We start from the raw sequence: 42,595 nt of genomic DNA, 5'->3' as shown, positions 1-42,595 counted from the left end.
TCGTCGGTTCGGGGCTGAGCCTAGTTGGTGAAAGTGGTGAAACTACGCTGGTTTGGCTGGCGCATTCGCGCTGGTCGGATTGGGGCGCGTGTTGGTCAATCTGGTGAAACCTAAGCTAGCGCTATCAGGCGTCGGCGCCGCGCGCCCTCCAGCCGCCGCCGTCGGGGACCCTCGCGACCTTCTTGACGTCGACGTGAACGAGCTCGCCGGGCGCCTCCCTCTCGTAGCGGCGCGGGGTCACGGGGCCGCGTCTCCTGGGCTCGCCGGTCACGCGGTCGACGTCGGCCAGGCGCGGCAGGCCGTTGCGCGCGACGATCCTGGCGCAGGTGCGGGCGGGCACCCCGGTCTCGGCGGCGAGGGCGAGCGGGGCGAGCAGGCGGGCGCGGCGGGCCTCCACGACCCTCGCCTCGACGTCGGGGGGCGTGAGCCTCGCGAGGTGCGAGGGGCGGCTGCGGCGGTCCGACAGCGGCTCGCCCGCCTCGGCCCTCGCGATCCACTTGTGGGCCGTCTGCCTGCTCACGCCCGCCTCCCGGGCGACGGCGGACACGCTCTCGCCGGCGCGGACGCGCTCGACGAGCCTCTGCCGCCCGCGGGGCGTGAGCCGTGAGTTAGAATGCTGGAACAAGGGGGGCTCCTCTCGCTGCAACCTTCGACAAGTCACAGCTTGGAGGAGTCCTCCCCTTTTGTCACGTCATGTGTCAACAACCTGTTGGCACACAACAGCTAAGCACGTGTCGGAAGAATCCGCACGAGGCTGGGTACGGCTAAGCATCCCACGCTCGCAGCACCACATGACAGGAGAATTTATGGCGCTCCCCCATCCGTCACCGTACGCCAGGGGAACAGGATGTGACTGACTGCCCACCACACCGAATGGCAACCGGAGCCCCACACGAGGGCGGGAACGTCGCGCTACGCAGGGCCCCAACGTGGGGGAGTAGGGAGCCCCCTCCTTGTCGCTCGTTGCGCAGGAGAGGCGCTTTCGCCCCTGTTGACATACACAAAAAAGCGGGCCACCCGAAGGTGACCCGCGAACGTGTGGTAGCCCGTAGCAGATTCGAACTGCTGATCTCCGCCTTGAGAGGGCGGCGTCCTAAACCGCTAGACGAACGGGCCAAACTGATTGAAGCGCACATGGCTGGGACGGAGAGAGTCGAACTCCCGCTGACGGAACCAGAATCCGTTGTCCTACCACTAGACGACGTCCCAATTGGTGTTGTCTTGTGCGTCTCAATGCGATAAGATACTTTACCCCATCTGCTGCAGCCACACAAGGGTGAATCTCAAATTCTTTTCGGGGAGCCATCCAGGGCCTTAAGCCCCCTATCCCTTGCCGCGCATCCGATCAAGGAGCACTTCGCGGTCGCAGGGAAGCTCGTCGTTGATCACACCCGAGAGAAGCTCGCCAAGCATGGCTCCAACGGCAGGGCCAGGCGGCATGCCAGTCTCCCGAATGACGTCCGCACCGGTGACGGGAAGGTCCTTCATGCGATAGACGGCACCCCCCTCGATCTGCCGGCGGAGGCATTCGGTGACGCGATCGAGTTCGGCGACGTAGCGCTCCGCCCCGGGTGCCTTGGACACCGCGTCCGCGCGCTTGAGGTCGAGGAGCGCGAAGGTGAGGGAGGGAGCCTCCCCCGGGCAGGCGCGCTCGAACTTGGAGAGCGTCCTCCTCATCGACCGGGCCGTCGGCTTGACCACATGGTCGTGGAGACGCACCAGCATGCGTGTGGACGAGACGAGCGACCCGGGCAGAGCGAGCTCGCGCATGATCGACTCCGCCATGACGGCGCCGACCTTGGGATGCCCGAAGAAGTGGCCGCGCCCCGTCTCGTCGCGCGTGAACGTCACCGGCTTGGCGACGTCGTGGAGAAGCGCCGCCCACCGCAGTGCGGGCAGGGGCATCCCACCGCCAAACTCCTCGACCGCCGCGCAGACGTGCGAGGTGTGCTCAAGCACGTCGTAGATGTGGTAGGGGGTGCACTGGTCAAAGTCAGCCATTGCCGCCACCTGTGGGATGGCCTCCCCCATGACCTCGGTCTCGTGGAGAAGCGCCCAGGACATGCGCCCCGACGCGATGATGCCGTCGAGCTCCTGCCCGACGCGCTCGCGCGCGACGTGGGCAAGCTCCGGGGCGCAGGCGGCGAGCGCCTCCTGGGTGCGCGGCTCCACCGAGAAGCCCATGCGGCACGCGAACCGCACCGCACGAAGCACCCTGAGGGCGTCCTCCTCAAAGCGAAGCCTCGGGTCCCCCACGGCACGGATGAGCCCCCTCGCGAGGTCATCCCTCCCGCCGAACGGGTCGAGGAGCCCGCGCACGGGGTGGAACGCCATGGCGTTGATGGTGAAGTCACGGCGCGCGAGGTCCTCCCGCACGTCGGTGACGAAGCGGACCTCGTCGGGATGCCTGAGGTCGCTGTAGGCGCCCTCCACCCTATAGGTGGTGATCTCCACGGGATGCCCGTCCACGACCGCGGTAACGGTGCCGTGCTTGGTCCCCGTCTCGTGGACGGTGATTCCCGCCGCACGAAGGCACGAGGCGGTCTGCCTCCAGTGGGCGGAGGTGGTTACATCCACGTCGTGCGAGGGCGCTCCGAGCAGCGCATCCCTCACCCATCCCCCGACGACCCAGGCCTCGAACCCCGCCGACTCGAGGACGGAGAGGACCCTCACCGCGTAGTCGGGAAGGTCGTAGGCGGGAACTCCCACCGCTCCCATGTGGCCTCCCTCCGGAAGCGTGCAGACGGGACCCCCGACGACACGCTGGCCCCGCGCACCCCTGTCTTCCCACGAGTATACGGCAGACATGGGAGTACGCCCCCAGACGCCGTCGCTCGCGCGTCTCCACACCCGCCACGCCGCTGCAAGGCCAACGCAACCGCCGTGCTATCCTCGCATCGGTGCAAATTTAGATCCGCCAAGCGCGGGAAGGGAGAACGAATGGACACGATGAGGAGCGTCACCACCGAGGACCTGGCGAACAGCCGCGAGGGGTTCTTCTCCGAGCGCGCGAACGTCGTCGCCAAGAACGCAGTCACCAGCATGGGCCTTCGCGCGGCGGCGCGCGTCCCCGAGGGAGTCGCGGGCAACACGATGCAGTTTGACATCGACCTCACCCAGGGCAAGCGCTGCGACCAGCAGCGCTCCGGCCGCTGCTGGATGTTCGCGAGCCTCAACACCATGCGCTACCGCGTCATCAAGAAGTACAACCTCAAGACCTTCGAGCTAAGCCAGGCCTTCCCCCTGTTCTACGACAAGCTGGAGAAGAGCAACTGGTTCCTCGAGAACATCCTCGACACGCTTGACGAGCCCCTGGGCGGCAGGCTCGTCTCCTACCTGCTGACCGACCCCATCGGCGATGGTGGGCAGTGGGACATGTTCAAGAGCCTCGTGAGGAAGTACGGCGTCGTCCCCAAGGAGTCGATGCCCGAGACCGCCTGCTCGCGCAACACCCGCGAGATGGACGCGTATCTCACCCGCTACCTGCGCGGCTGCGCCAAGCGCCTGCGCGAGTCCCACGAGGCGGGGGTCGGCCCAGACGACCTCTCCTCGATGAAGAAGCAGATGATGGACGACGTGTACCACCTGCTCGTCACCTGCCTGGGGGAGCCCCCCGCGAGCTTTGAGGTGCGCCTGCGCGACAAGGACGACGAGCTCGCGCTCTCCGGCACGTTCACGCCCAGGGAGTTCTTTGACGAGGCGGTGGGCATGGAGCTCGACGACTACGTGTCGCTGATCAGCGCCCCCACCGCCGACAAACCGTTTGGCCACACCTACACGGTGAGCCGCCTGGGCAACGTGTGGGAGGACGGCGGCGTGCGCTACCTCAACCTCGAGCCCGCCGAGCTCAAGCGCGTCGCCCTGGCGCAGCTGCGCGACGGCCTCCCCGTGTGGTTTGGCTGCGACGTGGCACAGAGCTACCTGGGCGACGAGGGCATCATGGACACCGCCGCCCTCGACGTGGACGGCCTCCTCGGGTTCCCCGTGGAGGGCTGCATGGACAAGGCGGAGCGCCTGGACTACGGCGAGTCCCTCATGACCCATGCCATGGTGCTCGAGGGCGTCAGGTTGGACGAGAGTGGCGCCCCCACCCTCTGGAAGGTCGAGAACAGCTGGGGCAAGGACCACGGCAGGGACGGCTTCGACACCCTCTCCGACCCCTGGTTCGACCAGTACGTGTACCAGGTCGTTGTGGATAAGAAGTACCTCTCGCCCGACGAGCGCCACACCTACGAGACCGAGGAGCCCACGGTCCTGGAGCCCTGGGACCCCATGGGATCCCTCGCGCTCGCCCGCTAGGGACGCACAGCAGCCACACGACAGCGACCAAAGGCGCCCTCCCCGCCCACGGGAGGGCGCCGCGTTAGGAGAGACATGAGCACCACAGTCGAGCCCAGCTGGGCACGGGAACAGCACGACAGCTTTGGCGGAAGCCGCGGCAACCGCATCGCGCGCAACGCGGTGACGTCCGACAACCTCTTCAAGGCGGCGCGCGACGTCTCGACCCTGAGGACCTACCACGACACCTTCTCGGTTAGCCGACCCAAGACGGGAGAGGTGACCAACCAGCGTCACTCGGGCCGCTGCTGGATGTTCTCGGCCTACAACGTCGCCCGCGCCGAGACCATGCGCCTGCTCGACGTCGACAGCTTCGAGTTCAGCCAGTCGTTCGGCATGTTCTACGACAAGCTGGAGAAGGCCAACGCCTTCCTCGAGAACGTGATAGCCCTGGCAGACCGTCCCGCAGACGACCGCGAGCTCTCGTTCGTGCTCGAGGGCGGCATCGAGGACGGGGGCTACTACCCGTTCGCGATGAACCTCATCGCGAAGTGGGGCCTCGTCCCCAAGGACGCGATGCCCGAGACCGCCTGCTCCAAGGACTCCTCGCAGATGGACGCCCAGCTCAACAGGCTCGCAAGGCGCGACGCGTGCGAGCTTCGCCGCATGCATGCCCAGGGCGTGGACGACGATGCCCTCAGGGCGCGCAAGCAGGAGATGCTCGAGGGCTTCTACCGCATGCTCGCGATCTGCCTGGGCGAGCCCCCTGCGACGTTTGACCTCGAGATCGCCGTCGGCAAGGACGCGAAGGTCCCCACCGAGAGGCTCGAGATCCAGGGCGGCTCACGCGAGGGCGACGGAGGCAAGGGTGATGGCAAGGACGACGACAAGCCGCGCCGCATCCTTCGAGACCGCGGCATCACCCCAAGGCAGTTCGCTGAGCGCTACGTTCCCTTTGACCCCAACGACTACGTCGACCTGGTCTCGATCCCCGGCGAGACCCGACCCTTCAACCATGCGTACCACCTGAGGTGGACCGACAGCGTGCTGGGCGCCACGCCCCTGCGCTTCCTCAACGTGGAGCCAGAGGTCCTCGACGCCGCGGCCGTGGCCTCGCTCAAGGCGGGCGTCCCCTGCGAGATGTCCTGTGACGTGATGCAGCAGTTCCCGCGCGGAATCGAGGACTTCCCCGGGGTGCTCGCCCTCGACACGATGGACTACGAGGGTCTCTTCGACGTCGACCTGCAGATGGGGCGCGCCGACATGTACGACCTGCGCGAGAGCTCGCTCACGCACGCGATGACCTTCCAGGGCGTGGAGCTGGGCGAGGACGGGCGTCCCGTCGCATGGCGCGTGGAGAACAGCTGGGGCAAGGACGCCTGCAAGGACGGCTTCCTGGTGGTCTCCGCCGACTGGTTCCACCTGTACGGCGGAGAGGTCGCCGTCCGCCGCGAGTTCGTTCCCGAGGACGTGCTCAGGATGTGGGACGAGCTGCCCGCCGACGAGGTGGAGCCCTGGAGCGGCATGGGCCGCGCGCTTCGCCACCAGTCGCTGTAGCGGAGGGGAGAGGCAATGGCAGGCATCGAGAACATCGTCTTCGACATGGGGCAGGTGCTCCTCCGCTTTGACGGCATGCTCTTCTCGCATGCCTTCACGTCGAGCGAGGAGGACGCCCACGCCCTCAACAACGCGCTGTTCTCCAACCCTTCCTGGGCGCTGCTCGACGCCGGCGTCATCAGCGAGGACACCATGCTCGCCATCGCCCGCAGGCGGCTTCCGGAGCGCCTGTGGCCAAGCCTTGAGGACGCCGCCGCCAACTGGGACCTGCACCAGCCGGCGATCGACCAGACCAACGACCTCGCACGGCGGCTGCACCAGGCTGGGTACAGCCTCTACCTGCTGTCCAACGCCGGCGTCAGGTTCGACCGCGCCAAGGGGAGGATCCCCGTGCTCCCCCTCTTCTCGGGCTGGGTGGTCTCGGCCTACGAGCACCTGATGAAGCCCGACCCCGCCATCTACGCCCTCCTGTGCCAGAGGTATGGGTTGGATCCCTCCTCCTGTCTCTTCGTGGACGACAACCAGGACAACGTGGAGGGCGCTCGCAAGGCGGGGATGAGCGCCTACCGCTTCACCACCGCCACGGACCTCGAGGTGCACCTGGGAGACTTCGGCATCACCCTCTAGCGCATTTGGGAAGAGACGAGAGGGCACCCATCGGCGCGGGTGGCAAGCCGGTGGGTGCCCTTCTCTCCCCCGCCTAGCCCGCTGTGAACGCCCCCTCTTTGCGCACGGTTTCCAAAACGTGCCGAGGCACCGCATAGAGCGCGTTGGAACCCAGGACTCTCGAGGCGGACTCCTTGGCCTTGGGCATTGCCCCCACAGGGGCGTAGGAGCGCGAGAAGCGCCTGAGCATGGCCACGTCGTTGCCCCCGTCGCCGTAGACCGCCACCTGGTCCTCGCGAAGCCCCAGCCACCCCGCGAGCCACGCGACCGCACAGCCCTTGTTCGCGGACGGGTCGGTGATCTCGAGCATCTGGGAACTGAACGGGGCGTTGACCGCCTGCGACGGGTGTGCGGAGACGTACGCCACAAGAGCCTGCGCGACCCCGGGGTCGGTGGGCCTGCAGTTCACCTTCACGATGCCTGACGAGACGATTCCCTCGACGGAGCGGCCAAAGACGTGCTCCCCCTCGCGAAGGGGCACGAGGTGCGAGAGGACCCTCCAAGCCGGGCTGCCGCCGCGCCGATGCGCCAAGAACTCGTCCCTAGAGCAGCGGTGATAGGTGCGGTCGAGAGAGACGCACTGCAGGTCGATCCCGGGAAACGCCTCCAGGAGGGCTCCCACGAAGTCGGGGTCCATGGGGACGTGATGGAGCACCGAGCCATCCCTGCCAAGGACGATGGCACCGTTTGCGCAGACCGACTCGATGGGAACGCTGGCGAAGCCGAAGTCATCGGGCGATCGCATGACCCTGCCCGTTGCGACGGCGAAGTGCCTCCCCGAATCGGTTGCCGCGCGGATGGCGCGAAGGACAGGACGGCTCACCCGGTGCGTCACCCCCAGGAGCGTCCCGTCCAGGTCGCTGGCAAACAGGCCGACCATCACAGCACCCCAAAGGCGGGCTCGCCCACCACGCAGAGGTCCTCGCCGTTGGCGAGCTCGCGCATGGCGCTCACGAAGGCGCCCTCCCGCCCCGTGGGAAACGCGCAGTTCATCTGCACGTCCTCGGCGAAGATGGTGTCCCTCACCTTGCCCCCGCACTCCCCCACCAGGCGCTCCACGCGACCGTAGGCGGCATAGGGGATGGTGCAGGTCACACGCGTCACCAGGGTCATCTGGACTAGATGGCCCCCGTCACGCGCCTGGTCCACAGCCGCCTGGACCGCGGCGGAGTAGGCGCGGACGAGTCCCCCCGGCCCAAGGAGGGTCCCGCCAAAGTAGCGCGTAACCACGCAGCACACGTCCGAGAGCGACGCCCCCCTCAGGACGTCGAGGCACGGCATGCCGGCGGTGCGCTGAGGCTCCCCGTCGTCGGAGCACCTCTCCCTCCCGTCGCGCAGCAGCCAGGCGGGGACGTTGTGCCGGGCGTCGTGGTGGCGCGACCGCACCTCTGCGATGAACTCCTCGGCCTGTGCCTCGCCCTCCACGTGGCGGACCTGCGCTATGAAGCGACTCCTGCGGTCGACGACCTCGGCAGTCGCCTCGTACCCGCCCTCGAGCGTGAGATATCCATCGGATGCCTGCATGCAACCTCCCAGACGGACGAACGTCTCCTGCAGATGGTACCAAAGGAGACTGGGCACCATCAGGACGCAGCCAAGATGAAGATGCGGGAAGCTGGTGGGGAGACGACGGGGGCATGCTACAATCACCCTGCGAAGTGGGCCAGACGATCGCGGGGCCTCCCGGCAACGGGTGGCCATGAGGAAAGTCCGGGCTCCACAGGGCAGGAAGCTGGCTAACGGCCAGGCGGGGTGACCCGACGGAAAGCGCCGCAGAAAAGAAGACTCCCGCTGCCTGCGCAAGCAGGTGAGAGAAAAGCTGAAACGGTGGTGCAAGAGACCACCAGCGTCGTGGCAACACGGCGGCTTGGCAAGCCCCTTCCGGAGCAAACGCAAATAGGAGCGCCATGGTGTGGCCCGCACCACGCTCGGGTTGCGCGCTAGAGGGCGTCGGCAACGGCGTCAGTAGATAAATGATCGTCCACGACAGAACCCGGCTCATCGGCCCACTTCGCACTTACCTTATCTCGCACGGGTACATCCTGCCTGTTAATCGCAACACTCTTATCGCAGCTTATCCTATCTCGGCGATGGGGCTCAGTTATAGTAGCGCGACGTAAGTCACAGCTTTCAAGCCTGCCATGGGCATACCCAGCAGAACGCCTGTACGCAACGTTGGTACTCTCCTATAATCGGTACAGAACACCTGTACGGTCTGGAGGACCCATGGACGCCATGGACAAGCTTGCGATCCTCGCGGAGGCGGCAAAGTTCGACGCCGCCTGCACCTCCTCGGGCGTGGAGAGGGGCCCTCGCAAGGGCGATGTGGGAGACGCGCGGGCTGCTGGCTGCTGCCACAGCTTCGCGCCGGACGGGCGCTGCATCACGCTCCTCAAGGTGCTCATGTCCAACGCCTGCAGCTACGACTGCGCCTATTGCGTCAACCGGCGCGGCGCCTCGTGTCCGCGGGCGACCTTCTCCCCCAAAGAGCTGGCCGAGCTCACCATCGGCTTCTACAAGCGAAACTACATCGAGGGGCTCTTCCTCTCGTCGGGCGTGCTGGGGACTCCGGACGAGACGACAGAGCGCATGATAGCGTGCCTGCGCACCCTTCGGCAGGACTACCACTTCAACGGCTACATCCATGCCAAGGTGATTCCCGGCACGTCGCCGGAGCTCGTCAGGCGCCTGGGGCTGCTCGCCGACCGACTGAGCTCCAACGTCGAGCTCCCCAGCTCGGCGTCGCTCCAGGCGCTCTGCCCGGACAAGGACTCGCGTGCCGTCCTCGCGCCCATGGGTCAGATCGCGCGAGGCAGGCGGGAGGAGGAGAGCCGCCTCCTCGCCCAGGGAAGGGGGGCCTCGCTGGCGCGCAGGCCAGCATCGGGGGACATGGGCCCCGGACTGGGCGGGGCGGCGCTCAGGATGACCCTGAATAAGTCCAGGAGCGCCGTTCCCAACTCGCATAGGAAGTTCGCCCCAGCGGGCCAGTCCACCCAGCTCATCGTGGGGGCGTCACCCGAGACGGACCGCCAGATACTCAGGCTCTCGGAGTCCCTGTACAAGAAGTTCGACCTCAAGAGGGTGTTCTTCTCGGCATACATGCCCATGCTCAGCGACTCGCGCCTCCCCGAGCCCGGGACGCCCGTGCCCCTCAGGCGCGAACACAGGCTGTACCAGGCGGACTGGCTCATGCGCTACTACGACTTCTCACCAGGCGAGCTGGTGACCGAGGACAGGCCGTGGCTCGACCTCGACCTCGACCCAAAGCTCGCCTGGGCAATCGCGAACCTCGACCGCTTCCCCGTCGAGGTCATGACAGCATCTCTGGAGACCCTCCTCCGCGTTCCGGGCATCGGCCCCGTGGGCGCCAGAAGAATCATTGCCGCACGCAGGACGCAACGCCTTAGCTTCGATGACCTGGCGTCGCTCAAGATAACCCTCAAGCGCGCAAGACCCTTCGTAACCTGCTGCGGGAGAAGGGACCGCGGCTCCGTGCTGGACGAGGGCTATCTTAGGAGAAAGGCAGTGGAGGATGCGCGTTCAACAAGGTACTCCCATGCCCGACGAGAGGCGGAGGGGCAGCTTTCCCTCTTCTGAGAACGGTCAAGGGGAGGAGGTCGTCTCCGCGGGCCTTCGTGGCATCGTAGAGTCGCTCGTGGCGGCGCGAGATGAGGGGGCACCGGTAGTTCTTGGGGTACCCAGGTCGATGGAAGGCGTCCTCGGTGGGGTCGCCCTCACCTACCTTGCACATTCGGATCCATCGTCAACCAGGGTCTGCGACCGCAAGGAACTGCAGCCGGGCCTGCTGGAGAGGGTTCTCCTGGTGTCGGAGGCAAGCGAGGATGAGCTGGTCCCCCTCGCCCGTCGCGTCTGGCAATCTCTTGGGCAGCGCTGCGGAGCGGGTTGCACCAATCGGATCCTGTACGCTTGCGCCTCAGACGACCCCAATATGCCCCAGGTCGTAAGCCGCTACGTCAGACTCTCGTTCTCCCTGGGCAGAACCGTCACGACCAGCCTCGCGCATGCCGACGTGCTGGCAATCGACACCCTTGCGCGGCAGGTCTCGTCAGAGTGCGAGAAGACGCGGCAGTTCGCCCGTTTCTCGCACCTCCCCAGCGGAGGCTGGTTCTGCTCGTTCTCGCCCAGGGCGAACACGCTTCCACTTTGCGCCCAGCACTTCTCGAGGAGGATGAGAGGGGACCGCTTCTGCATGCTCGACCCCATCCATGGGGTGGCGGTCTTCCACGAGGCGGGCGAGCGCACGGCACGCGTGGCGCGACTCGATCCGGGGATGGCGCGCCAGATGGGAGAGAGGGCGTCGGACGTCGATGCGGAGGAGCGGAAGTTCCAGGAGATGTGGGCGACGTTCTACCGCTCGATGGAGCTCCCTGGCAGGGACGCCGCAAGCAGGGGTTATGACCTCAGGATCCAGTTCATGCCCAAGCGGCTTTGGGACTCTCTTCCCGAGCTCGCGAAGACACCTGCCAGCCCCTACGCCGGATGGGCCTCAAAGCCTCAGGGGACGTTGGGGCAACAGAGAATTGGCAGCGCCTGAGCCACAAACACGTCCACGGGGCATGAACCGGACGTGCCCAAGCCCATCCGCCCCAGAAGGCGAATCCCCGCCGTTCGTCACCAATCTCCGCCCTTACTACGGACAAACTATGGACAAGCAAAGGCGGCCGACCCCGTAGGGAGTCGGCCGCCACTTTGGGTACCACAGGAGATTGCGCACTAGTCCAGGTCGCTGAAGTCCGTGTCCGTGGGAGCGGGGGCAAAGGTGGTCGCCTGCGCATCGACTGCGGGGGCTGCGGGCTGCGGAGCCACGGGAGCCGGCGTCACGAATGACGAGGTGGAGGAGGAGCCCTTCGCGGAGCCGGTGGGAGTGTTCAAGGTCTTCTCGGGGAAGACGCTGTCGGCATCGTCCATGAAGTGCTGCAGCATCTTCTTGTACTCGCTGCGGAAGTCCTCGCGCGACTGCTTGAGACGATCGATCTCGTCCAGCTCGTTCTGCTTCTCGGCGAGCGCCTGGCGGATGACCTCGCGTGCCTTCTGATCCGCCTCGTTGCGGATGTTGTCGGCATTGGCGCGGGCGTCTGCCAGGAGCTTGTCGGCGCTCTGCTGGGCGACGATGAGGACCTGCGAGATCTGACGCTCGGACGCACCGTAGTCGGCGACAGGCGCCGGGGGAACGGGAGCGGGCTCGATGGCGGCAGAGGACGCGCTCTGCTCCTTGAGCTGAGCGACCTGTGCCTGCGCGGCGGCAAGCTGCTGCTCGGAGTTGTTGAGGCGACCCTTGAGGTCCGCGATCTTCTGGAGCATGGCGTCAACCTCGCTCGCCAGCTGGTCGAGGAAGGCGTCGACCTCCTCGGTGCTGTAACCGTGCTTCTTGGCCTCGGAGAAGGTCATCTGCTCGATGTCTGCTGGTGTGATAGCCATCTGTGTTCCCTTCGAATTAGGTTGCGCACCGCTGGTTCACTGGTGCGGAAGACCACTTGCTAGAGTATATCCCCACATGGGTTTTGCGTGCCTGCGTCAGTAGACCAGATTCCGCACCACCTCGATCACCAGCAATGCGACCATGGGCGAGAAGTCCATCCCCATGATGGGTGGGATGAAGCGACGGAACAGACCGACCACCGGTTCGACCAGCGTGTTCGTCGCCTGGTAGACGTCCTCGATCACGGTCGAGCCGGTCATGCGGAGCCACGAGAGGATGCACTCGATCACGATCACCCACTCGTAGAGGTACAGGACCTGACCCAGGAAATAGCGAACGTTGCCCATGAAACCTACTTTCCGGAGAGTTCCGCGGTCCTACGGAGGGCGGCGTCGACCCCCACCCACAGGGAATCGACCAGGCCGGGCTCCATTGCCCGCAGGCCCGCGGCAGTCGTGCCGCCGGGAGAGGTGACCCGCTCCATGTAGGCCCGGGGGTTCTCGCCCGACTCAAGGAGCTGCTCGGCAACGCCGCACATGGTCGAGAGGACCATCTGCCGGACGTCGGCGGCGGGAAGGCCCGCCTCGACACCGCGGCGGGTGAGCGCGTCAGCGACCAGCGCCACGTACGCGGGGCCGCAGGAGACGACCGCACCCTCGGCGTCGAGCTGGTCCTCCCTCATCAGCTTCGCCACTCCAAGGCAGGAGAAGACGCCCAGCGCGCGCCTGGCGTCCTCCTCGGTCGCACTGGAGCCCACGCACACCGCCGTCGCCCCCGAGAGCGCCTGCACCGGCAGGTTGGGCATGGCGCGCACCACGCGAGACGAGGGCATGAGACCCTCGAGGGTCTTAAGCGAGATGCCGGCGGCAATGGAGATGACGAGACGCCCCTGGAGTGCCTTGCCCATCTCGTCCACCACGGCGGGGAGGATCTGGGGCTTCACGGCAAGCACCACGACCTGCACGTCACCCTGAAGCATGCTCGCGTTGCTCCGGAAGGTCGAGACGCCCATCTTGGCGAGGGGCTCGAGCTTGCCCTCGGAGGGGTTGGAGACGCTCACCTGCGAGGCATCCATGGCTCCGGAGCGAACCAGGCCCGAGGCAACCGCCGCCCCCATCGAGCCCGCGCCCACGACGCCGACGGTGAAGTCCAGGTGCTCGCTGCCCATGCCCATCACGCTACCTCTGGATCGTGCCGTCAGCGACGAGCTTGTTGATGTCGGAGTCCGACAGCTCGACGCCCTGGGGCATCACGACAAAGACGCGGTCGCCCAGCTCGTCGACCACTCCACCCAGGCCACAGGCAAGGCCAAAGCAGAAGTCGAGGATCCTCTTGGCGGTCTCGATGTTGGTGTTCCTGAACACGAGGACCACGGGCTGGTTGGTGCGGACGCGACGGACGACCATCTGCACGTCGTCGTACGAGACGGGCTTGAGCACGTACGGAGGAAGCTGCCCCGAGCTCACGCGCGGCACGGCCTTGAGCCCGATGTCAGCCGGCGTGTTGCCGCCGGTGGTGTTGCCCAGGACCGAGTCGTGGGACGCGTAGGAGTGCTGCCCGATGGAGGTCGTGGCATCGTCGTCGTAACCCGCATAGCTGGGCTGCTGCGCCTTGGCATAGGTGTTGCGCGGGGCATAGGTGGACGTCGCCGAGCCATAGGCGCTCGACGCCGCGCCGGCGTTGTCGCCAACGGGACGACCGGAGCGGGTGTACACCGAGACGCTCTCGGCCTCGGGCCTGCGGGTGTTGCCCAGGACGCCGGAGGTGTCCGCCTCGGGACGCCTCACCGGCTCCGCGGGCTCGTCATACCCATCATCACCGTAGTAGTCATCGTCGTAGTAGTCGTCGTCCTTGGACCCAAACCTGTCCTTGAGGTTGTCGAGAAATCCCATGCTGACACCGTCCTTCCCGCCGGGCACCTCCCGGTTGCGTGTGGCACTGTTGCGTTTATTCCACTATTTGAGCTCGTAGCCTGGGTCGAACACGGTTCTCCCAAGCCTAACGAGGGTCGAACCCTCCTCGATTGCGATTTGGAAATCATCACTCATTCCGCAAGATAGGATGGGGAGCTCCCTTCCCGACCTGGTCGCGAGCTCGTCGCGAAGCTCGCGCAGCCCCGAGAAGGTCCTGCGCGCCACGTCCGGCTCGTTGCGAGGCGCCATGGTCATGAGGCCCTGCAGGTCGAGACCGGGGAGACAGAGCACGTGCTCCAGCCCCTGGCGGGCCTCGTCGGGCGTGAGGCCCGACTTCGACTCCTCGCCCGAGACGTTGACCTCGAGCAGGACCCTCGAGGTCACCCCGTGCGTCTGCGACCGGCTCGAGACCGCGTCCGCGAGGTGCATCGACGAGATCGAGTGGATCAGAGTGACATTACCCACGACCATGTTGATCTTGTTGGTCTGCAGGTTGCCAATCATGTCAAAGCGGACACCATCCATCTCGGGGTGAGACGAGAGGCCCTCCAGCTTGCGCCTGAGCTCCTGCGGCCGGTTCTCCCCGAAGGCTCGATAGCCCGCCTGCCAGGCGAGGGCGACGCTGCCAACGTCAACGGTCTTGGAGACGGCCAGGAGCGTGACCTCCCCCGTGTCCCTGCCGGCCCTCTCGCACGCCCCCGCCATGCGCTCGAGGATCTGCGCCCTGCGCTCCCCGAGGAATGCCAGGTACCGTTTCTGCTCGCTCTCGTCCACCCTAGTCGCTCTCCCCGCTCTTTCCGCTCTCGCTACCCTCTCCGTCGTCCCCCGCCTTCGCCTGGGACTCGCCTCCGTCCCGCTTGGGGGCGGGGCCAGCCTCCCCCGGGACGGGCGCCGCATGGGGGGCCACGTTCATCTCCCACTCACGACGCATCTGCTCGCGCCACGCCTTGAGCTCGGCCCGACGACGCTCGCGCTGCTCGTGCAGCTCGGAGAGGCTCCTCGCCGCAGCCTCGCGGAAGTCGTCGGGCGCCTCATCCTCGTCCGCAAGGTCGACCTCGGGGATCTGCTCAGCGACGCGCCGGTCCTCTTCGAGTCCGAGCGTGATCGCACGGCCCGGGGCCACGTACATGTGTCGCAGCTCCCCCTCGTCCAGGTCGGGCAGGTCGCTCAGGTGCACGCGCTTGCCGGTGAAGAGGAACACGGCCCTCTCCCCCATCTCGACCGCGTTGTCGGAGATGCGTTCCAGCATGCGAGCGGCCATGACCACGCGGATGGCGGCGTCGATGTCGTCGCCCTCCTGCAGCTGGGCGAACACGCGGTAGAACTCCTTGTAGAGGTCATCCACCGGCTCGTCCAGCTCGGGGAGGGTGGCCGCCTTCACGATGTCGCCCTCGACGATGGCCTCGGCCAGGGTGCCCAGCACGCGGTACACCAGATGCGCCATGGAGGCGAGGAGGTCGAGCAGCTGCCCCGGGACCTCCACCTTGGAGGCGCGCTTGGCCGTCTTGGCGATGTTGCGCGCGTGGTTGCTCATGCGCTGCAGGTTGAAGTCGGAGTAGATGATGAACTGGATCAGGCGGAGGTCCGAGGCCACCGGCTGCTGCAGCACGACCGCCTGATAGGCCTTGTCCTCCAACTCCTCGCAGCGGCGGTCTATCTTGCGCGTCGCCTTCTTGGTGAGCTTTGCCTTCTCTCGGTCGCCTTCCACCAGGGCGTCGACGGCATCGTGGAGCTCGACGTCGACGTCCGTGAGAATCGCGACGACCTCCTGTCGCATGTCGACCAGCTGCCTGTCAAATTGTTCGCGCATGATGGCCTCCCTCTGTCTTCCGTCGTCCTGCCGTGGCGGGCGCGCTAGCCAAAGCGCCCGGTTATGTAGCTCTCGGTCCTGGGGTCCCTGGGACGGGAGAATATCTCGCTCGTGTCGCCGTACTCAATGAGCGTAGCCGGCTCCCCCGCCCGCTCCTGCAGGAAGAACGCCATGTAGTCGCTCACGCGGGCCGCCTGCTGCATGGAGTGCGTGACGATGATGATCGTTACCGTGGGGGCGAGCTCGGCCATCAGGTCCTCGACCTTCTGCACGCTCGTGGGGTCGATGGCCGAGCAAGGCTCGTCCATCAGCAGCACGTCTGGCTGCACCGCAAGGACTCGCGCGATGCACAGGCGCTGCTGCTGTCCACCGGAGAGGGCCAGACCGTTCTTTCCCAGCTGGCCCGACACCTCCTTCCACAGGTTGGCGCGCTTGAGGGACTCCTCCACGATGTCGTCGAGGTCGCCCTTTGAGGTGACGCCCTGGAGGCGCGGCCCAAACGCCACGTTCTCGTAGATCGACTTGGGGAACGGGTTGGGCTGCTGGAAGATCATGCCCACCCGACGCCTGAGGTCGACGGGGTCCACGCCGGCGGCATAGATGTCGTTGCCGTCGAGGGACATGAGACCCTCCTCGCGGGTACCTTCGATGAGGTCGTTCATGCGGTTCATGCACCTGAGGAAGGTGGACTTGCCGCAGCCGGACGGCCCGATGAAGGCAGTGATCTTGCGCGGGGCGATGTCGAGGTTGACGCCGGTGAGCGCATGAAAGTCGCCGTACCAGAAGTTGAAGTCCTCGACGTGGATGCCCTCCCCCTTGGGGTTCTGGGGCGCATGGCGGTAGACGGTCACGCTACTTCCCTCCCTTTTGCCTGGCACCGCGCTTGGAGATGTGGCGCGCAAAGAGGTTGAAGGCCAGGATCATGATCATGAGCAGGAGCGCCGTTCCGTAGGCAGCCCCCATGTTGATGCCGTCGTTGGCGAGAAGGTACAGGTGCACGGGCATGGAGCGCCCGGAGTCCAGCGGCGTGAGCGGCAGGTTGACCGCCTGCCCCATGGTGTAGAGCACGATGGCGGTCTCGCCGATGGCGCGGCCGATTGCGAGCACGATGCCCGTGGCGATGCGCGGGAAGGCCGCAGGCAGCACGACCCTGCTCACGACCTGCCACTTGGTGGCTCCCAGGCCGTACGCACCCCAGCGGATGTAGCGCGGCACCGCTCGGATGGCGTCCTCGGTGGTCCTCATGATGAGGGGCAGCATGAGGAGGGCCAGGGCAAGCGCGGCTGAGAGCATCGAGAGCCCAAATCCGCACGCCTCCACGAACACCGCGTAGCCAAAGAGGCCCATGACGATGGAGGGGACGGAAGCAAGCGTGTCCGTTGCGTAGCGGATGAAGTCGACGAGCCTCCCCTGATGGGCGTACTCGGCCAGGTAGACGGCGGCGAGGACCGCGATCGGCGTGGCGAAGAGCGTCGCCAAGGCGGTGACGTAGAGCGTCGAGACGATTGTAGGGAAGATGCCGCCCTCGGCGTTGACCCCCTGGGGCCAGGTGAAGATGAAGGCGGGGGTGATCTGCGGGGCGCCGTTGACGACCACGAAGCCGATGATAAGGACCAGGATGGCGGTGGTCACGAGCCCGGCGGCGGAGAACACTCCTGTCATCGCAGCGTCGGTCGCACGCTTGGAGACGCGCGGCTTCCTGGCGTTGGCAAGGCGGCTCTTGATGAGCTGGGCGGAGCCCTCCTGGGCCTTGGCGGCAGAGGAGCCCGTCCTGGACGGTCCCTCGGCGACGGAGCGCGTACCCTCTTCCGCCACGGGGGTGGCGGGACGGGATGCCTCGCGCTCCCTCCTCTCGCTTTTCCCCGTGATGATGCGGACAATGCCCACGAGCCCGGCAGAGATGATGTAGAGGACCACGCCCATGCCAAAGAGCGCGGCGCGGTGGAGGCCCGACGAGTAGCCCATGTCGAGGGCGATCTGGCTCGTGAGCGTCGCGACGGGGCTCGTGACGGACGCCGGGAACACCGGCGCGTTGCCCACGATCATGAGGACGGCCATGGTCTCTCCGATGGCGCGGCCCATGCCCAGGACGATGGCGTTCACGATGCCCACCTTGGCCGCGGGAAGGACGACCTTGTAGATGGTCTGCCAGCGGGTGGCACCCATGGAGAAGGCGGCCTCGCGCACGCCGGGATCGACGGAGTTGAGCGCGTCCATGGAGAGCGTGGTGATGGTTGGGACAATCATGATCGCGAGGACCAGCCAGGCGGTGAGCGCGCCAAAGCCCAGGCCGCCCGAGGCATCGGCGATCAGCGGCCTCAGCACCACGAGGCCGAAGAAGCCGTAGATGACCGAGGGGATGCCGGCGAGGAGGTCGACGGCGGTGCTCACGATGCGCGTGACCCTGCGCGTGGCGATCTGGGTGAGGTACACTGCACAGCCCACCGCGAGAGGCACGCCGATCACCAGCGCCCCGACCGTCACGAGCGCGGAGCCCGCCAGGAGTGCGAGGATTCCGTAGCGCCCCTCGGACGGTGCCCAGACAGAGGAGAAAAACCCCGCGAGGCCGATGTCGGTGAAGACGGGCAGCGCGCGGGCGAGCGTGAAGACGAAGATGAGCGCAACCGCCGCCACGGCGATGAGGGCGCACGCGAGAAAGAGGTTCTTGAGGATCCCCTCCTTCACGTACGTCGAGTGGTCCATGAGCTTGAGCTCTCGCGCACTCCGGGTGAGCGCCTCGTCCTTGTTGGGCTCGATCTGCCCTATCTGGGGAGGCTCCTGCAAGCCCTCGAGGAGCTGGTCCCTGTCATCGCGCTCGCTCATTTCCCCTCCCCTCCCGACGAAGTGCCGTCACCGCTTCCAGACTGGTCCCAGTTGACGGGGATGTATCCCGCATCTTCGATGGTCTGCGACATCTCGTCCGAGAGGACGAAGCGGATGTAGTCGTATGCGACGCCTTGCGGGTCGCCGTTGGTGAAGAAGTACAGGTCTCGCGAGATGGGGTACTTCCCCGAGCTCACGTTGTCCCTCGTCGCCTCCACGCCGTCCACTCTGAGCGTCCTGACCGTGGTGGTGGCATAGTCGCTCTTCACGAAGCCTATGGAGATGTAGCCGATGGCACCCGCCGACCTGCTCACGACGTCTCGCACCTGACCGGTTCCGGGAAGCACCGCGGCGCTGCGGTCAAAGTCCTCGCCGCGCATCACGATGGAGCGAAACGCCTCGCGCGTGCCCGAGGCCTCGTCGCGGTTCACTAGCTCGATGGGGAGGTCGGGTCCCCCGAGCTCCTTCCAGTTGGTGATCCTCCCCGCATAGATGTCCCTCAGCTGGTCGAGGGTGACGTTCTTGACCGGGTTGGAGTCGTTGACGATGACCGCGATGCCGTCGTGCGCGATCACGGTCGAGACGAGCTCGTGGCTCGCTTCCTCATCAGTGAGGTCGCGACTGGAGCTGGCGATGTCGGCGGTCCCGTTGATGACGGCCTCGATGCCGGCCGACGAGCCGAGGCCGGAGACGAGGACCTGGTTGCCGGTCTTGGCCTCGTACTTCTCCGCCGCGATCTCTGCTATGGGAAGCACCGTGGTGGAGCCAGCGACCGTGATGGTCTTGCTGCTTCCGTCGGAGCCCGAGCCACACCCAGAGAGCGGCAGGGCGACGACGGCAACTAGGGCGAGCGCGGTCAGGACATGAAGGCGATGGCGCCGTGACGTCCGCATGTTCCCCCCTCCGCACGATACGAATAGAAGCGGTCCAGCGACCTCGGCGTAGAGACGCCGCAGTCGAGAATCGAGGACGACGGCACCCCGCGCGCCTCGAGTGTGACCTCGATCGCCCGGGCGAGGTCGAGCCTGTCTCCCCCGCAGTCGACCTCGGGCCCAAACTCCCCCACGAACCTCTCGAGGAGCTCGTGCGAGACCTGGTAGTCTGGCCCCGCGATGTGGGGGCCGATGTAGGCGAGGGCGTCACGCGCCTGGCATCCCGTGGCCGAGAGGAGCACGTCGAGCGCCTTGCCCGAAATCCTCGCGGCCGTCCCGCGCCAGCCCGAGTGGACGACCGCGAAGCCGCCCTCCACCACGAGCACGACGGGGACGCAGTCCGCATAGCAGAGAAGGACCGGGATGTGGGGAGCCACGCAGACCACAGCGTCGGCACCGGCCGAGGCGGCGCGCTTGGCGGCGTCGATGGAGGCCTCGTCCTCGCTCGAGACGAGGATCACGTGGTCCCCATGGACCTGATGGGGGTTTACCAGGCGCGCCTCCCACTCTCCCGCGCCCACGGCACGGATGGCGCGGAAGCGGTTCTCTGCCACCGCATGCGGGTCGTCCCCACAGCGGTCCCCGAGGTTGAGCGACTCATAGGGCGGTGCGGACACGCCGCCCGTTCGCTCGGTGAACGCAAGCGTGACCCCGCCAGGGTGACGCTGGTCACCAAGCAGGGTCACGCCATGCGAGACGAACCTGGAAAGGCACGGGGTCGTCATCGCCGAGCACCTAGATGCGGCTGTGCTTCAGGAACTCGGGGATGTCGAACTCCTTGTCGTTGTTGGAGGGAGCCGAGGACGGGCGAGGGGCCGACGTCTGGGGCGCCGCGGAGGGGGCGGACACACGGGAGCCGCGCGAGGAGCGGCTGGAGCGGTCCGTGCCCAGCGTGGGGATGGACTGCTGCACGTTGACGTTGCCGTCGTTGAACCCGGTTGCGATGACCGTGACGCGCACCTGGTCGCCCAGGCTCTCGTCCACGACCGTGCCAAAGATGATGTTGGCGTCGGGGTCGACGTTCTTGGCCACGAGGTCGGCGGCATCGTTGATCTCCTGGATGCCGAGGTCCTTGTTGCCGGCGATGGAGAGGAGGACGCGCGTGGCGCCATCGATGGAGTTCTCGAGCAGGCGGCTGGAGATGGCCTCCTCGGCGGCGTCCGCGGCACGGTTGTCGCCGGAGGCGATGCCCACGCCCATCATCGCGGTGCCAGCACCGCGCATGATGGTGCAGACGTCCGCGAAGTCGAGGTTGATGAGGCCGGGGACGGTGATGAGGTCGGTGATGCCCTGGGTGCCCTGGCACAACACGTCGTCCGCCATCCTGAAGGCCTCGAGGAAGCTCGTCTTCTTCTCGGAGAGGTCGAGCAGGCGGTCGTTGGGGATCACGATGAGGGCGTCGACGCTCTCGGAGAGGGTGCTGATGCCCTCCTCGGCACGCTTGGTGCGGGGACGGCCCTCGAAGGTGAAGGGCTTGGTCACGACGCCGACGGTGAGCGCGCCCACGTCGTTCTTGGCGATGTCGGCGACCACGGGTGCCGCGCCGGTGCCGGTGCCGCCGCCCTCGCCCGCCGTGATGAAGACCATGTCGGCGCCGGCGAGTGCCTGCTTGATCTCGTCGTGGGAGTCCTCGGCGGCCTCGGCACCCACCTCGGGGTTGGCGCCAGCGCCGAGCCCGCGCGTGATGTCCTCGCCAATGTGGACCTTGATGTCGGCGTCAGAGATCGCGAGCGCCTGGGCGTCGGTGTTGACGGCGACGAACTCGACCCCGCGGATCCCCTCCTCGATCATGCGGTTGACCGCGTTGGTCCCGCCGCCGCCGACGCCGACCACTTTGATGACGGCAAGGTAGTTGCTGGGGATCTCGTTGTCCATCATGGTTCCTCCTCGCTTGGCGACGGTCTGGGGAGCTTCCGCCGGCTTCCGTACGGGTGCCGCCCCACCAGAGATGGTGTGCCCTGCGGTACCGTTCCTGTGGTGCTGCTGACTCTTGCGCCTGTCTGCCATGGTTCGTCTCTGGTTCTCTGGTACCTAGCTTCCTGCGGTGAATCGGACCGGGCAAAACCCTAAACCTCAGGTAGAACCCTATGCCACGTTCAAAGCGCGCTATATTCGCACACTTTTGCCGACAGAGTCAACAACTTTGTCAGAAATGTGGATTCCCCTGCTCAGAGGCCCCATATCCATGGGTTTTGAGTCTTAAGTGGAACTTTAGGGTTAGACGTCCCGCACCCCTCCGTTCGCCGTTCCCTCAACCTCTTCGACCGGGTTGTCACTGCCCCGTCGACGCCGCCGAGTCTGCGGACGAGTCCGCTGAGGCGGCGGATGCCGTTGCAGCCGAGTCAGTGGCGGAGGAGTCCGAGCCGTCCGTAGACGAGGAAGAGGTTCCCACGAGCGCCCCCGTGCCCTCCCCCACGTTGTCGGAGTCGATCATGCGGTACGTGGGCTTGCTCGGTACGCGAACGTTGATGTAGGTGAGCTTCCCGGAGTACTGCGAGAGGATCTGCTCGATGACCTCCTCCTTGGTGCTCACGTCGGTGGCGGACCCAAGCGAGATCTCGACGCCACTCTTGAGCGTGCACGAGATGCTGTCGAGGCTCTGGGCGCTGTAGCTCACGATCTGCGAGGTGAGCGCGTCGGAGAACGTGCTCTGGTAGGTCTCGACCGCCTGGATGACCGAGTCGCTCGCTGTGGAGCCCGCAACGGGGCTCACGGTGGCAGGGACGTCGGTGATGAGGAGGGCACCCATCTCCTGGGCCTTGGCGAGGGCGGCGTCGTCAATGGACTCCCCGTCCGAGGTGGTGAGGGACACGGGCTCGATCCACACCCCACCGTCCCCGAGGCACCACACCACGCTACCCGACGACATGACCACCAGGGACTCCACCGAACGTTCCGTGACCTCGATCCTCAGCGTGTTGGGAAACTCCCTCACGTAGGTGACCTGGCCCACCCAGGGGTTCTTCTGTAGGTTGGAGGTGATCTTCGCCTCGTCAAGGTTAAGCAGCGTCGTTCCCTCGGGAATCGCGGCGAGCTTGGCGATGTCCTCCTTGCTCACGTGCTCGGTCGCCGTAGTCTCGATCGAGGTGATGGAGAACACCGGGGTGTACGAGAGGACGAGAAAGCCCACCAGGGCGACAAGGAGCGCGATGGCAACGGCAATGCAGGCGACGATGATCCTGCGCGCCGCGCTGCCCCCCTTGTCCTGCCTGGCAGAGCGACGCGGGGCAGACTGCTTGCCCTCCTCCCCACGGCCTGGCCTGGGCAGCGAGATGAACGGGAGGGACGGCTTTGCCCCCTTGCGCGACGAAACCTCGCGCCTTGAAGAGCGCATGCGGGCGGTCGAGGGGACCGTGGATACCTTTGGCTGGGAGGCGCGCCCCGCACGCGGGCGGGAACCCCTGCTAGCGGACGGGCGTGGCGCCGGGTAAGAAGCCCCGCGCCCACCCGTCGGGCGAGAACCGGAATCCCGTGGCGTGCCCCTTCGTGTCGGCTGCCTAGAACCCACCAGCTACCGTCCTACTCCTCGAAGCCGAGGCACTTCACCTCGGGCGTCAGCTCCACGCCAAACCTTGCCGCGACCTCGTCGTGGACGTGCCGAATGACCGCGATCACGTCTGCTGCCGTCGCACCGCCGTCGTTGACCACGAAGTTTGCGTGCTGGGTGGACACGACCGCACCGCCGACGCGATACCCCTTCAGGCCGCACTCCTCGATGAGCCTGCCCGCTGAACGGTCGCCCGGGTTGCGGAACACCGAGCCGCAGGATGGGCTTCCCAGGGGCTGCCTTGTGCGCCGGCGCGAGAGCCTCCTGTCCATCTCCTCGCCAATCTGGGTCTTGTCGCCCGGTCGCAGCGCCAGGTTTGCCTCGAGGATGATCTCGTCACCGGGGAGGCTGGTCCAGCGGTATCCCCACTCTACCTCGCTGCCCTGGTAGCGCCTAAGACCCTCCCCGGGCTTGTAGGTGACAAGATCGCTCACCAGGGGTCCTATCCACTCGTGGCGGGTTCCCGCATCCATGGAGACAGCGCCGCCGACTGTGCCGGGAATGCCCACGCAGAATTCGAGCCCCGAGAGCGAGTGGGCAAGGGTCTCGGTCACCAGCCTGGAGAGCGTTGCCCCCGCGCCGGCGGACACGGTGCCATCCTTCCCAAAGGAGACCTTGGAGAACTCTCGTCCCAACCGAATGACGCAACCCCTGTACCCCGCGTCGGCGGCGAGGATGTTGGAGCCGCGCCCAAGGACTACCCATGGCACGTCCTCTGCACCCAGACGCTCGATGACCCTGCGTAGCGCAGGGTAGCTGTGGACCGTGGCGTAGAGTGCCGCGGGACCGCCAATGTGGAAGGTCGTGCGCATCGAGAGGCGCTCGTCCCTCCTCACGTCCGCATCGAGTGCCCCCGAGAGGGCCATGTAGGCGTTGTAGACGCTCAACCTAGCGCTCGGCTTCCTCGTCCTGCTCCCGCTTCGCCTTGATGAAGGCGGGTCCGATGGACGTGACGTCACCAGCACCCTGCGTGATGAGGAGGTCTCCGGGGCGCGCAACCTCCACCAGGCGGCGAACGACGTCCTTGCGGTTGGGAACGAAGCTCACGTCGGGGACGACGCCCGCCTCCTCGACCTTGCCCGAGACCGTCTTGCCCGAGATGCCGGGGATGGGCGTCTCGCCGGCCGAGAACACGTCCGTGACGATGAGGACGTCCACGTCGTCGAAGGCGTGTGCGAACATGTCCTGCAGCGCCTGGGTGCGCGTGTACCGGTGCGGCTGGAAGACGCACACGATGCGGTCGAAGCCGAGGTCCTTCGCGGCGCCAAGTGTGGCCTTGATCTCGGTGGGATGATGGCCGTAGTCGTCCACGACGGTAACGCCGTCGATGTCGCCCACGTGCGTAAACCTGCGATGGGCGCCCTTGAAGCCGCTCAGGGCTCGTGCGGCGGCGTCGAGGTCGCAGCCAAGGGCGTAGGCGACGGCGATGGCCGCGGTCGCGTTTGCCATGTTATGGCGACCGGGGTTGGCGTGGATGGTGACGGGCACCTCGCCCTTGGGGGCGCGAACCACGAAGTGGCTCTCCAGACCGTGGTGGTTGTCCTCGGGAAGGCACACGAAGTCGTTGCCCTCGTCAAAGCCGTAGGTGAGGACCCTGCGACCCGTGGAGCGCGCAAGCTCGACGTAGTGTGGGTTGTCGCCAAAGATGACGATGGTGCCGGCGTCGCCCACCAGGTCCATGAACTTGCAGAAGGTGCGCTCGATGTTCTCGAGGGTGCCGTAGTGGTCCAGGTGGTCCGCCTCGATGTTGGTGACGACCACGACGTCGGGGTTGAGGTAGAGGAACGACCCGTCGGACTCGTCCGCCTCGCACACGAAGTAGCCTCCGTTGCCGTTGCGGCCGTTGGTGCCGTACTCCTCCACGATGCCGCCGATGAGGAACGAGGGGTCCATGCCCAGGTGGTCGAGCATCGTGGCGACCATGCTCGACGTGGTGGTCTTGCCGTGCGTGCCCGCCACGGCGACGGTGGTGGCGTCCTCAGAGAGGGCGGAGAGCATCTTAGCGCGCGGCCAGACGGGGATGCCCAGCTCCCTGGCGCGGATGACCTCGGGGTTGGTCTCGGGGATGGCGGAGGAGGTCACCACGACCTCGGGCGAGACCTCGTCGATGGTGATGGCCTTGTGGCCCACGCGCACGTCGACCCCCGCGGCCTCGAGGTCGCGGACGTAGCGCGACGCCTTGAGGTCGGAACCGGTGACCTTGCAGCCGCGCTGGTGGAGCACGAGGGCGATGCCGCTCATACCGGCACCGCCGATGCCGATGAAGTGAGCGCTGTGGATGTTAGAGGCGGATACGGAATCGGCCATGGGCACCTTCTCCTTAAAGACAGCATGAGTGGCCTGCCCGATGGGCAGACCACCCATATACTCTACCCGATTAGGACGCGTCACCTGAGGGCGGCGGCACTCTCCACTTGGTCTGCGAGGGCCGAGGCGGCCTTGTCCTGTGCCAACCCCCTTGCGCATTCGCGCATGTGCGCCCGCTCCGCCGCGTCACTCAAGAGCCCCCTGAGCGTCTCCTCGAACACGGGCTGGTCAATCTGGTCGTCGGTCACCAGCCTCGCCGCGCCCGCGTCGACGAGGTAGCGGGCGTTGGTGGTCTGGTGGTCCGCCGTCGCCTGCGGGTACGGGATGAGGATGCTTGGGACGGCGAGGGCCGCGATCTCGGCGATCGAGGACGCGCCAGCGCGAGAGAGCACCAGGTCGGCGGCCGCAAGCGCCTCTCCCATGTTGTCGATGTAGGGGAGCACCCTCCAACGCTTCGCCTGCTCGTCGGTGAGGGCCAGGTCGCGCACCACGTCGTCGTAGTCCCTCTTGCCCGTGGAGTGAACAACGTAGAGGTCGTCCTGGGAAAGGAGCTCGTCCCTCAGCCGCTCCACGCCCTGGTTGACGTGCCGGGCGCCAAGACTACCGCCAAACACCAACAGCATGGTGGCGCCGTCGGGAATGCCGAGCGCCTCCCTGCCTCTCGCACGGCTCGCCTCGATGACGCTGCGACGGACGGGGTTTCCCGTCACGACGATCTGGGTGTCGGCGGACACGCGGTCCTTGAACGCGTCGATGGCGACGGGCAGCGAGACGCACACGCACTTGACCTTGCGGGCCGAGGACTTGTTTGCCAGGCCGGGGACCGAGTTCTGCTCGTGGATGACGCACGGGATGCCGTGGTCGTGGCACCAGTTGATCAGAGGGAGCTCGACGTAGGCGCCAAAGCCCACCGCCACGTCCGGCGCGCCGTCGCGGGAGAAGTCCTGCCCCAGCACGCTCTGGGCCCTCCTCATTCGCCAGAGGGCGCTGACGAGCGTCCAGGGACGCGAGCGATCAAAGCCCGTGACGTCAATGGGAGAGAACGGGAAGCCCGCCTGAGGCACGAGAGTCGCCTCGAGCCTGGTGGGCTGGCCATAGAAGCGCACCTCGTGCCCGCGGGCGGAAAGCTCCTCCGCCAGGGCGAGGGCCGGGTTGATATGCCCAGCCGTTCCGCCCGCGGCAATCGCGACCCTGAGCCTATCTGCCACGCCTCTCACCGTTCCTTCCGCCTCCGGGACGCCTGCCCCGCACGTCCGGGCCATCGTCCCTCTTCCTGAGCCTCTCGCCCGCTGTCGGGCCGAGGTCGATTCTCCGTCGACCGTTAGAGTCTACGCTCACTCTGCCCTCCGGGTGGCGAGACGCGAGGTCTCGTTCTGCCCGAAGCGAGCGTGGCGTGCGCGATCCGGCGAGCGGGGTGGGAGAGGCTCCCCCGCCGATGACCCTGAAGCGGGAGCCACCGCCCAATCCCTCGGTCGACCCACGCGCAGAGCGGGGCATGGGCTCCGAGACCCCCTCCTGGTCCACCCTGGGCGCCTGGGTCACGCTCCAGTCCATTCTCACGCGGTCGTGCTCGGTGACCGGGAGCCTGGACTGCTTTGACACCGACAGAACGAGGCCTGCGAGCATGAGGCACGACATGACCGAGGAGCCTCCGTACGAGATGAACGGGACCGGCTTGCCCGAGAGCGGGAATACTCCCACGACGCCGCTCACGTTGAGGAGGAGCTGCACCACGAGCATGGTCACCGACCCGGTGGCAATCAGCTGCCCCGTCATGTCGGGCGCATACCGCGCTATCTTGAGCCCCGCCCACAGCATGATGCCGAAGCCGGCAAGGACTCCGAGCGTCCCCACCAGGCCGCACTCCTCTCCTATCACGGCGTAGATGAAGTCGTTGTACGCCATGGGGAGGTACGAGTACTTCTGTCGGCCCATGCCAATGCCCACGCCGAAGAGACCTCCCGAGCCAAAGGCGTAGAAGCCCTGGATGAGCTGGTAGCCGCTGCCATAGGGATCGCTCCAGGGGTTGAGCACCGTCATGATGCGGGCGCGCGAGTACGAGTCCCTGAGCGAGAGGGCAACCATGCCAACAATGCCAACGGCAAACAGGCCGACGACCCAGCGGCGGGGAACCCCGGCAAACCACAGCATCACCAGAATCGTGACGGCGCAGATCATCATGGTGCCCTTGTCGGGCTGCAGGAGGATCATCATCAGGGGGACGCCCACGAGGAGCGCCGCCCTCTTGAGGAGCTCCTTGGTGTCGAGCCTCTGCTTCTCCATGTAGTCGCTCAGAAGACCCGCCGCTATGACCACGATCGCCACCTTGGCAAACTCCGACGGCTGGAGGTGGAGGGGGCCGATGGCAATCCAACGCGACGCGCCATAGGCATCGGCACCCGCGAAGGGCAGGAAGATGAGCCCCAGGGCGAGGACCATGACCACCCAGATCACGGGCATGAGCCGCCCACTCAGCAGGTGGTAGTCACATTTGAAGAGGGCAAACGCGAAGGCGGTCCCAAAGGCAACGAACATGAGCTGCCTCTCCACGTAGTACGCGGGATCGTTGCCGTAGTCCTTGGAGATGAGCGACGTGATGGAAGACGACGAGTAGATCATGAGGAGGCCAAAGCCAACCAGGGCAAAGACCGCCGCGATGAAGATGAGCCGGGGCTTCATGAAGCGGGCGGGAACGCCCAGGATCAGGCGCTCCTCTCCGTCACCGCGACGTCGGGAGCGCGACGCACGACCCCCGACGGAGGGGTTCGAGGAGCTGGTCATCTAGTTGCTCTCCCCACGCGAGAGGGCATGGACCATGGCCTTGAAGGAGCGACCGCGCTCCGCCATGTTGGCGAACTCGTCGAACGAGGAGCAGGCGGGCGAGAGGAGCACCACGTCACCCTGCTCGGCGACGTCGACGGCCTTTTCGAACGCATCGGCGAGCCTGCCCGCCCTGATGACGCGCACGCCACCGCCGGCCGCCTCGACCGCACGGGCGATCCTCTCCCCCGCCGCACCAAAGCAAACGGCAGCCTTGCAGTCGCGCGAGACCGCCGCCGCGAGTGACGTGAGGTCGGTGCCCTTGTCGTGGCCACCGAGCATGACGACGATGCTGCCGGCGGGAAACGCCGTGAGCGCCTTCTCGACGGAGTCGGTGTTTGTCGCCTTGGAGTCGTTGACGAAGCGGACGCCGCCGACCTCGCCGCAGGGCTCGATGCGGTGCTCCAGGGGCTGGAACTCGAGGAGCCCGTCTCTTACCAGGCCGTCCCCCACGCCCACCTCGAGCGCGATGGCGGCTGCGGCGAGCGCGTTCTCCTCGTTGTGAAGGCCCTTGATGTGGAGGTCGGACGCCGCGACGAGCTCGTGCTCCGAGCCGTCGAGCCTGACCACGAGCATGCCGTCGCGCACGAAGGCTGCGCACGCCGTCTTGGGGTCGCTCGCCACGTTGAGGTGCAGCACGCGCAGCCCCCGCGCCTCGAGCCTCCCGATGGCCCCGAGGGTCCAGGAGTCGTCCTCGCTCACGATGGCGAGGTCGCCCGCGCCGAGGTTGGCGAAGACCTTCTCCTTGGCGGCGGCGTAGTTCTCCATGGTGCCGTGCCACTCCAGGTGATCCGGGGTGACGTTGAGGAGGCATGCGATGCGGGGGTGCAGCCTGCTGGTGACGGCAAGCTGAAAGCTGGAGAGCTCGGCGACGAACCACTCGCCCTCGGGCCTCTTGGCGACCTCGTCGATGCACAGGTTGCCGATGTTGCCCACCGCGACGGCGGGGACCACCTTGCAGATGAGCTCGGTCGCGAGCGTGGTCGTTGTCGTCTTGCCATTGGAGCCGGTGATGGCGACCCACCTCTGCGGGCTCTCGCGCCATGCGAACTCGGGCTCGCTCACGACCTCCCTCGCATGCTCGGACGCAGCCGCGAAGAAGGGGCAGAACTCGGAGATCCCGGGAGAGACGACGCAGAGGTCGTACTCCCCGCTAACGTCCTCGGTCCCCAGGACGACGTCGACCCCCGCGGCGCGAAGGGCGCGGGACGCCTCTCCCTCGCTGGAGGTGACGCCGCCATACAGCGTCACGGACGAGACGCGCGACCGGGACTGCGCCGCAAGGTAGTCTGCGACGGCACGACCGGTCTTTCCCAGGCCGAGCACGAGGACGCGGCCGAGGGACGTGAGGTTGCTGTTCTCATCGGACATGGGGACACCTACCTAGCCAAGCTGGAAGTACAGGGCAAAGCCGAGCGTTGCGAACGCGGCGGAGACGATCCAGAAGCGAATGACGACCTTCGTCTCGCTCCAGCCCTTCTTCTCGAAGTGATGGTGGATGGGAGCCATGAGGAAGACCCTCTTGCCGGTCGCCTTGAAGCTCACCACCTGGATGATGACGGAGAGGGCCTCGATGATGAAGAGGCCACCCATGACGAGCGAGGTCACCTCGGTCTTGGTGAGGACGGCGAGGGCCGCGAAGGCGGCGCCCAGGGCGAGCGAGCCCGTGTCGCCCATGAAGATCGAGGCGGGATAGCAGTTGAACCAGAGGAAGCCGATGCAGGCACCGGCGATGGCAGCGGCGAAGACCGCGAGGTTCCTCTCGCCAAAGCTGAAGGCGACCATGGACATGGCCAGCATCACCACGAGGATGCAGCCGCCCGCGAGGCCGTCGAGGCCGTCCGTGAGGTTGACGGCGTTGGAGAGTCCCGCCATGAGGAGGAACACGAAGACCACGTAGAGCCAGGGGATCTGGATGGTCGCGCCGCCCACGTGAAGGGTGGAGGTGAGGACCCCGAGGTCGAGGAAGCCACCCCCGGGGAACTCGAGCGTGGGCTGGACGTGGCAGAGGTTGACCGCGCCAAGGCAGAACAGGACCGAAATCACGATGAGGCCGGCCATCTTCTGGGAGGGCGTGAGGCCGAGGGAGCGCCTGTGGGCGACGCTCTCGATGTCGTCGAGCAGGCCCAGCGAGCCCGTGGCGAGCGTTGCGAGCATGGCAAGCACCAGGCCGGGGGTCCACTTTGCCTGGATCAGGCAGGTCACGAACATCCCCAGGAGGATGATCACCCCGCCCATGGTGGGCGTGCCCTGCTTGACGAGGTGGCGCTGGGGACCGTCTGCCCTGACCTGCTGGCCAACCCCCTCGTGCCGCATCATCTTGATGAAGAACGGCATGATCGCGCCCGTGATGATGGCGGCGATGCCAATGGACAGGAAGATCTGGTACGTGGGGTAGCTCGGGTTTCCGAACATCTACTCCAGCACCCCCTTAACGAACTGGTCGAGGTTCACGGAACGGGAGGCCTTGACCAGCACGAGGTCGGTCGGCCTGAGAATCGGGGCGATGACCGAGAGCGCCTCCCCCACGTTGGGGAGAAGCTCGAGCCTGTCCTCGGAGAAGCCCATGGTGAGGGCCGCCTCGCGCATCTCTGAGGCGCCCTCGCCCCCCACGAGGACCAGGAGGTCGAGCGACTTGGCTGCGGCATAGGCGCCCACGTACCCGTGGAGGCGCGGCCCCTCCCCGCCAAGCTCGCCGATCTCGCCCAGCACGGCGACCCTTCGGCCCTCGCACGCCATTGAGCAGAGGACGTCGAGCGCCGCCGCCATGGAGCTTGGGCTCGCGTTGTACGAGTCGTCGATGAGCCGAGGCTTGCCGGGAGCCGTCACGACCTCCATGCGCATGTGCGTCTGGGGCATCGCGGCGATTGCCTCCGCCGCCTGGTGTCGGTCGACGCCCAGCCTGTCGGCGATGCCCATGGCAAGCAGGAAGTCCCAGACCACGTGACGCCCGGGAATGGGGAGGGTGACGCGCTCCTCCCAGCCATCGGCAAACGCGAGCGTGAGCGAGGGCAGGGACTCTGCGTCGAGCTCGATGTCGAGCGCCCTTGGGGAGCACCCCTCCGTGGTGCCGACGTAGGTCACGTCGACGCCGCGCGGCTTGGCGTACTCGCCCTCGATGAGGGGGGCGAAGTCGTTGTCCGCCGTCATCTCCAGGCAGGGGGAGACGCCGTTCTGCGGACGGTCGCTCGGTCCCATGGACGAGAGGATCTCTGCCTTGGCGCGCGCGATGTTCTCCCTGCTGCCGAGGAGGCCGATGTGGCTCGTGCCCACGTTGGTGACGAGCGCGACCGTGGGCCTTGCGACGGCGGAGAGACGCGTGAGCTCACCCTTGTGGTTCATGCCCATCTCGGCGACGAGCACCTGGTCGTCCTCCGAGGCGGAGAGCACGGTGAGCGGCAGCCCGATGAGATTGTTGAAGTTACCAGCCGTTGCATGCACCCGATAGCGCGTCGCAAGGGCCGCGGCGAGCATGTCCTTGGTCGTGGTCTTGCCCACGGACCCCGTGACTCCCACCACGACCCACTGGGGGTTCCGATCGCGCCACCAGGCGGCAATGCGGAGCATGAACTCCGTCGCGTCGTCGTCGGCGGCACGGAGCACGGCGCACCCGCGGGTCTTTGCGGCGGAGAGGACCTCCCCCGTGGGCTCCTCGGTCATCACGACGGCGGATGCGCCCGCGTCGATCGCGGCCGATGCGAACCTGTTCCCGTTGACCCTCTCGCCGGGGAAGCACACGAAGGTGTCCCCCTCCCCCACCTTTCTGGAGTCGGTCTGAACGGTGGAGGCGACGATGGACCCGTCACCAAGCTCGACGGAGGCACCGGTTGCCTCCGCCATGGCAGAAACGCTGATAGAGAACATCGATTCCTCTCCCACTTGGGCCTATGAGCTCGTGCCGGACGTGGGCTCCACGCCCAGGTCCGAAAGAGCAGCACTCATGATAGTCGAGAACAGGGGGGCGGCAGATGAGGTGGCCAGATATGGAGTTCCGTTGAGACCCACGTACACCAGGACCTTGGGGTCGTCCGCGTTGGCGAAGCCGATGAGCGAGCTCACGTAGCTGTTCTCTATGTAGGAGCCCGTCTCGCCCGCCTGCTCGCCCGTGCCGGTCTTGCCCGCCACGTCGTAGCCGTCGACCTGGGCGGCAGTCGCGGTGCCCTCCTGCACTACGGTCCGCATCATGTCGGTGACCTGGTCGGCGGTCTCCTTCGAGACCGAGGTGCCCGCGCTCTTCCACTCCACCGTCTCGCCCCCCTTCTTCACGAGGAAGTGGGGCGTGGTGAGCGTGCCGTCGTCCGCGATGGAGTCGACCGCCTTGACCATCTGCACCAGTGGGATGGCCAGCGACTGGCCAAACGACATGGCGCCCAGGCTCGCGTTGTCGTAGTGCTCGCGCGTCTTGACGATGCCGGCGACCTCGCCGGGGAAGTCGATTCCCGTCTTGGAGCCGATGCCAAACTTCTCGATACCGCTGGCAAAGGTGTCGGCACCTATCACCTGCTGGGCCACCAGGGCAGTTCCCGCGTTGGACGAGCGCCTGAGGATCTCTCGCACCGACATGTTCATCTCGTAGCTGCGATTGTCGTCGTCGCCGACCCAGTCGCTGCCCACCTGCACCTTGGCGGGGACGTCAAACGTGCTGTCGGGCGTGATGAGGCCGTTGTCGATGCCGATCGCCATGGTCAGCAGCTTGAAGATGGAGCCGGGCTCAAACGACGACGAGACGAGCTTGAGGCTGGTCGCCCCGTCCTCGATCGTGGAGGTGTCGGTGACGTCGAACATAGGGGTCGAGCAGGCCGCCAGGATCTCGCCCGTGGTGGGGTCGGTGACCATGACCGAGCCCGAGTCGGCGGAGTAGTCCTTGACGCCCTGGGTGATCGTCTCCTCCGCGACCTTCTGGATGTCGATGTCGAGCGAGATAACGATGTCCGTGCCATCCTTGGCATCCTTGGTCTGGGCGGTCTCCCCGGCAATGGGCGTCCCACCGCTGCCGGTCTCGAAGATCATCTCGCCGTCGGTGCCCTTGAGGATGTCGTTGTAGTAGAGCTCGAGGCCGGTGAGGCCGTCGCCGTCCGTGCCCACGATGCCCAGGACCTGGCTTCCCACCGAGCCGTACGGGTACACGCGCCGCACGTCGCTGAGGTAGTAGACCCCCGAGATGTTAGCCTTTGCGAGGTCCTCCTTCACCTGGTCGGCGACGGAGTTGTCCACTTTGCGCTTGAGGTAGGCGAAGGTGGTGTCCTGCGTGAGGATCGAGAGGAAGTCGCTCTCGTCACCACCGGTGTCCTCGGCGAGAATCTTGGCGGCCTCCTCGATGGAGCCCGCCTGGACCTCGTTGGGATTGCAGTAGATCGTGGTGCAGTCCTGGCTCATGGCGAGGACGTTGCCGTTGCGGTCGTAGATGGTTCCGCGCTTCGCCTGGATGGTGACGGTGTTGGTGCGCATGGCCTCGGCCTGCTTGCTAAGATTCGAGGCTTCGAACACCTGGAGGTAGACGAGCTTGCCCGCCACAATCGCCGCCAGGACGGCAACAAAGACCATGAGGAACTTGGCATTTGAGTCGAAGTCAGGACCGCCGCGGCGGAGCGACCGCATGCGGCGCCGCCGTGACGCCTCGTCGTAGGAGGCCTCGGGACTGGGATTCCTCCCGCGTCGGCTGTTGTCTTGTGTGCTTCTCACGAGAGAGAAGTCTACGACTCCGAGGCCGCGGCCTGAGTCTGCTGGGCGGATTGCGCATCATCTGCAGAAGCGGTCGTGGAGGACTGGTCCGAGCTCCCCAGGGTGATCGTGTCGGTGGAAGTGGGACGGACCATGCCGTAGTTCTCGGTTGCGATGAGGTCGATGCGAGACGAGCTGGAGAGCACCGAGTGCTCGATCTGGAGCTCGCCGTTGTCGTCCTCGGAGGTCGAGATCTTCTGCTCCAGGGCGGCGTTCTGCTGGAGGGTGGCGACCGTCGCGCTGGTCATGGCGACCCTGACGGCGCCAAGGGCGAGGAGCGCTGCCGTACAAACCATGAAGATCTCGAACCTGCGGAGGAACCGCCCCGAGACCCCCTGACGAGCCCGGGCATCCAGCCCGCCGCCCTCGACGACCTCGAAGGGGGCGTGACGCTCTACCTCCTGCGTACGCCTCTCGGCGGCGTCGAGGACACGTGCCTCGGACCCTGCGTACCTCATGGTTTGCCCCTCTTTGCTGAAGGCAGCCGGGCGAGCCCGGCTGCGTTGGTGGTGTGATGGTGGTTCGTTTGAGCTGCGTTGTGTTGCGTTGGTGGTGCTTGCTGCTGCGTTTGTTGGTTCGTTCGTTGCCTATGCACGCGGCCTCGCGGCCGGTTGTGCCTCCTTCTCCCCCTCGTGCGTGACGTCGAGCTTGACCGCCACGCGCAGGAGGGCGCTGCGCGACCGAGGGTTCCGTCGCACCTCTCCCTCGCTGGCCTTGAGGGGCCTCTTGGTCTTGACGCTGACTATCGGCACGTGACCGCACACGCACACCGGGAGGTCCGGGGGACATGTGCATCCCTGCGAGAGCTCCGAGAACACGTGCTTGACGATTCGGTCCTCCAGGGAGTGGTAGGAGATGACGCAGATCCTACCGCCCGTGTTTGCCCAGCGAACCGCTGCCCTAAGGCCCTGGTCCAGTACGTCCAGCTCGTGGTTCACCTCGATGCGCAGGGCCTGGAAGGTCTTGCGTGCGGGATGCCCCCCATGCCTCCTTCCGGCGGCTGGGATTGCCTCCTTCACGACGTCGACCAGCTGAAGCGTGGTCTCGATCGGCTCCTTCTCGCGCCGGCGGACGATGTGTCGGGCGATGGAGCTTGCGTACCTCTCGTCCCCATAGACGCGGAGTATCCGGGCGAGGTCGGCTTCGTTGTAGTGGTTTATGACCTCAGCTGCGGTTAGGGTGTTGTTGCCCGGATCCATGCGCATGTCGAGCGGGGCGTCCTCGTGGTACGAGAACCCCCTCTCGGGGATGTCGAGTTGCGGGGAGGAGACCCCCAGGTCGAAGAGGAAGCAGTCCACTCCGGGAACCTCGGCCTCGACGAGAAGGTCGTCGAGCGAGCCGAAGTTGCCCTTGAGGAAGCGGTGCTCCGCCCCGGGAACCTCGCGCGCGAAGCGCTCGGCCGCGGCGGAGAGGGCCATGTCGTCCTGGTCGATGCCAATCGACAGGCCGTCGGGCTGGATCCTCCTGGCCATCTCCACCGAGTGTCCGGCCCCACCGAGCGTGCAGTCGCAGACCACCTCGCCCGGCTGTGGGTCGAGGACGGAGAGGACCTCCTCGAGCATCACGGGTACGTGCCGATATTCTGCTGTCAAGACCCTCACCCCCTCCTGGCTAGTCGTCGAACATGAGGTCGTCGAGGCTCTCGATCTGCTCGTCCATCGCCTTGAACGCGGCGGCGGACCAGATCTCGAAGTGGTCGTCGTTGCCGATGACCGTGACCTCGCGCTCGATTCCCAGCTTCTGGAGCGCCTCTGCGCTGACCTTGCCCAGTGCGATCCGCCCCGCGGAGTCGACCTCCACCGTGACGGTGCGACGCATGAGCAGGCTGTGCAGCTGCACGTCCCTCCTGTTGCGGGGGTTGAGCCCCTGGGGGAAGAAGCTGGACACCCAAGCCTTGTGGCTCTCGGGGGTGAAGCCGTAGATCGCGTCGTCGAGGGGCACCAGGCAGACCGTGTCGCCCACCTGCTTGCGAAACGAGGCAGGAAGGGTCAGACGGGACTTGGCATCCAGATTGTGCTGGAAGGTGCCAGTAAGGTACATGTCCCCTCCTCCCCTTGGTGCAGGGAGTGTGCTCCCCCTCGAAAACGTGAGTCTAATAATAGGGCAAGTCCCCCACTTCGCAACACATCGTCCCACCCAACGGCAACTTTTCGTCCTGGGGGTCTGATAGGTTTCCAAGCGGCCCCACATCTCGTGGAAACACGCGTTCGCACCACAAGGGAGCGACCGCCCGCGCGCTAGGTTGAAAGGGGGATTGTGAAGGGTTGGTGAAGCCGCAGGTCAGAGTCATTTACGCAGGTAGATGGGCTTATTTCTCTCTTTCGCAGGAGTACCCACCCACCCTTTGGCGCCATTTGGGAAGCAGCGTGGGACGGCGGTGGGAGAGAATGTTGGACGGCGAGAATGGCTCCCTTCGGCTTGTGGGAGGGATTCCCACGCGGGGTGGAAGGGCGTCCCACCGTGAAGCTGCACCTGCTTAGTCATGCTAGCCCTCGTGTCGATTCCGGGCCGGGATGTTTAGCCGCGCTAGCGCTCGTGCGGGTTTTCGCCGAAAACCCGCACGAGGCCAGGCATCGCTAAGCAGACGGAACCCCAAACTCCACGAGGCCTAGCATCGCTAAGCAGGCGTGGGCCAAAACCGCATGAGGCAGGGAGGCGTTCAGCGTGCCTCCCGGGGACCAGCGTGGGATCGAGGTCTTCGCACGTCCCCCACCATATTCGAACCCCGATGCCAACTACCCATGCCGCAGCGAAAGCAGCTGCGGCACCCGCATGGGGCATGGGGCACACCCGGACCCTTCTTTTCCCGTGCCCCCACAGGTGCCCGATCCACCCCAGCCCGGTTGCTCGCCCGGTGAGATGCATGCCGTGCGCCAAGGAATGGGGCCGCCCCAGTCGGATTCCCCCCAAAGCACCTGGCGCGGTCCCTCTCCCCCACCAAATCGATGCCACCAGCCGTCCGCCAGCGCGGGGCGGGCTCGCACCGGTGGGAGGACGTCCCATCGAAAGACGGTACGAACGTCCGCCATGGAACTCCGTTGTCGTAGGGGTGGGAGACGCGACCATTCACTGTGGGACACGCGGACACCGCGGGAGACGAAAACGCCTTTGGTGGGGCGCGCGGACACCGCGGGAGACGCGCCCCCGCGCTACCCCAGCCTCGCGCGCGGATGGGCGGCCAGGTAGGTCATGCGCACGTGCGTGCGGTCGATGTGGGTGTAGAGCTGCGTGGTCGCGACGGAGGCGTGCCCCAGCAGCTCCTGCACCACGCGCAGGTCCATGCCACCCTCCAGGAGATGGGTGGCGTAACTGTGCCTCAGGGTGTGCGGGTGCAGGCCCTCTATCCCCACCATCTTCCCGTACCGCTCCACAAGGGAGTGAACCGCCTGCCGCGTGATGCGGGTCCCACGGGCGCTCGCGAACACCGCGGGACACGGTCGGCTCCCGTGCGCGCAGAGGACGGCCCGCCACTCTTCCACATAGAGCCGCAACGCCCGGAGCGCCGTACCCATGATGGGAACGATGCGCTCCTTTGAGCCCTTGCCCGTCACCCGCAGCATCTCGTCCTCAAACGAGACGTCGGCAAGGTCCAGCCCACAGAGCTCCGACACCCTGAGCCCGCACCCGTACAGGACCTCCAGGATCGCCTTGTCCCGGTGGAAGGCCGCGACGTTGGTGCGGTCGGGCTCCCCTCCCTTGCGGGGCTTGGGCTTTGGCTCCACGGCAAAGGGGACGTCGAGGAGACGGAACACGTCCTCGCGCGAGAGGACGTCGGGCAGGCGTTCTGGCTCCTTGGGGAGAGGGACGTCCGCCGTGGGGTGGTTCTCGCAGATCTGCTCCACCACCATGAACCGGTGGAAGCCCTTTATGGCCGAGACGGCGCGCTTGACCGAGGAGGGGGCGAGCCCGGACTCCTCAAGGGACTGGATGTGGTCGACCACGTCCTCCCTGGTCACACCCTCGGGCCGAGATATGCCGCGCGCGGCAAGAAACGCCAGGTAGCGTTTGATGTCGCGCGCGTACGAATCTATGGTGTTGTGCGAGTACCCCCGCTCGACCGCAAGGTAGCCGAGGTACTCCTGGCATGCACGGTCCAGGTCCATTGCCTGTGGCAGCTACTCCGCCACGCCGTGCTCGGGGACGACCTCCCCGCGGCCGACCCCCTCGTGGCCGGCGATGGCGGCACGCACGAACTCGCGGAACAGGGGCGCGGGCTTGGTGGGGCGACTCTTGAACTCGGGGTGAGCCTGCGTCGCCACAAACCAGGGGTGGTCGGACTCGCGTAGCTCGATCATCTCAACCAGGTGACCGTCGGGCGAGAGGCCGGAGAGGACCAGGCCCGCGTCGGTGAGCTGCTTGCGGTAGGCGTTGTTGAACTCGAAGCGGTGACGGTGACGCTCGTACACTAGCTCCTCGCCATATGCCTCGCGAGCAAGCGTGCCCTCAGCAAGCTTGCAGGGGTAGGCGCCCAGCCTCATGGTGCCGCCCTTGTCGGTGACGCCCTCCTGGTCCTTCATGAGGTCGATCACGGGGTACTTGCACTCGGCGTCGAACTCGGTGGAGGTTGCTCCCTCCATGCCGCAGACGTTGCGCGCAAACTCGCTCACCGCAACCTGCATGCCCAGGCAGATACCCAGGTAGGGAACCTTGTTGACGCGCGCACGATTGGCGGAGAGGACCTTGCCCTCGATGCCGCGGAGGCCAAATCCGCCAGGCACCAGGATGCCGTCCGCCCCGGCAAGAACCTCGTCCACGTTGTCGGGGGTGAGCTCCTCGCCGTCGATGAGGTCAATCTGCACGTGGCGGCCATAGTAGACGCCGGAGTGGTGCAGTGACTCGATGACGGAGAGGTACGCGTCGGGCAGCTGGGTGTACTTGCCCACGACCTTGATGGTGGTCACGTCCTCCTTGGCGTTGGCCTCGTGCATGTAGTCGGTGAACCTGTTCCACTCGCTCATGTCGCGCTTGTGGGGGTCAAGACCCAGCTTCTGGCACACCTTGAGGTCAAAGTCCTGGTTGGCCAGGTGCATCGGGACGTCGTAGATGGAGGGGCAGTCGGAATTCTCGAACACGCAATCCTCGTCCACGTCGCAGAAGTGGGCGATCTTAGCCCGGATGGAGGCGTCCACCTCGTGGTCACTGCGGCACACGATGAAGTCGGGCTGGATGCCCATGGAGCGGAGCTCCTTCACGGAGTGCTGCGTGGGCTTGGTCTTGACCTCGTGCGCGGCGGCGATGTAGGGAACCAGGCTCACGTGGATGACGAGGGTGTTGCCGTGGCCCTTCTCCTTGCGGAACTGGCGGATGGCCTCGACGAACGACTGGCCCTCGATGTCGCCGATGGTGCCGCCCAGCTCGGTGATGACCACGTCTGCGTCGGTCTGCTCCTCAACGCGGCGGAACTGCGCCTTGATGGCATCAGTGACGTGGGGGATCACCTGCACAGTGCCGCCCAGGAAGTCGCCCGCGCGCTCGCGCGAGATGAGCGACTGGTAGATCAGGCCCGTGGTGAAGTTGGAGGAGCTGGTGAGGTTCTCGTCGATGAAGCGCTCGTAGTGACCCAGGTCGAGGTCGGTCTCCTTGCCGTCCTCGGTGACAAACACCTCGCCGTGCTGGAAGGGGCTCATGGTGCCGGGGTCAACGTTGAGGTAGGGATCCGCCTTCTGCATCATGACCTTGTAGCCACGAGACTTGAGGAGGCGACCGAGCGAAGCTGCGGTAATGCCCTTGCCCAGTGAGGAGACGACGCCGCCGGTGACGAAGATGTGTTTGGTCATGAATGGACCCTTCCCGTATGAGTCGCTGACTGCTCTACGGGTCTTCATAATACCTCGGGCGAGACGTGCGCGGGGGCTTGCCATCGAGTCTCATAAAATGACGGCAAACCCCTCCCCGGCGTCAGGCATCCTCGGCAGCGGACTCGAGCATCTGCCTCGCGTGCGCCAGCGACTCCTCGCTCTGGTCGCCCGAGAGCATGCGCGCGACCTCGGCGACGCGCTCCTCTCCCCCAATCCGCCTGATGGTGGTCTGGGGAACCTCGCCCCCGCTCTTGCTCACCAGGTAATGCCGGTCCGCGACCACCGCCACCTGGGCAAGGTGCGTCACCACGATCACCTGGTGGGTCTTTGCCAGGCGCGCGAGGACCTGCGCGAGCGAGACGGCCGTTGCTCCGCCGACGCCGGCGTCGACCTCGTCGAACACGAGCGTCTCGGTGTGGTCGGCCTCGCCCAGCACCACCTTGCACGCAAGCATGACGCGACTGACCTCACCACCGGAGGCGATGCGGCGGAGCGGACGCGGCGAGAGTCCCGCGGCGGGGCGGTACATCAGCTCGACCGAGCTGGGACCCGACGAGGTCCACTGCGCGCGGGGAAGCCGGTGCTGGGCAATCCCGAGCGACGCGGTCCCCATCTGGAGAAACGCCATCTGCTCGGTCACAGCGTCCGCGAGCCTGGGCGCCGCCTCCGCCCTCGCCGCGTCAAGCTCGTCGGCACGCTGGGAGAGAAGCCCCTCGGCCTCGTCCAGCGCGGCCTTTGCCTTGGCAACGAGCCTGCCGCCGTCGCGCGAGCACTCCACGAGCTCCTGCGCCTTGGCCCTCCGCTCGAAGACGTCCTGCATGCGCGGGCCGTAGCTCCTGAGCAGGCCCTGGAGCTGCGCCATGCGCTCCTGCATCCGCCCCAGTGTGTCGGGGTCAAAGTCGAGCCCGTCCTGGTAGCGCCTCAGGTCGCCCGCAACGTCCTCGATGTCGATCAGGGCGCTCTCCAGCCGCTCGGCATAGCCTTCAAGGCGCTCGTCGTACGAGGCCGCGTCGCGCAGCCCCTCGACCATCGACGAGAGCGTGTCAGACACCCCGCCGTCGCCCACGACGCCCTCGTGGGCGTCCGCCGCGGCCCGCAGGAGCGTCTCGGCATGCTCCGCCGTGGGGAGGGTCTCCTCCAGGCGCTCGTACTCCCCCTCCTCGGGGCTCACCTCGTCGATGCGGCGCAGCACGAACGACGCCTCGTCCACGCGCTCGTCGCTGTCACGGCTCATCTCGCTCACGCGCTCGAGCTCGCGCTCCGCGGCACGCGCCGACGCGAGCGCCCGCGAGAATGCCTCGCGTGCCTCCGCAACCGAGTCGCCCGCCCAGGCGTCCAGCAGCTCCACGTGGGACTGAGGCTGGAGTAGCCGCTGGTGCTCGTGCTGGCCGCAGAGGTCGATGCTGGCCCCCACGCCCGAGGCGAGCTCGCGGACCGAGGCCATGCTGCCGTTGAGGTCCACGCGCCCGCGGCCCGTGGCCTCCACGCGCCTCCTCACGATGACTCCGTCGGGGTCCCCGCCACGCAGGAAGACGCGCCCCTCGACCTCCAGGGAGTCAGCCCCCTCGCGGACGGCAGAGGCGTCTGCCCTCTCGCCCATCAGCAGCTTCACGGCGGAGAGGAGGGCGGACTTACCCGTTCCCGTCTCGCCCGTGAGGACGGTCAGCCCGGGCGAGGGGTCGATGGTGGCTTCGTGGATGAGCGCGACGTCGCGCACGCGGAGCTCGTCGATCATCGGCCCTGCTCCCCGTAGAAGACGCGCGACACGGACTCGTAGAAGCTCTTGGCGCTCCTGTCGAGCAGGAGGATGTCCCCGGGACCGCGACGCACCCTCGCCCCCACGCACGTGCTGCCGGCGCAGATGGGCTGCCCGTCCGCAAAGAACAGGCGCTCCGCCTTGCGCTCGGGACTGATCTCTATCTCGACCACGTCGGACGAGGCGGTGAGGAACGCGCGTGCCCTGATGGAGTGCGGGGCGACGGGCACGCAGACCATGCCCGTGAACTCCGGCGTGACGATTGGGCCACCCGCTGCGAGGGCGTAGCCGGTCGAGCCCGTTGCGGTGGAGACCACAAAGCCGTCGCCGCGCAGGCGGTCCACGTGGTGCCCCGAGACCGAGACGTCGAACTCGATCATGTCGCCCCTCACGCCATGGGTGAGGGAGATGTCGTTGAGGGCGAAGCGCCTCTCGCTCCCCTCCGTGCCGTCAGGCCGCACGTAGTCGACCTCGACGTCCAGCGTGGCACGATGGGACACGTGCATCTCGCCGGCAAGCGCGTCGGAGACCGACGAGATGAGCTCATCCGGGCCACCACAGGTCAGAAACCCTAGATGCCCATACGAGAGCCCCATCACCGGGATCTCGGAGTACCCCACGATGCGGGCCGCGCGCAGCAGGGTGCCGTCGCCGCCCAGGGAGACCACGAGCCCCACGCCCTCGGTGTCGACCACCTTGTTGGGAAAGAGCTTCTTGTCGTGCGCCCAGTGCACCTCAACCCCCTGGCCCTCAAGCCAGTCCGAGAGCTGGTTGGCCCCCTCAACGGCATCCTGGCGCGAGTAGTTGGGCACAAGAAGGACCCTCATGCGACCACACCCCTACGGACTCGGTTCCCTGACGTCACCTGAGTCTAGCACGTGCGGAGAGGGGCGCGTCCACCCTGCGACGGCGAGGCAACCGCAACGGGGTCAGCACACGATGGCGCACCCGTCCCGGGCCACGAGCTCGAGGTCGCCCTGGTCGAGCGAGTCGCTCTCCCCCCGCACGCCAAGCAGGAGGAACTCGCGGTTGCCCTTGTGCCCGGTAATGGGACTGGGACAGCAGGCGCACGGGACCAGGCCACCGCAGGAGAACGCGTCGGAGACCCCGCGGAGGCTCTGGAGCCACAGGGCGGGATCCAAGACCACTCCGCCCTCCCCCACCTGGTCGCGACCGACCTCAAACTGGGGCTTCACGAGCGTGAGGAACGATCCAGCAGGCGAGAGG

At 66.5% G+C, this 42,595-nt stretch carries 37 protein-coding genes, 2 tRNA genes and 1 other RNA gene (1 of these 40 only partly in view); 6 read left to right on the top strand and 34 right to left on the bottom strand.

All coding sequences use genetic code 11. The features are described 5' to 3' along the window. Positions 1–124: 124 nt before the first annotated feature. The 4 genes from FYJ68_RS08345 to FYJ68_RS08330 form a co-directional block, all read right to left on the bottom strand. Positions 125–625: a helix-turn-helix domain-containing protein gene (locus FYJ68_RS08345; RefSeq protein WP_195837772.1), complete on the bottom strand. Its 501-nt coding sequence runs from the start codon at positions 623–625 to the stop codon at positions 125–127. Between the two features lie 414 nt (positions 626–1,039). Next, positions 1,040–1,116, bottom strand: a tRNA-Glu gene (locus FYJ68_RS08340). A 19-nt stretch (positions 1,117–1,135) separates the two neighbouring features. After that, positions 1,136–1,209: transfer RNA gene (locus tag FYJ68_RS08335), tRNA-Gln, on the bottom strand. Between the two features lie 114 nt (positions 1,210–1,323). Then, positions 1,324–2,718 (bottom strand): CCA tRNA nucleotidyltransferase, encoded by a 1,395-nt coding sequence (locus FYJ68_RS08330; RefSeq protein ID WP_154435752.1) that lies wholly within the window; start codon positions 2,716–2,718, stop codon positions 1,324–1,326. A gap of 222 nt (positions 2,719–2,940) precedes the next feature. Here FYJ68_RS08330 and FYJ68_RS08325 point away from each other — a divergent pair, with 222 nt between their 5' ends. The 3 genes from FYJ68_RS08325 to FYJ68_RS08315 all read left to right on the top strand — a co-directional run bounded on the left by FYJ68_RS08325 (position 2,941) and on the right by FYJ68_RS08315 (position 6,462). Next, positions 2,941–4,299, top strand: a complete 1,359-nt coding sequence (locus FYJ68_RS08325) for a C1 family peptidase (protein ID WP_154435751.1) — start codon at positions 2,941–2,943, stop codon at positions 4,297–4,299. A 75-nt stretch (positions 4,300–4,374) separates the two neighbouring features. Continuing rightward, the gene (locus FYJ68_RS08320) at positions 4,375–5,835 is read left to right on the top strand and encodes a C1 family peptidase (protein ID WP_154435750.1); all 1,461 of its coding nucleotides are present in this window, start codon (positions 4,375–4,377) and stop codon (positions 5,833–5,835) included. Between the two features lie 15 nt (positions 5,836–5,850). Then, complete coding sequence (locus FYJ68_RS08315) at positions 5,851–6,462, top strand: HAD family hydrolase (protein WP_154435749.1); 612 nt, start codon at positions 5,851–5,853, stop codon at positions 6,460–6,462. 73 nt (positions 6,463–6,535) lie between these two features. On the opposite strand, the gene FYJ68_RS08310 is transcribed toward FYJ68_RS08315, so the two are convergent. Both FYJ68_RS08310 and FYJ68_RS08305 read right to left on the bottom strand, forming a co-directional pair. Further along, on the bottom strand, positions 6,536–7,381 hold the full coding sequence (locus FYJ68_RS08310; protein ID WP_154435748.1) for an HAD family hydrolase: 846 nt from the start codon (positions 7,379–7,381) through the stop codon (positions 6,536–6,538). Further along, the gene (locus tag FYJ68_RS08305) at positions 7,381–8,025 is read right to left on the bottom strand and encodes an IMPACT family protein (RefSeq protein ID WP_154435747.1); all 645 of its coding nucleotides are present in this window, start codon (positions 8,023–8,025) and stop codon (positions 7,381–7,383) included. Before FYJ68_RS08305 ends, FYJ68_RS08310 begins: the two co-directional genes overlap by 1 nt. A 131-nt stretch (positions 8,026–8,156) precedes the next feature. Between FYJ68_RS08305 and rnpB the strand changes: the two genes are divergently transcribed. From rnpB to FYJ68_RS08290, 3 genes are all read left to right on the top strand, one after another. Next, positions 8,157–8,518: RNase P RNA component class A (gene rnpB, locus FYJ68_RS08300), an RNA gene on the top strand. A 209-nt stretch (positions 8,519–8,727) separates the two neighbouring features. Further along, entirely contained in the window at positions 8,728–10,098 is a 1,371-nt protein-coding gene (locus tag FYJ68_RS08295) for a putative DNA modification/repair radical SAM protein (RefSeq protein WP_154435746.1), read from the top strand. Positions 10,099–10,207: 109 nt separating this feature from the next. Continuing rightward, on the top strand, positions 10,208–11,056 hold the full coding sequence (locus FYJ68_RS08290; protein WP_195837771.1) for a TIGR03915 family putative DNA repair protein: 849 nt from the start codon (positions 10,208–10,210) through the stop codon (positions 11,054–11,056). Positions 11,057–11,235: 179 nt separating this feature from the next. On the opposite strand, the gene FYJ68_RS08285 is transcribed toward FYJ68_RS08290, so the two are convergent. The 28 genes from FYJ68_RS08285 to FYJ68_RS08150 all read right to left on the bottom strand — a co-directional run. After that, positions 11,236–11,940: a DivIVA domain-containing protein gene (locus FYJ68_RS08285; RefSeq protein WP_154435744.1), complete on the bottom strand. Its 705-nt coding sequence runs from the start codon at positions 11,938–11,940 to the stop codon at positions 11,236–11,238. Between the two features lie 96 nt (positions 11,941–12,036). Next, positions 12,037–12,288 (bottom strand): YggT family protein, encoded by a 252-nt coding sequence (locus FYJ68_RS08280; RefSeq protein ID WP_154435743.1) that lies wholly within the window; start codon positions 12,286–12,288, stop codon positions 12,037–12,039. Positions 12,289–12,293: 5 nt separating this feature from the next. After that, the gene (proC, locus tag FYJ68_RS08275) at positions 12,294–13,115 is read right to left on the bottom strand and encodes a pyrroline-5-carboxylate reductase (protein WP_229772138.1); all 822 of its coding nucleotides are present in this window, start codon (positions 13,113–13,115) and stop codon (positions 12,294–12,296) included. A 4-nt stretch (positions 13,116–13,119) separates the two neighbouring features. Continuing rightward, complete coding sequence (locus FYJ68_RS08270) at positions 13,120–13,833, bottom strand: cell division protein SepF (protein ID WP_154435742.1); 714 nt, start codon at positions 13,831–13,833, stop codon at positions 13,120–13,122. A 63-nt stretch (positions 13,834–13,896) separates the two neighbouring features. Continuing rightward, positions 13,897–14,628 carry a YggS family pyridoxal phosphate-dependent enzyme gene (locus FYJ68_RS08265; protein ID WP_195837775.1) on the bottom strand — a complete coding sequence of 244 codons (732 nt, stop codon included), beginning with the start codon at positions 14,626–14,628 and terminating at the stop codon, positions 13,897–13,899. Position 14,629: 1 nt separating this feature from the next. Beyond that, entirely contained in the window at positions 14,630–15,664 is a 1,035-nt protein-coding gene (locus FYJ68_RS08260; RefSeq protein WP_154435740.1) for a phosphate signaling complex PhoU family protein, read from the bottom strand. A 44-nt stretch (positions 15,665–15,708) separates the two neighbouring features. After that, on the bottom strand, positions 15,709–16,515 hold the full coding sequence (pstB, locus tag FYJ68_RS08255; protein WP_326832286.1) for a phosphate ABC transporter ATP-binding protein PstB: 807 nt from the start codon (positions 16,513–16,515) through the stop codon (positions 15,709–15,711). 1 nt (position 16,516) lies between these two features. Then, complete coding sequence (pstC, locus tag FYJ68_RS10240) at positions 16,517–18,487, bottom strand: phosphate ABC transporter permease subunit PstC (RefSeq protein ID WP_229772137.1); 1,971 nt, start codon at positions 18,485–18,487, stop codon at positions 16,517–16,519. Continuing rightward, positions 18,484–19,380 carry a phosphate ABC transporter substrate-binding protein gene (locus FYJ68_RS08245; RefSeq protein WP_154435738.1) on the bottom strand — a complete coding sequence of 299 codons (897 nt, stop codon included), beginning with the start codon at positions 19,378–19,380 and terminating at the stop codon, positions 18,484–18,486. The genes pstC and FYJ68_RS08245 overlap by 4 nt, the downstream gene beginning before the upstream one ends. After that, positions 19,344–20,144 carry a polyphenol oxidase family protein gene (locus FYJ68_RS08240; RefSeq protein WP_154435737.1) on the bottom strand — a complete coding sequence of 267 codons (801 nt, stop codon included), beginning with the start codon at positions 20,142–20,144 and terminating at the stop codon, positions 19,344–19,346. The genes FYJ68_RS08245 and FYJ68_RS08240 overlap by 37 nt, the downstream gene beginning before the upstream one ends. Before the next feature lie 10 nt (positions 20,145–20,154). Beyond that, on the bottom strand, positions 20,155–21,297 hold the full coding sequence (gene ftsZ / locus FYJ68_RS08235; RefSeq protein ID WP_154435736.1) for a cell division protein FtsZ: 1,143 nt from the start codon (positions 21,295–21,297) through the stop codon (positions 20,155–20,157). 394 nt (positions 21,298–21,691) lie between these two features. After that, positions 21,692–22,753 (bottom strand): cell division protein FtsQ/DivIB, encoded by a 1,062-nt coding sequence (locus FYJ68_RS08230; protein WP_154435735.1) that lies wholly within the window; start codon positions 22,751–22,753, stop codon positions 21,692–21,694. A gap of 185 nt (positions 22,754–22,938) precedes the next feature. Further along, complete coding sequence (gene murB, locus FYJ68_RS08225; protein WP_154435734.1) at positions 22,939–23,853, bottom strand: UDP-N-acetylmuramate dehydrogenase; 915 nt, start codon at positions 23,851–23,853, stop codon at positions 22,939–22,941. A 1-nt stretch (position 23,854) separates the two neighbouring features. Beyond that, positions 23,855–25,273, bottom strand: a complete 1,419-nt coding sequence (gene murC / locus FYJ68_RS08220; protein ID WP_154435733.1) for a UDP-N-acetylmuramate--L-alanine ligase — start codon at positions 25,271–25,273, stop codon at positions 23,855–23,857. 80 nt (positions 25,274–25,353) lie between these two features. Then, positions 25,354–26,481 carry an undecaprenyldiphospho-muramoylpentapeptide beta-N-acetylglucosaminyltransferase gene (gene murG, locus FYJ68_RS08215; RefSeq protein ID WP_326832285.1) on the bottom strand — a complete coding sequence of 376 codons (1,128 nt, stop codon included), beginning with the start codon at positions 26,479–26,481 and terminating at the stop codon, positions 25,354–25,356. Continuing rightward, positions 26,471–28,054: an FtsW/RodA/SpoVE family cell cycle protein gene (locus FYJ68_RS08210; protein ID WP_154435731.1), complete on the bottom strand. Its 1,584-nt coding sequence runs from the start codon at positions 28,052–28,054 to the stop codon at positions 26,471–26,473. Before FYJ68_RS08210 ends, murG begins: the two co-directional genes overlap by 11 nt. After that, the gene (gene murD, locus FYJ68_RS08205) at positions 28,055–29,464 is read right to left on the bottom strand and encodes a UDP-N-acetylmuramoyl-L-alanine--D-glutamate ligase (protein WP_154435730.1); all 1,410 of its coding nucleotides are present in this window, start codon (positions 29,462–29,464) and stop codon (positions 28,055–28,057) included. Positions 29,465–29,476: 12 nt separating this feature from the next. Then, complete coding sequence (mraY, locus tag FYJ68_RS08200; RefSeq protein WP_154435729.1) at positions 29,477–30,508, bottom strand: phospho-N-acetylmuramoyl-pentapeptide-transferase; 1,032 nt, start codon at positions 30,506–30,508, stop codon at positions 29,477–29,479. Continuing rightward, positions 30,509–31,957: a UDP-N-acetylmuramoyl-tripeptide--D-alanyl-D-alanine ligase gene (locus FYJ68_RS08195; RefSeq protein ID WP_154435728.1), complete on the bottom strand. Its 1,449-nt coding sequence runs from the start codon at positions 31,955–31,957 to the stop codon at positions 30,509–30,511. A 21-nt stretch (positions 31,958–31,978) separates the two neighbouring features. Next, positions 31,979–33,775, bottom strand: coding sequence for a peptidoglycan D,D-transpeptidase FtsI family protein (locus FYJ68_RS08190; protein ID WP_326832284.1), 1,797 nt, complete (start codon positions 33,773–33,775; stop codon positions 31,979–31,981). A gap of 11 nt (positions 33,776–33,786) precedes the next feature. After that, positions 33,787–34,272 carry a cell division protein FtsL gene (locus tag FYJ68_RS08185; protein ID WP_154435727.1) on the bottom strand — a complete coding sequence of 162 codons (486 nt, stop codon included), beginning with the start codon at positions 34,270–34,272 and terminating at the stop codon, positions 33,787–33,789. Positions 34,273–34,401: 129 nt separating this feature from the next. Further along, entirely contained in the window at positions 34,402–35,406 is a 1,005-nt protein-coding gene (gene rsmH, locus FYJ68_RS08180) for a 16S rRNA (cytosine(1402)-N(4))-methyltransferase RsmH (RefSeq protein ID WP_154435726.1), read from the bottom strand. A gap of 19 nt (positions 35,407–35,425) precedes the next feature. Beyond that, positions 35,426–35,854, bottom strand: a complete 429-nt coding sequence (locus FYJ68_RS08175) for a division/cell wall cluster transcriptional repressor MraZ (RefSeq protein WP_154435725.1) — start codon at positions 35,852–35,854, stop codon at positions 35,426–35,428. Between the two features lie 1,109 nt (positions 35,855–36,963). Beyond that, the gene (gene xerA / locus FYJ68_RS08170) at positions 36,964–37,917 is read right to left on the bottom strand and encodes a site-specific tyrosine recombinase/integron integrase (RefSeq protein ID WP_154435724.1); all 954 of its coding nucleotides are present in this window, start codon (positions 37,915–37,917) and stop codon (positions 36,964–36,966) included. Between the two features lie 12 nt (positions 37,918–37,929). After that, positions 37,930–39,591, bottom strand: coding sequence for a CTP synthase (locus tag FYJ68_RS08165; RefSeq protein ID WP_154435723.1), 1,662 nt, complete (start codon positions 39,589–39,591; stop codon positions 37,930–37,932). 121 nt (positions 39,592–39,712) lie between these two features. After that, complete coding sequence (gene recN / locus FYJ68_RS08160; protein ID WP_154435722.1) at positions 39,713–41,347, bottom strand: DNA repair protein RecN; 1,635 nt, start codon at positions 41,345–41,347, stop codon at positions 39,713–39,715. After that, positions 41,344–42,195, bottom strand: a complete 852-nt coding sequence (locus tag FYJ68_RS08155; RefSeq protein ID WP_154435721.1) for an NAD(+)/NADH kinase — start codon at positions 42,193–42,195, stop codon at positions 41,344–41,346. Before FYJ68_RS08155 ends, recN begins: the two co-directional genes overlap by 4 nt. Before the next feature lie 102 nt (positions 42,196–42,297). Continuing rightward, positions 42,298–42,595, bottom strand: partial view of a TlyA family RNA methyltransferase gene (locus FYJ68_RS08150; protein WP_154435720.1) — the 3' portion only. 500 nt of this gene lie beyond the right edge of the window; the window shows 298 of its 798 coding nt (coding positions 501–798); its start codon lies beyond the right edge, outside the window; it ends in the stop codon at positions 42,298–42,300.

The organism is Olsenella porci (assembly GCF_009695875.1).
Taxonomy (GTDB): Bacteria; Actinomycetota; Coriobacteriia; order Coriobacteriales; family Atopobiaceae; genus Olsenella_H; species Olsenella_H porci.
This window is presented reverse-complemented; position numbering and strand designations above follow the sequence as displayed.

Excerpts from the sequence above, each read along its gene's own strand:
- FYJ68_RS08330 (WP_154435752.1), bottom strand. The coding sequence starts at position 2,718 with ATGGGAGCGGTGGGAGTTCCCGCCTACGACCTTCCCGACTACGCGGTG.
- FYJ68_RS08325 (WP_154435751.1), top strand. The coding sequence starts at position 2,941 with ATGGACACGATGAGGAGCGTCACCACCGAGGACCTGGCGAACAGCCGC.
- FYJ68_RS08320 (WP_154435750.1), top strand. The coding sequence starts at position 4,375 with ATGAGCACCACAGTCGAGCCCAGCTGGGCACGGGAACAGCACGACAGC.
- FYJ68_RS08315 (WP_154435749.1), top strand. The coding sequence starts at position 5,851 with ATGGCAGGCATCGAGAACATCGTCTTCGACATGGGGCAGGTGCTCCTC.
- FYJ68_RS08310 (WP_154435748.1), bottom strand. The coding sequence starts at position 7,381 with ATGGTCGGCCTGTTTGCCAGCGACCTGGACGGGACGCTCCTGGGGGTG.
- FYJ68_RS08305 (WP_154435747.1), bottom strand. The coding sequence starts at position 8,025 with ATGCAGGCATCCGATGGATATCTCACGCTCGAGGGCGGGTACGAGGCG.
- FYJ68_RS08295 (WP_154435746.1), top strand. The coding sequence starts at position 8,728 with ATGGACGCCATGGACAAGCTTGCGATCCTCGCGGAGGCGGCAAAGTTC.
- FYJ68_RS08290 (WP_195837771.1), top strand. The coding sequence starts at position 10,208 with ATGGAAGGCGTCCTCGGTGGGGTCGCCCTCACCTACCTTGCACATTCG.
- FYJ68_RS08285 (WP_154435744.1), bottom strand. The coding sequence starts at position 11,940 with ATGGCTATCACACCAGCAGACATCGAGCAGATGACCTTCTCCGAGGCC.
- FYJ68_RS08280 (WP_154435743.1), bottom strand. The coding sequence starts at position 12,288 with ATGGGCAACGTTCGCTATTTCCTGGGTCAGGTCCTGTACCTCTACGAG.
- proC (WP_229772138.1), bottom strand. The coding sequence starts at position 13,115 with ATGGGCATGGGCAGCGAGCACCTGGACTTCACCGTCGGCGTCGTGGGC.
- FYJ68_RS08270 (WP_154435742.1), bottom strand. The coding sequence starts at position 13,833 with ATGGGATTTCTCGACAACCTCAAGGACAGGTTTGGGTCCAAGGACGAC.
- FYJ68_RS08260 (WP_154435740.1), bottom strand. The coding sequence starts at position 15,664 with ATGCGCGAACAATTTGACAGGCAGCTGGTCGACATGCGACAGGAGGTC.
- pstC (WP_229772137.1), bottom strand. The coding sequence starts at position 18,487 with ATGAGCGAGCGCGATGACAGGGACCAGCTCCTCGAGGGCTTGCAGGAG.
- FYJ68_RS08245 (WP_154435738.1), bottom strand. The coding sequence starts at position 19,380 with ATGCGGACGTCACGGCGCCATCGCCTTCATGTCCTGACCGCGCTCGCC.
- FYJ68_RS08240 (WP_154435737.1), bottom strand. The coding sequence starts at position 20,144 with ATGACGACCCCGTGCCTTTCCAGGTTCGTCTCGCATGGCGTGACCCTG.
- ftsZ (WP_154435736.1), bottom strand. The coding sequence starts at position 21,297 with ATGATGGACAACGAGATCCCCAGCAACTACCTTGCCGTCATCAAAGTG.
- FYJ68_RS08230 (WP_154435735.1), bottom strand. The coding sequence starts at position 22,753 with ATGCGCTCTTCAAGGCGCGAGGTTTCGTCGCGCAAGGGGGCAAAGCCG.
- murC (WP_154435733.1), bottom strand. The coding sequence starts at position 25,273 with ATGGCCGATTCCGTATCCGCCTCTAACATCCACAGCGCTCACTTCATC.
- FYJ68_RS08210 (WP_154435731.1), bottom strand. The coding sequence starts at position 28,054 with ATGACCAGCTCCTCGAACCCCTCCGTCGGGGGTCGTGCGTCGCGCTCC.
- murD (WP_154435730.1), bottom strand. The coding sequence starts at position 29,464 with ATGTCCGATGAGAACAGCAACCTCACGTCCCTCGGCCGCGTCCTCGTG.
- mraY (WP_154435729.1), bottom strand. The coding sequence starts at position 30,508 with ATGTTCGGAAACCCGAGCTACCCCACGTACCAGATCTTCCTGTCCATT.
- FYJ68_RS08195 (WP_154435728.1), bottom strand. The coding sequence starts at position 31,957 with ATGTTCTCTATCAGCGTTTCTGCCATGGCGGAGGCAACCGGTGCCTCC.
- FYJ68_RS08185 (WP_154435727.1), bottom strand. The coding sequence starts at position 34,272 with ATGAGGTACGCAGGGTCCGAGGCACGTGTCCTCGACGCCGCCGAGAGG.
- FYJ68_RS08175 (WP_154435725.1), bottom strand. The coding sequence starts at position 35,854 with ATGTACCTTACTGGCACCTTCCAGCACAATCTGGATGCCAAGTCCCGT.
- xerA (WP_154435724.1), bottom strand. The coding sequence starts at position 37,917 with ATGGACCTGGACCGTGCATGCCAGGAGTACCTCGGCTACCTTGCGGTC.
- FYJ68_RS08165 (WP_154435723.1), bottom strand. The coding sequence starts at position 39,591 with ATGACCAAACACATCTTCGTCACCGGCGGCGTCGTCTCCTCACTGGGC.
- recN (WP_154435722.1), bottom strand. The coding sequence starts at position 41,347 with ATGATCGACGAGCTCCGCGTGCGCGACGTCGCGCTCATCCACGAAGCC.
- FYJ68_RS08155 (WP_154435721.1), bottom strand. The coding sequence starts at position 42,195 with ATGAGGGTCCTTCTTGTGCCCAACTACTCGCGCCAGGATGCCGTTGAG.